This window comes from Mycobacterium sp. IS-3022 (assembly GCF_001500065.1).
Taxonomy (GTDB): Bacteria; Actinomycetota; Actinomycetes; order Mycobacteriales; family Mycobacteriaceae; genus Mycobacterium.
In genome coordinates this window covers 114,569-171,050 of the sequence record NZ_LQIN01000050.1, presented here as the reverse complement: position 1 = coordinate 171,050, position 56,482 = coordinate 114,569, and the positions used below count along the sequence as shown (strand labels likewise).

At 67.6% G+C, this 56,482-nt stretch carries 57 protein-coding genes and 2 pseudogenes (2 of these 59 cut by a window edge); 33 read left to right on the top strand and 26 right to left on the bottom strand.

Annotated elements, in window-relative coordinates; all coding sequences use genetic code 11:
* The 3 genes from AU188_RS23525 to bfr all read right to left on the bottom strand — a co-directional run.
* Positions 1-70, bottom strand: partial view of a carboxymuconolactone decarboxylase family protein gene (locus AU188_RS23525; protein ID WP_059165874.1) — the start only. 413 nt of this gene lie to the left of the window's left edge; 70 of the gene's 483 nt are visible here — the first part of the coding sequence; its start codon is at positions 68-70; its stop codon lies beyond the left edge, outside the window.
* A gap of 52 nt (positions 71-122) precedes the next feature.
* Positions 123-2,177: an MDR family MFS transporter gene (locus tag AU188_RS23520; RefSeq protein ID WP_059165873.1), complete on the bottom strand. Its 2,055-nt coding sequence runs from the start codon at positions 2,175-2,177 to the stop codon at positions 123-125.
* 141 nt (positions 2,178-2,318) lie between these two features.
* Positions 2,319-2,804, bottom strand: a complete 486-nt coding sequence (gene bfr, locus AU188_RS23515) for a bacterioferritin (RefSeq protein WP_059165872.1) — start codon at positions 2,802-2,804, stop codon at positions 2,319-2,321.
* 241 nt (positions 2,805-3,045) lie between these two features.
* Here bfr and AU188_RS23510 point away from each other — a divergent pair, with 241 nt between their 5' ends.
* Positions 3,046-3,678 carry a hypothetical protein gene (locus AU188_RS23510; RefSeq protein WP_059165871.1) on the top strand — a complete coding sequence of 211 codons (633 nt, stop codon included), beginning with the start codon at positions 3,046-3,048 and terminating at the stop codon, positions 3,676-3,678.
* Between the two features lie 3 nt (positions 3,679-3,681).
* Positions 3,682-3,891, top strand: coding sequence for a (2Fe-2S)-binding protein (locus AU188_RS23505; protein WP_059165870.1), 210 nt, complete (start codon positions 3,682-3,684; stop codon positions 3,889-3,891).
* Here AU188_RS23505 and AU188_RS23500 read toward each other — a convergent pair.
* The 5 genes from AU188_RS23500 to AU188_RS23480 all read right to left on the bottom strand — a co-directional run bounded on the left by AU188_RS23500 (position 3,888) and on the right by AU188_RS23480 (position 7,425).
* Entirely contained in the window at positions 3,888-4,658 is a 771-nt protein-coding gene (locus AU188_RS23500) for an enoyl-CoA hydratase/isomerase family protein (protein WP_059165869.1), read from the bottom strand. The genes AU188_RS23505 and AU188_RS23500 overlap by 4 nt on opposite strands.
* Before the next feature lie 115 nt (positions 4,659-4,773).
* Positions 4,774-5,490 (bottom strand): EthD domain-containing protein, encoded by a 717-nt coding sequence (locus AU188_RS23495; RefSeq protein ID WP_059165868.1) that lies wholly within the window; start codon positions 5,488-5,490, stop codon positions 4,774-4,776.
* A gap of 26 nt (positions 5,491-5,516) precedes the next feature.
* Positions 5,517-5,888, bottom strand: coding sequence for a hypothetical protein (locus tag AU188_RS23490; RefSeq protein WP_059165867.1), 372 nt, complete (start codon positions 5,886-5,888; stop codon positions 5,517-5,519).
* The gene (scnC, locus tag AU188_RS23485) at positions 5,885-6,592 is read right to left on the bottom strand and encodes a thiocyanate hydrolase subunit gamma (protein ID WP_059165866.1); all 708 of its coding nucleotides are present in this window, start codon (positions 6,590-6,592) and stop codon (positions 5,885-5,887) included. The genes AU188_RS23490 and scnC overlap by 4 nt, the downstream gene beginning before the upstream one ends.
* Complete coding sequence (locus tag AU188_RS23480) at positions 6,589-7,425, bottom strand: SH3-like domain-containing protein (protein WP_059165865.1); 837 nt, start codon at positions 7,423-7,425, stop codon at positions 6,589-6,591. Before AU188_RS23480 ends, scnC begins: the two co-directional genes overlap by 4 nt.
* A 291-nt stretch (positions 7,426-7,716) precedes the next feature.
* Here AU188_RS23480 and AU188_RS23475 point away from each other — a divergent pair, with 291 nt between their 5' ends.
* Positions 7,717-9,705 (top strand): FUSC family protein, encoded by a 1,989-nt coding sequence (locus AU188_RS23475; protein WP_286137647.1) that lies wholly within the window; start codon positions 7,717-7,719, stop codon positions 9,703-9,705.
* Here AU188_RS23475 and AU188_RS23470 read toward each other — a convergent pair.
* Positions 9,677-10,354 (bottom strand): DUF5701 family protein, encoded by a 678-nt coding sequence (locus tag AU188_RS23470; protein ID WP_059165864.1) that lies wholly within the window; start codon positions 10,352-10,354, stop codon positions 9,677-9,679. The genes AU188_RS23475 and AU188_RS23470 overlap by 29 nt on opposite strands.
* A gap of 64 nt (positions 10,355-10,418) precedes the next feature.
* Between AU188_RS23470 and AU188_RS23465 the strand changes: the two genes are divergently transcribed.
* Entirely contained in the window at positions 10,419-10,898 is a 480-nt protein-coding gene (locus tag AU188_RS23465) for a nucleoside deaminase (protein WP_059165863.1), read from the top strand.
* A 20-nt stretch (positions 10,899-10,918) separates the two neighbouring features.
* Entirely contained in the window at positions 10,919-12,196 is a 1,278-nt protein-coding gene (locus AU188_RS23460) for an alpha-amylase family protein (RefSeq protein WP_059165940.1), read from the top strand.
* On the opposite strand, the gene AU188_RS23455 is transcribed toward AU188_RS23460, so the two are convergent.
* On the bottom strand, positions 12,180-12,644 hold the full coding sequence (locus AU188_RS23455) for a DUF1810 domain-containing protein (RefSeq protein ID WP_059165862.1): 465 nt from the start codon (positions 12,642-12,644) through the stop codon (positions 12,180-12,182). The two genes, AU188_RS23460 and AU188_RS23455, sit on opposite strands and share 17 nt — an antisense overlap.
* A gap of 119 nt (positions 12,645-12,763) precedes the next feature.
* Positions 12,764-13,178 (bottom strand): annotated as a pseudogene (gene tnpA / locus AU188_RS23450) (IS200/IS605 family transposase).
* A 22-nt stretch (positions 13,179-13,200) separates the two neighbouring features.
* Here tnpA and AU188_RS25895 point away from each other — a divergent pair.
* The 9 genes and pseudogenes from AU188_RS25895 to AU188_RS23410 all read left to right on the top strand — a co-directional run bounded on the left by AU188_RS25895 (position 13,201) and on the right by AU188_RS23410 (position 21,921).
* Positions 13,201-13,704: an RNA-guided endonuclease InsQ/TnpB family protein gene (locus tag AU188_RS25895; RefSeq protein WP_286137646.1), complete on the top strand. Its 504-nt coding sequence runs from the start codon at positions 13,201-13,203 to the stop codon at positions 13,702-13,704.
* A gap of 60 nt (positions 13,705-13,764) precedes the next feature.
* Positions 13,765-14,418: an RNA-guided endonuclease TnpB family protein gene (locus AU188_RS25890; RefSeq protein ID WP_502687635.1), complete on the top strand. Its 654-nt coding sequence runs from the start codon at positions 13,765-13,767 to the stop codon at positions 14,416-14,418.
* Positions 14,419-14,466: 48 nt separating this feature from the next.
* Positions 14,467-15,725 (top strand): annotated as a pseudogene (locus tag AU188_RS23440) (alpha-hydroxy acid oxidase).
* A gap of 192 nt (positions 15,726-15,917) precedes the next feature.
* Positions 15,918-16,922, top strand: a complete 1,005-nt coding sequence (locus tag AU188_RS23435; RefSeq protein ID WP_059098514.1) for an esterase family protein — start codon at positions 15,918-15,920, stop codon at positions 16,920-16,922.
* Positions 16,923-17,095: 173 nt separating this feature from the next.
* Positions 17,096-19,435: an endopeptidase La gene (lon, locus tag AU188_RS23430; protein ID WP_059165861.1), complete on the top strand. Its 2,340-nt coding sequence runs from the start codon at positions 17,096-17,098 to the stop codon at positions 19,433-19,435.
* 104 nt (positions 19,436-19,539) lie between these two features.
* Positions 19,540-19,872: a TfoX/Sxy family protein gene (locus tag AU188_RS23425; RefSeq protein WP_059165860.1), complete on the top strand. Its 333-nt coding sequence runs from the start codon at positions 19,540-19,542 to the stop codon at positions 19,870-19,872.
* Positions 19,873-19,891: 19 nt separating this feature from the next.
* Positions 19,892-20,539, top strand: coding sequence for a hypothetical protein (locus tag AU188_RS23420; RefSeq protein WP_059165859.1), 648 nt, complete (start codon positions 19,892-19,894; stop codon positions 20,537-20,539).
* Positions 20,540-20,546: 7 nt separating this feature from the next.
* The gene (locus AU188_RS23415; RefSeq protein ID WP_059165858.1) at positions 20,547-21,272 is read left to right on the top strand and encodes a DUF72 domain-containing protein; all 726 of its coding nucleotides are present in this window, start codon (positions 20,547-20,549) and stop codon (positions 21,270-21,272) included.
* A gap of 61 nt (positions 21,273-21,333) precedes the next feature.
* Positions 21,334-21,921: a hypothetical protein gene (locus tag AU188_RS23410; protein ID WP_059165857.1), complete on the top strand. Its 588-nt coding sequence runs from the start codon at positions 21,334-21,336 to the stop codon at positions 21,919-21,921.
* A 5-nt stretch (positions 21,922-21,926) separates the two neighbouring features.
* Here the strand turns inward: AU188_RS23410 and AU188_RS23405 are convergent, their stop codons facing one another.
* Genes AU188_RS23405 through AU188_RS23395 form a run of 3 tightly spaced genes read right to left on the bottom strand, consistent with a single transcriptional unit; the run spans position 21,927 to position 26,571 of the window.
* Positions 21,927-23,396, bottom strand: a complete 1,470-nt coding sequence (locus AU188_RS23405; RefSeq protein WP_059165856.1) for an acetyl-CoA acetyltransferase — start codon at positions 23,394-23,396, stop codon at positions 21,927-21,929.
* Complete coding sequence (locus AU188_RS23400) at positions 23,396-25,702, bottom strand: CoA transferase (RefSeq protein ID WP_059165855.1); 2,307 nt, start codon at positions 25,700-25,702, stop codon at positions 23,396-23,398. Before AU188_RS23400 ends, AU188_RS23405 begins: the two co-directional genes overlap by 1 nt.
* Complete coding sequence (locus tag AU188_RS23395) at positions 25,699-26,571, bottom strand: TIGR03619 family F420-dependent LLM class oxidoreductase (RefSeq protein ID WP_059165854.1); 873 nt, start codon at positions 26,569-26,571, stop codon at positions 25,699-25,701. Before AU188_RS23395 ends, AU188_RS23400 begins: the two co-directional genes overlap by 4 nt.
* A 116-nt stretch (positions 26,572-26,687) precedes the next feature.
* Here AU188_RS23395 and AU188_RS23390 point away from each other — a divergent pair, with 116 nt between their 5' ends.
* Positions 26,688-29,105 (top strand): phosphoketolase family protein, encoded by a 2,418-nt coding sequence (locus tag AU188_RS23390; protein ID WP_059165853.1) that lies wholly within the window; start codon positions 26,688-26,690, stop codon positions 29,103-29,105.
* 11 nt (positions 29,106-29,116) lie between these two features.
* Positions 29,117-29,878 carry a CPBP family intramembrane glutamic endopeptidase gene (locus AU188_RS23385; protein ID WP_059098524.1) on the top strand — a complete coding sequence of 254 codons (762 nt, stop codon included), beginning with the start codon at positions 29,117-29,119 and terminating at the stop codon, positions 29,876-29,878.
* 26 nt (positions 29,879-29,904) lie between these two features.
* On the opposite strand, the gene AU188_RS23380 is transcribed toward AU188_RS23385, so the two are convergent.
* Positions 29,905-30,921 carry a zinc-binding alcohol dehydrogenase family protein gene (locus AU188_RS23380; RefSeq protein WP_082686762.1) on the bottom strand — a complete coding sequence of 339 codons (1,017 nt, stop codon included), beginning with the start codon at positions 30,919-30,921 and terminating at the stop codon, positions 29,905-29,907.
* Between the two features lie 207 nt (positions 30,922-31,128).
* On the opposite strand from AU188_RS23380, the gene AU188_RS23375 reads away from it, so the two are divergent.
* Positions 31,129-31,374 (top strand): CDGP domain-containing protein, encoded by a 246-nt coding sequence (locus tag AU188_RS23375; protein WP_059165852.1) that lies wholly within the window; start codon positions 31,129-31,131, stop codon positions 31,372-31,374.
* Between the two features lie 69 nt (positions 31,375-31,443).
* On the opposite strand, the gene AU188_RS23370 is transcribed toward AU188_RS23375, so the two are convergent.
* From AU188_RS23370 to AU188_RS23360, 3 genes are all read right to left on the bottom strand, one after another.
* Positions 31,444-32,544 carry an alanine and proline-rich secreted protein Apa gene (locus AU188_RS23370; RefSeq protein ID WP_059165851.1) on the bottom strand — a complete coding sequence of 367 codons (1,101 nt, stop codon included), beginning with the start codon at positions 32,542-32,544 and terminating at the stop codon, positions 31,444-31,446.
* A gap of 221 nt (positions 32,545-32,765) precedes the next feature.
* Complete coding sequence (locus AU188_RS23365) at positions 32,766-33,818, bottom strand: sulfate/molybdate ABC transporter ATP-binding protein (RefSeq protein WP_059165850.1); 1,053 nt, start codon at positions 33,816-33,818, stop codon at positions 32,766-32,768.
* Between the two features lie 6 nt (positions 33,819-33,824).
* Positions 33,825-34,619, bottom strand: coding sequence for an ABC transporter permease (locus AU188_RS23360; RefSeq protein WP_059165849.1), 795 nt, complete (start codon positions 34,617-34,619; stop codon positions 33,825-33,827).
* A gap of 137 nt (positions 34,620-34,756) precedes the next feature.
* On the opposite strand from AU188_RS23360, the gene AU188_RS23355 reads away from it, so the two are divergent.
* The 8 genes from AU188_RS23355 (at position 34,757) to urtE (ending at position 42,936) form a co-directional block, all read left to right on the top strand.
* Entirely contained in the window at positions 34,757-35,428 is a 672-nt protein-coding gene (locus tag AU188_RS23355) for an SDR family oxidoreductase (protein ID WP_059165848.1), read from the top strand.
* A gap of 52 nt (positions 35,429-35,480) precedes the next feature.
* Positions 35,481-36,413, top strand: a complete 933-nt coding sequence (locus AU188_RS23350) for an LLM class F420-dependent oxidoreductase (RefSeq protein ID WP_059165847.1) — start codon at positions 35,481-35,483, stop codon at positions 36,411-36,413.
* 108 nt (positions 36,414-36,521) lie between these two features.
* Positions 36,522-37,895: an NAD(P)/FAD-dependent oxidoreductase gene (locus AU188_RS23345; RefSeq protein ID WP_059165846.1), complete on the top strand. Its 1,374-nt coding sequence runs from the start codon at positions 36,522-36,524 to the stop codon at positions 37,893-37,895.
* Between the two features lie 243 nt (positions 37,896-38,138).
* Positions 38,139-39,404 (top strand): urea ABC transporter substrate-binding protein, encoded by a 1,266-nt coding sequence (gene urtA, locus AU188_RS23340; RefSeq protein ID WP_059165845.1) that lies wholly within the window; start codon positions 38,139-38,141, stop codon positions 39,402-39,404.
* Between the two features lies 1 nt (position 39,405).
* Positions 39,406-40,290 carry an urea ABC transporter permease subunit UrtB gene (gene urtB, locus AU188_RS23335; RefSeq protein ID WP_059165844.1) on the top strand — a complete coding sequence of 295 codons (885 nt, stop codon included), beginning with the start codon at positions 39,406-39,408 and terminating at the stop codon, positions 40,288-40,290.
* Positions 40,287-41,411, top strand: coding sequence for an urea ABC transporter permease subunit UrtC (urtC, locus tag AU188_RS23330; RefSeq protein WP_059165843.1), 1,125 nt, complete (start codon positions 40,287-40,289; stop codon positions 41,409-41,411). The genes urtB and urtC overlap by 4 nt, the downstream gene beginning before the upstream one ends.
* Positions 41,408-42,244, top strand: a complete 837-nt coding sequence (gene urtD, locus AU188_RS23325) for an urea ABC transporter ATP-binding protein UrtD (RefSeq protein WP_059165842.1) — start codon at positions 41,408-41,410, stop codon at positions 42,242-42,244. The genes urtC and urtD overlap by 4 nt, the downstream gene beginning before the upstream one ends.
* Positions 42,244-42,936 (top strand): urea ABC transporter ATP-binding subunit UrtE, encoded by a 693-nt coding sequence (urtE, locus tag AU188_RS23320; RefSeq protein ID WP_059165841.1) that lies wholly within the window; start codon positions 42,244-42,246, stop codon positions 42,934-42,936. The genes urtD and urtE overlap by 1 nt, the downstream gene beginning before the upstream one ends.
* A 3-nt stretch (positions 42,937-42,939) precedes the next feature.
* On the opposite strand, the gene AU188_RS23315 is transcribed toward urtE, so the two are convergent.
* The 7 genes from AU188_RS23315 to AU188_RS23285 are packed head-to-tail and all read right to left on the bottom strand — an operon-like array spanning position 42,940 to position 47,730.
* On the bottom strand, positions 42,940-43,566 hold the full coding sequence (locus tag AU188_RS23315; RefSeq protein WP_059165840.1) for an urease accessory protein UreD: 627 nt from the start codon (positions 43,564-43,566) through the stop codon (positions 42,940-42,942).
* Positions 43,566-44,270: an urease accessory protein UreG gene (ureG, locus tag AU188_RS23310; RefSeq protein WP_059165938.1), complete on the bottom strand. Its 705-nt coding sequence runs from the start codon at positions 44,268-44,270 to the stop codon at positions 43,566-43,568. Before ureG ends, AU188_RS23315 begins: the two co-directional genes overlap by 1 nt.
* A 10-nt stretch (positions 44,271-44,280) precedes the next feature.
* Complete coding sequence (locus tag AU188_RS23305) at positions 44,281-44,916, bottom strand: urease accessory protein UreF (RefSeq protein ID WP_059165839.1); 636 nt, start codon at positions 44,914-44,916, stop codon at positions 44,281-44,283.
* 10 nt (positions 44,917-44,926) lie between these two features.
* Positions 44,927-46,648 carry an urease subunit alpha gene (locus AU188_RS23300; RefSeq protein ID WP_059165838.1) on the bottom strand — a complete coding sequence of 574 codons (1,722 nt, stop codon included), beginning with the start codon at positions 46,646-46,648 and terminating at the stop codon, positions 44,927-44,929.
* Positions 46,645-46,959: an urease subunit beta gene (locus tag AU188_RS23295; protein ID WP_059165837.1), complete on the bottom strand. Its 315-nt coding sequence runs from the start codon at positions 46,957-46,959 to the stop codon at positions 46,645-46,647. The genes AU188_RS23300 and AU188_RS23295 overlap by 4 nt, the downstream gene beginning before the upstream one ends.
* A complete protein-coding gene (locus AU188_RS23290) occupies positions 46,956-47,258 on the bottom strand; it encodes an urease subunit gamma (RefSeq protein WP_059165836.1) in 303 nt (100 codons plus the stop codon). Before AU188_RS23290 ends, AU188_RS23295 begins: the two co-directional genes overlap by 4 nt.
* Before the next feature lie 55 nt (positions 47,259-47,313).
* The gene (locus tag AU188_RS23285) at positions 47,314-47,730 is read right to left on the bottom strand and encodes a PaaI family thioesterase (RefSeq protein WP_059165835.1); all 417 of its coding nucleotides are present in this window, start codon (positions 47,728-47,730) and stop codon (positions 47,314-47,316) included.
* Positions 47,731-47,794: 64 nt separating this feature from the next.
* On the opposite strand from AU188_RS23285, the gene AU188_RS23280 reads away from it, so the two are divergent.
* Complete coding sequence (locus AU188_RS23280; RefSeq protein WP_059165834.1) at positions 47,795-48,172, top strand: rhodanese-like domain-containing protein; 378 nt, start codon at positions 47,795-47,797, stop codon at positions 48,170-48,172.
* 165 nt (positions 48,173-48,337) lie between these two features.
* On the opposite strand, the gene AU188_RS23275 is transcribed toward AU188_RS23280, so the two are convergent.
* A complete protein-coding gene (locus tag AU188_RS23275) occupies positions 48,338-49,111 on the bottom strand; it encodes a hypothetical protein (protein ID WP_059165833.1) in 774 nt (257 codons plus the stop codon).
* A gap of 217 nt (positions 49,112-49,328) precedes the next feature.
* Between AU188_RS23275 and AU188_RS23270 the strand changes: the two genes are divergently transcribed.
* The 7 genes from AU188_RS23270 to AU188_RS23240 form a co-directional block, all read left to right on the top strand.
* Complete coding sequence (locus AU188_RS23270; protein ID WP_059165832.1) at positions 49,329-49,745, top strand: BlaI/MecI/CopY family transcriptional regulator; 417 nt, start codon at positions 49,329-49,331, stop codon at positions 49,743-49,745.
* 14 nt (positions 49,746-49,759) lie between these two features.
* A complete protein-coding gene (locus AU188_RS23265; protein WP_059165831.1) occupies positions 49,760-50,701 on the top strand; it encodes a M56 family metallopeptidase in 942 nt (313 codons plus the stop codon).
* A 45-nt stretch (positions 50,702-50,746) separates the two neighbouring features.
* On the top strand, positions 50,747-52,210 hold the full coding sequence (gnd, locus tag AU188_RS23260) for an NADP-dependent phosphogluconate dehydrogenase (protein WP_059165830.1): 1,464 nt from the start codon (positions 50,747-50,749) through the stop codon (positions 52,208-52,210).
* A gap of 102 nt (positions 52,211-52,312) precedes the next feature.
* Positions 52,313-53,749, top strand: coding sequence for a GuaB1 family IMP dehydrogenase-related protein (locus AU188_RS23255; protein WP_059165829.1), 1,437 nt, complete (start codon positions 52,313-52,315; stop codon positions 53,747-53,749).
* A gap of 210 nt (positions 53,750-53,959) precedes the next feature.
* Positions 53,960-55,348, top strand: coding sequence for a hemolysin family protein (locus AU188_RS23250; protein ID WP_059165828.1), 1,389 nt, complete (start codon positions 53,960-53,962; stop codon positions 55,346-55,348).
* Positions 55,341-56,393 carry a hemolysin family protein gene (locus AU188_RS23245; RefSeq protein ID WP_059165937.1) on the top strand — a complete coding sequence of 351 codons (1,053 nt, stop codon included), beginning with the start codon at positions 55,341-55,343 and terminating at the stop codon, positions 56,391-56,393. The genes AU188_RS23250 and AU188_RS23245 overlap by 8 nt, the downstream gene beginning before the upstream one ends.
* Positions 56,386-56,482: the 5' portion of a 3-methyladenine DNA glycosylase gene (locus AU188_RS23240; protein WP_172799580.1), read on the top strand. It continues 773 nt past the right edge of the window; 97 of the gene's 870 nt are visible here — the first part of the coding sequence; the start codon lies at positions 56,386-56,388; its stop codon lies off the right edge, out of view. Before AU188_RS23245 ends, AU188_RS23240 begins: the two co-directional genes overlap by 8 nt.

Genomic DNA, 56,482 nt, shown 5'->3' with positions numbered 1-56,482 from the left:
CGCCGATGTCCGGCGACTTCACCACCCAGGCGGCGGCGTCGTCGTCGGCGAAGTCCCCAATGCGGCTCATGACGGCATCGTACGCCGCGAGCCGCGGAATTGGAACGCGTTCTAGTTTGGTTTCAGCCCGTGGTGACCAACTGCGGACGGTCGTCGGTCCAGTCGCGCTGCACCAGCATGCGGTGGGCGATTCGCTCGAGCGCCGCCTCCACCTGCAACCGGTCCGGACGCCCCTCGAACGACGGCGAGGTGGCCAGCTTCTCGACGATGCGCCCGACGATCGCGGTGGAGATCGCGTCGACTTGTCTGATTCCCTTTTGGGTGAGCCACAGCCGGCCGCCAGTGCGCAGCGCGAGACCGTGACGCACGAGATCGTCGAAGGCCGGTTCGATGACCTCGTATGGCACCCTCAGTCGTTCGGCGATGTCGGTCAGCGTGGCCGAGCCGAACACCTGGTTCTGCCGGTAGATCTGCAGCAGCGCCCACATTTGGCAGACGTCGAGGTCGCAGCCGGGTTGCGCGGCCAGCGCACGCAACCGGATGTCCGGCGAATCGCGGAACAGCCGGCCGACGGCAACCTCCAGGATCTTCTCCGGCGATTCGGTGCCCGGCATCCCGAAGCCCTCGCCGAGGTCGGTTGCCGACACCATTTCCATCTCACGCAGTTGCACTTCCTTCAGGAACAGCGAGACGACGAAGCCGACGACGGCGACCGGGACGACGTAGAGGAACACCCGGCCCAGCGAGTCGGCGTATGCATCGATGATCGGCGCGGCCATCTCCGGCGACAACGTGTGCAGTGCCTGTGGCGACTCGGCGGCGAGTGGCGGCGCGCCGCTGACAGCCAGCGCCGGCCCGATCCGGCTCGCGAGGAAATTGGCGAACAGGCTGCCGAAAATCGCTGCGCCGAAAGAACTTCCGATGGCCCGAAAGAATGTGACACCCGACGTCGCCACTCCGAGGTCGGCGAAGCTCGAGGTGTTCTGGACGACCAGGATGAGGACCTGCATGCAGAGGCCGATTCCCGCGCCGAGGATGAACAGAAACAGCGACTGCTCCCAGGTCGGCGTCGCCGCATCCATGCCGGACAGCAAGAAGAACGCCACCGCCATGACCGCGGTGCCCGCGATCGGGAACACCTTGTACCGGCCGGTGCGTCCGACGATGTTCCCGCTGCCGATCGAGGTGATGAGCATGCCCACGACCATCGGCAGAGTTCGCAGGCCGGATTCCGTCGCCGACACGCCGTCGACGAACTGCATGAACGTCGGCAGGAACGTCAACGCCCCGAGCATGGCGAAACCGACGATGAAGCCCAATATGCAGCACACTGTGAACACCGGGCTGGCGAACAGCCGGATCGGCAGAATCGGTTCGGCCGCATGCAGTTCCACCCAGATGAAGATCGCGAGCGCGACGGCCGAGGTCGCGAACAACCCGGTGATGACCGCCGATGACCATGGGTAGGTGCTGCCGCCCCAGCTGGTCGCCAGCGTCAGCCCGGACGCCCCCAGTCCGATGAAGAGAATGCCGGCGTAGTCGATGACCGCCCGGCCGGCCTTCGCCAGCGACGGGATGGCCACGGTGCCGACCGCGAGAACGACGAGCGCGATCGGGACGTTGATCCAGAATGCCCAGCGCCAGCTGAGGTGATCGGTGAAGAACCCGCCGAGCAGAGGGCCGATCACCGTGGTGACGCCGAACACCGCGCCGAGCGCGCCTTGGTACCGTCCGCGCTCCCGGAGCGGGATGACCTCACCGATGACGGCCATAGCCGTCACCATGATCGCGCCGCCGCCGATGCCCTGCAGGGCGCGCGAGGCGACCAGCGCAGCCATCGATCCGGCCATGCCGCACAGCACCGACCCGCCGAGGAAGAACAGCACCGAGACCTGGAACACCGTCTTGCGGCCGAACAGGTCGCCCAGCTTGCCGACCACCGCGGTGACGATCGTCGAGGCGAGCAGGTAACTGGTGACCACCCAGGACTGGTGACCGGCGCCGCCGAGATCGGCCACCACCGTCGGCAGCGCGGTCGCCACGATCGTCTGGTCGAGGGCTGCCAACAGCATGCCGAGCAGCACCGCAACGAAGATGATGTTGCGGCGCCGGCGGCTGATCAGCGCGCCACCGGACTCCCGGTCGGCGGTGGCGCTCGGCGTGGCCTGGCTGGTCATGTCTCCCTTCCGAGGCGAAACTCTCCACACCCATATCGTTAGCCAGGCTAGGAAAGTTACACACCCCGACGAGGGTTGCCCCGCGTGCGTGCGTAAAACGCTGGCGGAAAGGGAGGTGTCGCCGGGGTCCTCGGGAGGCGCTTACAGGGAGGTCGGCGGGCGCGACACGCACTGTGCCGCGTAGAGCTCGTCGCCCAGCTTGTCCATCAGCTGCAGCTGGGTCTCGAGGTAGTCGATGTGGTCTTCCTCGTTGGACAGGATCTTCTCCAGCAGTGTGGCCGAGATCGCGTCGCCCTTCTCGCGGCACATGATGATGCCCGGGCGCAGGCGCTCCAGCACCTCGTACTCGATCGCCAGGTCGGCCTCGAACTGCTCACGCAAGGTCTGACCGATTCGCAGGGAGAACAACCGCTGATAGTTCGGGAGCCCGTCGAGCAGAAGAATGCGGTTGGTGATGTCCTCCGCGTGATTCATTTCTTCGAACGACTCTTTACGCGTGTATTCGGCGAGTTCGGTGAAGCCCCAATTCGCTTGCATCTTCGAATGCAGGAAATACTGGTTAATGGCTGTGAGTTCGCTCGTCAATTGCTCGTTGAGCAATTTCAGGACGTCCGGATCGCCTTGCATGGTGACTCCTTGGGCGCTTGAGGGCTGGTCAGGCATCGCTTCGATTGTGCACCTTCCAAACTAGTCCAGTTATGGCCGACAAGCTCGCTTTAATGCTTGCGCGAGGCGTGTTTTCGGCACAATGACGAGCCATCGCGGTGACTCGAGGCGCTGATGCGGGCCCTAGTCTGGACTGCCTAGGCTAAGTAAGGTTAGACTGCGCTAACCATTGGGCCGGAGTCGAGACAGGCGGTGAGAATCGATGAGTGAGTACGACCTGCACTCGCTGATTCTTGCGTGCGACTTTCGAGTTGATGACGTCGAGCGAATGTGGAAATGGCTCAAGAAACGTCACGACAATTTGCAATCAATTGGTGCCCATCATGTCGTCGTGTACACGTCGATTTGGGAGCCGAACCGGGTGCTCGTCACAATTGGAATCCGCAATCCCCGGTCAATTCGCGAGGTTTTGCGCTCGTCGGCGGTTTTCGAGTGGTTCGACGTCGCCGGAGTCGACGACATACCGCCGGTCTTCGGCGGCGAAGTTGTCGAGAAGATCGACCTGTACGCCCCCTCGCCCGCCGATCACGTGGGCCGCGTGGTGGTGGGCGTCATGTCGTCGGTCGAGGACGTGTCGGCGCTGATGGTCAAGGTGCACGACGGTATCGAGCGCTTCAAGCGCAGCGGGGTGCGCAAGATCTGGGTCTACCGTGCCCTGGACGACGGACACGAAGTGATGATCCTGCAGGAGATCGAGGACGAGGTCGCCGCCAGGCAGTGGATCGATCACCCGGACGCGGCTGCCGAGTGGATGTCCAACGTCGGTCTTGGCGCCTATCCGACGCAGTTTGTCGGTCGGTTCGCCCATCTGATGAGCGTCGACGGGCAGGGCTGACCGATGTTTGTCTGCCTGTGCACCGGAGTCACCAGCCACGACGTCACCGAATGCGTGGCCAACGGAGCCCGGACGTCCAAACAGATCGCCGAGGCCTGCGGCGCCGGCGGCGACTGCGGGCGGTGCCGGCGCACCCTGCGGGCGATCCTCGCCGCGCACGCCGAGGTCGAGCTCGAGGTCGACGACCCGGCGCCCAGGGTGGCGAGTCGCTAGTCTGTTCCGCGCTTGCCGGTGAACTCGGCCAGTGCGCTCGCGTTCGCCCCGGCGCCCATCAACACGGCGAAATGTTCGATCTCCCTGGCGGTGGCGGCGGCGATACCGTCCCGGGTCGGCGCGGTGATGGTCTGCTTGACCGCCATCAAGCTCGCGACGGGCCGCGCCGCGAGTATGTCGGCGTGACGGCGGGCTTCGGGCAGCAGGTCCTCGGGCGCACACACCTTCCATGCCAGCCCCATTCGCTGTGCCTCATCCGCATCCACCCACTCCGATGACATCAGCAGCCAGGCGGCGTTCTGGCGGCCCATCAGCCGCGGCAGCAGGTACGACGACGCCGCCTCGGGTGCGACACCGAGGCTGGTGAACGGCGTTTTGAGCCGTGCGGTCGTCGACATGAAGACCAGATCCGCGTAGCCCAGGATCGTTGCCCCGATACCGACACCGACGCCGTTGACCGCGCAGATCAACGGTTTCGGGAAGTCGGTGAGGGCATCGATCATGGTGGTGAAATGGCTGCCCTGCTCGTTGAACGCGGGATCGGTGATGCGCCTTTGCATCTCGACGAGATCGTTGCCCGCGCTGAATGCCCGCCCCTCACCGGTCAGCAGCACCACCGCGACCTCCGGGTCAGCGGCGGCCTCATTCAGGGCGACGGCAGTCGCGCCGTACATCTCCTCGTTGAACGCGTTGAGCACCTCGGGCCGGTTCAGGGTCAGGGTGCGGACCCGGTTGTCGTCGGCGATCTGCAGGGTCGTGTCAGCCACGGCAGCAGCGTAAGCGCTCCGCGAACTGACTGCCGCGGGCGGGTGCGACGAGTCGGACCGTGCGGGGCGGTTTGATCACACGATTTCGGATCCGGCCCAATCACCGCTGGCCTGCCTATCGCCGGGAAGTGTTGGTGGCGAACGGAGTTCGATAGACATAACGACTGGTCGGCACCGTGTCGACGTCGCGGTTCGCGCCGAACGCCTCGGTGCTGGCCACCATGCGGTCCATCCGGCTGCGCAACTCGTCGTCGTCGTCCGCACCGAAGAACGCGTGCAAATCGGAGGTCGCCGCTGCGGGAAACAGCTCCTCGACGATCGCTGCGATGGCCGGTGCCGCGGGTGTCAACGGGCGGACCACAGCGTTCTGCGTGTAGCCGAACGTCGACTGCGTCTCGATGGCCACCGGTGTGTGGTCGACGTGCCAGCGCGTCAGCCAGGTCGCCTCGTCGAGCTCGGCCGGTCTGCGCAGCAACGCGACGTTGGCCAGACCTTCGGTGCGTTGCCCCGGACGGGTTTCCGGCGGGGCGAGCGGAACCGATTCGGTGACGAGGTAGGCCGCGACCGCGTCGGCCTCCTTCCTCAGCCGGGCGACCGCAGCGGTCACCTGGTCGCCGTAATACTGCTGCGTCCACAGGCTGACGAACCCGACCACCGGCGGGTCCAGCGTCGTCAGCGTCATCAACGAGTCCCGCACCGGATCGTCGCGCACGTTGACGGTCAACCCCGGAACATCGAGGTCGAGCAGGTCGGGCACGACGGATCCCAGAATCCGCTCGCACCACGCCTCGTCGGCGTCCGTCGCTCTGAGCGTGATGATGACCTTTTCCACGAGGCGAACTCGACGCCGAGCGGCGCTCAGGCTTCCAGCCGCCGGCGGATCGCGGCGAGGCGTTGCCGCAGTTCGGCTTCGCCGATGATGCCGCGCACCACCAGCGAGTGGGCCAGTGACACCAACTGGTTCTCCGGATAAGGCAGGTTCGAGTAGCGCGTCGCCGACAGCACGTCCTCCTCGTCGCGGCGCTGCTTGAAATCCGGGATGTCGTCGTCGCAGGCGGCGCGGTCGAGCGCGTCGCACATACCGTCCAGGCTGGTCTTCCACGGCGGCACCGGGTTCTCCACCCCGTACTTTGCGGCCATCCGGGACCACACCTGGTTGCGCTCGACGATCTCTTCCAGAGGTGCGATCGCCGACCGCTCGACGCCCGCCGAATCCGTTGTGCCGCTCATGCTTTCGGTACGGGATGAACGGCCGGGCGGGTGTCGGTGATGACGTTGGTGGTCACCCCCGCTTTCGGCAGCGCGACGCCGATCAAGCAGTCGCGCGTGACGATTTCGGCGAGTTGTTCCTCGGTCCAGTCCTCGGTGCCCTCGGGGCGCATGGGCATCACCATGAACCGGTGCTTCTGATTGGAATCCTGTACCCGGATGGCGATCTCGTCGGGCAGATAAAGGCCGAACTCCGCCAGCACCTGGCGCGGCCAGCGGACCATGCGCCTGCGGTAGTTCGGCGTGCGGTACCACTCGGGTGAGTTGCCCAGGATGGGGCGCGGGTAGCAGGAGCACAGCGCGCAGACGATCACGTTGTGCAGTGTCGGGGTGTCGGCGAGGATCTCGAACGCGGTGAAGTCGCTGGGTGTTCCGAATCCGGTCGGTTCCATCCAGTCGACGCCGACCTCCTTGCTGGCGGTCATGGGTTCGGCAAGGGCGAGTTTCTTGAATTCGGGATCTAGCCACGCCCGGGCCACCAGGGTCGCCGCCGGAGTCGGCCCGATCTGTTCGGCGAACTCGGTGAAGCGCCGATGCTCCTCGGCGGTGAAGATGCCCTTCTCGATGCACAGTTCGCGTAACGCGATCTCGAGGACCTCGAAGTCGGTGATCTCGTCGACCATCGGTGCGACGGTGCGGTCGTGGTCGTGGTCGTGACCGGTCATGCGGCGGCCTCCAGCCAATGCTCGGGGATCTCGGTCTGTATGACGTCGTCGCCGGTGCCGGTGTAGCCGTGCCACAGCTCCGACATGGTGAACCGCACGACGTAGAACCATTCCGGTTTGGCCGGGCGGTCCCAGGTCTCGTCCTCGGCCGCCGGGCTCTCGTAAGCAACTGTCGCGATCTCGCCTCTGGCGCCGCGCACGTACTCCGGAGTGCGGGTGTAGAAGATCACCGGCAGCTCGCGCACGACGACCGCGTCGCCGACCTTGAATTTCGGCTCGCCGGCCTGCCCGGCATAGACCTGCGGATCGCCCTTGCCCACCGCATGCTTGTGATGGGCGTTGCGCTTGACCTGCGACCCGTCCCCCTCGAACTTCGGCTTCGCTTCCAGCGTCTTTCCGGCCAGGCCGCCCTCGTAGCGTGCCTTGACCTCTGCCATCCGCTCGCTCAACTCGGTCAGCCCGATGTGATGCTTTTCGACCAGCACCCGCGCGACGGCCAAGAGCCAGCGGCCGTAGTACGGCAGGCCCAGGTATTCAGCCCGGCCCACATCGACGTTGCCGATCCGTCGGCGTTCCTCCGAGAGCCAGATGCCGCGCCAGGCGAGGACCTCGCAGATCACATACGTCATGTGCTCCCAGAGTTCGTACTGCTTGTTCTCGTACTTCATCGGCGCATCCGGTTCGCCGCCGACATCATGGACGGGTTTGAGGTATGCGGTGATCCGGTGGTGATCAAGGAGATCCGGGGTGGGCGCGTCCGGCAGTTCGGGATAGGCCGATTTCAACCGGGCCACCAGATCGAGTTGAGCTGCTCGCTCGGCCGCCGTGCTCATGACGAATCCCTTCGTTGCCGCGGCCGGCCGTCGGACGGCAATCGCGGGTGCGCTCGGTGCTTCTGGTGCGACGTCAGCTGACTTTATCCGCGCACCCGCATGCTCGCAGGGGAATCGGATCCGGGGCCGGATTCGACGGGGCGCCGGAAGCTTTGCGCTGTGCCACACGATATTTGACGCGCTGGAAGGTGCGGGGCATTGCGCGACGCACGGAATCGGCCCGGCTACGCCACCGATCCGGCGCGCGTGTGCTGCAGCCAAGAGAACCCGCGGAGGCGTCAGAATGAATGGGTGAGCACCGGCAGCCGGATCATCGACGCCCTCCGGCCGACCATGCCCGACATCGGGGCGGCAGCGAGGAGCCTGCTCGCGGTGCTGGCAGTGGCCGCCATCGCGCTGCTGTGGGACTCGGGCGCGACCGCGGTGTGGGCCGCGAGCGCGGCGGCGGTCGCCGGGGCCATCGGACTGCAGGACAGCCCCGGCGGGCGGATCACCCGGGTGCTCGTCGTGGCCGTGGAAATGGGGGCCGCGGTTTTCCTCGGATCGCTGGCGTCCTCGTTCGACGTCGTGTTCGTCGCCGTGCTCGCACTGTGGTGCTTCGCCGCCGGGCTGCAGTGGGCGGTAGGGGCCAAGGCGGGTCTGGTCGCCGCCGCGGCCGGTGCGCTGCTCGCGATCGCGCCGCCACTGGCGCCGTCGGCGGGGTCGGTGCTGGTCCCGACCATCCTGACGATGGCCGCTGCGGCGGTGCAGGCGGCGTTGATCGCCGTCTGGCCGCCGCAGCGGTGGCGCACTCAACGTGACGCGTTGACCGAGGCCTATCGAGCACTGGGCACCTCTGCGCGTGAGGGCGCGCAGGACGCTGAGACGCCCGCCACCGCGGTACTGATGCCGTCGTTGCGCGATGCGTTCGTCGACACTCAAGCCGGCCGTCATCCCGAGGCCTACCGCGGCGGGCACCGGGTGCCCGAACGGATCATGGCGACATTGCGCGCGCTGCGCGGTGCACCTGACGAAACGCGCGAAGAGGTATCCCGGCTGCTCGCGGCCGCAGCCGAGGTGCTGGACGCGATCGCCGACCACAGCCGCACCGCGAGGCGCGACGCCGAGCACGCCCTGGTCCGCTTGGACACCGCGATAGCGGCGCTCGACGCCCCCGACGATGCTGCCGCCAAACGACTTTCCCAACAGTTGCACGAAGCCGCGGAACTGCGCTTCCCCGATCTGTACCGGCCCGATCTGGTCAACCCGCTGCGCGCAGCCCTTGCCGCCGTGCGGGCACACATGACGCTGACGTCGCCGATTCTGCGGCACGCCATCCGGTTGTCCGCGGCCATCGCGATCGGGGCGGCCGCCGACCGGTTCGCACCGGTTGCGTACGGCTACTGGATCCTGCTCACCGTGTTGATGGTGTTGCGGCCCGAGACCGCTCACACCTACACGCGGTGCGTCGGGCGACTGGGGGGCATAACGAGCGGAATCCTGATTGCCTCACTGGTCGTACTGCTGGTGCACCCGACGGGACTGCTCGCCGCCGTGCTGGCCACGCTCTGCCTGGCATCGACATACGCCGCGACCAGGACGGGGTACATCGCCACCAGTGCGACCGTCGCGGCGGCCGCCGTGTTCCTCCTCGAGATCGACACCGCCACTTCGGGTGCGACGCTCGAGGACCGTCTGTTCTCGGTTGTCATCGGTGGTGGCCTCGCGGTGGTGGCGCATGTCGCGCTGCCCGATCACGCGCTGACCCGGCTGCATCACCGGGCCGGCGAGCTGCTCAAGACCGAGATCGACTATGCCGCAACGGTCATTCGCGCTTACGTTCATCAACTCGACCATCCGGCCGACGCCGTGTCCTCGGCGTGGCAACGCGCGTTCCGCGCCCGTGCCGGGTTCGAAGCCGCCTCGGGCGCCACCCGGATGGAGTCCCGCGAGCTACGCCGGTGGTTGCGCTCGTACCGCACCGCGGTGAACGCCGTAACCATCTCGTGCACCGCGCTGGAGGACAGCCTGCCGAGTCGTCCGCCCACGTCGCTGACCCCCGAATTCATCGCCGCCGTCGACGATTTCGTCGACGCCCTGCGTGGCGCACCGCCGAACCCCGGGACACCCTGGACCGTCGACCTCGCGGCGTTGACGGCCGCCAACCAGCAGGTGCGCGACCGGGCGGCCGGGCTCACCGGCGAGGATGGCGCCGCCCGGGTACTGGTCGCCGAGATCGCGTCGATCACCCGTAGCCTGTCCGGGATCGCCGCTATCCGCGAGTCCGCCTCGGCCGAATGAGTTCCTGGCCCAGCGCCTCACGCCCGCCGGTTGAGGCGAACCCCAACCAGGTGTGCCGGTTGCCGGCCCAGCACCAGCCGGCCTTCGGTGCGTCACGGTTGGCGGCGCCGTCGCGACCGGTGCCGTTGCTGATCCACACGGCGGGCGTCCTGGCATCCAGCGCACCCGACGGTTTGGGTCGCCGCGATCCGATGGTCATGAAGCAGCCGTTGCGTTGCAGCGTGTCCGGACGGTGCAGCAGCCAGTGCAGGCCCTCGGTCAGCGTCAACGGTGAGCGCCCGGCGCCCACGATGGCCGGAAGCGCTTCGTCGGGACTCCAGTTCGCCATCGCGTCGCCCCGATCCGGCTCGCGCACCACATACAGCGGGGCGTCCGGCAGCAGCACCGACGGGATCGGCGTGAAGTCGTCGACGTCGACCATGTCCGAGACCACGAAGCCGGGCTTGCCGTTGCAGCGCACGAGCGGGGCCAACGCGGATGCGGGCACCAGGTCCGGGTGCACAGCCAGCAGCGCCCGCCGATCCGCCGGCCGCGCGCACATCTCGCGCAGGCGGCCGGCGGGCAGCCGGGCAAGGTCGTGCACACCGAGCCGGATCAGTGTCTCGGCTTGTTCGGCGAGGGTCGGCAACGGCGTCGTGACGGTCGGCATGGGCCGACAACGAAGCACGCCCGCCCGATAGTTCCTGCTGCGGCCGGTCCGTAGACTTCGGCGGATGGCCATCAGCGACGACGATCTCGCCCGCCTCGGCCGCTGCGTGGAGCTGGCGCGAGAGGCGCTCGAAGAAGGCGATGAACCGTTCGGCTCACTGCTGGTCGACAGGGCTGGCCGGACCTTGTTCGAGGATCGCAATCGCGTCAAGGACGGCGACCAGACCCGGCACCCGGAGTTCGCGATCGTCCGCTGGGCGGTGGCCAACCTGACCCCCGAGCAGCGGGCCGACGCAACCGTGTACACCTCCGGCGAGCACTGCCCGATGTGCGCGGCGGGCCACGCCTGGGTCGGTCTCGGACGCATCGTGTACGCCACGTCGTCGGCGCAGCTGACCGGATGGCTGACCGAATGGGGGGCGCCGGCGTCACCCGTTGCGCCGCTGGCGATCACGACGGTGGCCCCCGGAGTCGTGGTCGACGGGCCGGCCGCGCAGTTCAGCGACACGATGAAGACTCTCTACGAGGCGAAGTTCCGGCCATGAACGTGTCTTCGCGCGGTGCGGTGGCCGAACCGGGCTGGGTCGAACACGTCATCTGGTGGCACATCTACCCGCTCGGTTTCGTCGGGGCTTATCCCGTCGACCCGCCGCCCGGGCCCGAGGAGCACCGGCTGCGCCGCATCATCGATTGGCTGGACCACGCGATCGCGCTCGGCGCGTCGGGACTCGCACTCGGACCGGTGTTCTCCTCGAGCAGCCACGGCTACGACACCACCGACCACTTCCGCATCGACCCGCGACTCGGTGACGACGAGGATTTCGACGCGCTCGTCGGCGAGGCGCGCCGCCGCGGCCTGCGGGTGCTGCTCGACGGTGTGTTCAACCATGTCGGAACCGATTTCACCAACACGTCGTGGTTTCGACGGCGCAATGGAGCTCTCGACACGTTCGAGGGTCACGGCGATCTCATCGCGCTGGATCACGAAAACCCTGCGGTGGTGGACTACGTCGTCGACGTGATGACCCACTGGTTGCGCCGCGGTGCCGACGGCTGGCGCCTCGACGCCGCATACGCCGTCGCGGACCGGTTCTGGGCGCAGGTGCTACCGCGGGTCCGCGAACAGTTCCCCGACGCGTACTTCCTCGCCGAGATCATCCACGGCGACTACGCGGAGCGGGTGCGCGCGTCGGGTTTCGACTCGGTAACGCAGTACGAGCTGTGGAAGGCCGTCTGGAGCAGCCTCAACGACGGCAACTTTCACGAGCTCGACTGGGCGCTGTTGCGCCACAACGAGTTTCTCGACACATTCGTGCCCACGACGTTCGTCGGCAACCACGACGTCACCCGGATCGCCAGCCGGCTGGACGACATCCGTCACCTCGAGCACGCGTTGGTGCTGCAGATGACGACCGGCGGTACGCCGAGTGTCTACGCCGGTGACGAGTTCGCCTACCGCGGAGTCAAAGAGGAGAGGTACGGGGGTGACGACGCCGTGCGACCGGAGTTCGGCGCCACCGCGGTCGGTGCCGACGAACACGGCGAGGATGTACTGCGGCTGCACCGGTACCTGATCGGGCTGCGCCGACGCCATCCGTGGCTGCACACGGCCCGCACCTCGGCGCTGCTGTTGACCAACCGCCAGTACGTCTACCAGACCCGCGTCAGCTCCGAGGCGCTGATCGTCGCGCTCAACATCGACGACGAGGCGCTGCCGATCTCGTTGCCCGAGCTCGGATTCGACCGGGGTGAGATCCTCGCGGGGTCGGGTGCGCCGCCGGCGGATGTCGTCGTGACGACCGACGTCGGGCCGCACGGCTGGCTGATCATCGCTCCGCGCTGAGCCGTTGGATGGTGAGCGGGTCCGGTTCGCCGTTGTAATACTTCGTCAACACCCGATCGAACATGGCTGCGGCGTCGGGGTCGTCGGTGGCTTGGCGAAACAGCGTCATCGACGACCGCACCTTGAGGTTGTCCGGCCAGCCGAACAACTCGTCGGCAGACGCCCGCCCGCTGCGGGCGACCAGCTGCGTGCACTCGCGCAGCCGCGGCCCCAGCACATCGTGAGCAAGGTAGGCCCGCGCCTCGGCGAGCGAGGAGATCCCGTACCGCTCCGCGATCGCGCTCCTGCCGAGGCCGCGCAGTTGCGGAAACACGAACCAGATCCAGTGGCTGCGTTTGCGGCCGGCGCGCAGTTCGGCCAGCACGGTTTCGTACACGGGCCGCTGAGCGTCGACGAAGCGCTGCAGGTCGAACGGATCGCCCGCAGGTACCGATTTGTCGTCAGCCATCTCATCGGCAAGTCTGGCAAGCTACTCTGTGCGATTCAATGACCGATGTCTTGGGCGCAAGCCTGGCCATTTATGGCGGGGTGAGCCCATCCCGATCGTCGTCGGGCGTAGCCCGGCGGTCAGAGTGGTCGGGCTTGTCCGTCGATGTATTGCTTGGTGATCGATTAAGGGTGCGCCTCCGCAGGAGACAGCGAAGTAGGACGGCGACCAGAGGTGTCCGCGCATGCGGGCACGAACACATGCGCCGGTGTACTCGCGGCGCACGGCGTGGGCGGTGCGGCCTTTGAGTCGCTGGACCAGCGTGGAGATCGCCAACGTGTGTGGGTAGGCGACCAGCAGGTGCACATGGTCAGCTTCTCCGTTGAACTCGACCAACTCGACGTCCAGGTCCGCGCAGATCCCGCGCATGATGCGCTCGCAGTAGGTGAGCATGGCGTTGGTGAACACCTTCCGGCGGTATTTGGTCACGAACACCAGATGGGCGTGCAACAGCGACACGCTGTGGCGGCCACGACGATAGGTGTGGGTTGTCATAGATGCGCCTTACAGTCGGGGAATGCAGATGCGCTACCGGTACCGCATTGAACCGACACCGGCCCAGCAGGCGATGCTGGCGCGGGTGTTCGGATGCGCCCGGGTGGTGTTCAACGATGCGCTGCGGGTCCGCGACGAGGCGTACCGGGCCGGGGTGAAGCTCTCCGACAGCGAGATTCAGCGCCGGGTGATCACCGCGGCGAAGAGAACCAGCGAGCGGGCCTGGCTGTGTGAGGTACCCAGCGTGGCGCTGGTGCAGTCGGTTAACGATTCCCGGCGTGCCTGGCGCAACTTCTTCGACTCACACACTCGGAAACGTCCGGGCCGGCGGGTTGGTCGTCCACGGTTCAAATCCCGCAAGGATCACCGCCAGTCGTTTCGGCTCACCCGCAACGGTTTCAGTCTCAAACCCAACGGCCGGTTATTCCTGGCCAAGGTCGGCGAAGTGCGGGTGCGCTGGTCACGCGAGCTGCCGTCTGCACCGTCGAGCGTAACGATCATCCGGGAACCGGATGGGCATTTCTAGGCCAGCTTCGTCGTCGACGTTGCGTCCCTACCTCTGCCGGTGGTGGACCGAGAGGCCGGCGTGGATGTGGGGATCGCTCGGCTGGCGACAGTCGCCACCAGCGACGGTGGGCGGTCAGAGATCACCAATCCGAAGCATTTGGGTCGCAAGCTGCGCAAACTGGCGCGGTTGGAGCGGGAGAAGTCCCGCCGGCAGAAAGGATCAGCCAACAGGGACAAGTCGCGGCGCAACGTGGCCGCCGCGCACAACGAGGTTGCCCGTGCTCGACGGGACTATCACCACAAGCAGGCTCTGGCGTTAGTTCGCGACAACCAAGTGATCCACGTCGAAGACCTCAACATCTCCGGGATGGTCCAAAACCGTCGTCTGGCACGAGCGATCAGCGATGTCGGGTGGGGTCAGTTCGTGCGGATCATCGGCGAGAAAGCCGACCGCTACCGGCGCACCGTGCACACCGTGTCGCGGTGGTTGCCGTCGAGCAAAACCTGTTCAACACCCCGATGTGGGTATGTGATCGACGAACTGCCACTGCAGATCCGGTCGTGGACGTGCCCGCACTGCGGGGCGGTCCACGATCGCGACCACAACGCCGCCAAGAACATTCTCGCTGCCGGGCGGGCAGAGAGACTAAACGCCTGTGGAGCCTCTGTAAGTCCTCCCACCACTCGGGAGGCACGGGGCGATGAAGCAGGAAGCACCCCAACCGCGGCCTAGCCGCACGGGAATCCCCGCCATTCATGGCGGGGAGCACGTCAAAGGTGCATCATCGTGAAGCGTCGGGTGCCGCGCCCGCGTGAGTTGGCGCCGCTGCTGCAGTTCAAGAAGCCGCAGCGCAACGCGACGCAGCGCAGGCTGGCGGCCGCTCTGACGATCGACGACCTGCGACGGATCGCCAAGCGCCGGACCCCCAGGGCGGCGTTCGACTACGCCGACGGCGCGGCCGAAGACGAACTTTCGTTGGGGCGTGCCCGGCAGGCCTTCCGCGACATCGAGTTTCACCCCGCAATCCTGCGTGACGTCGCCAGCGTGGACACGAGTGGGACGGTGCTCGGTGGCCACGTCGGCCTGCCGTTCGGCATCGCGCCGACCGGCTTCACCCGCCTGATGCACACCGAGGGCGAGATCGCGGGCGCGCGCGCCGCCGCGCGTGCCGGCATCCCGTTTGCGCTGTCCACCTTGGGCACCAGCTCGATCGAACAGGTCAGAGCGCTAACCCGCACGGGCGCAACTGGTTTCAGTTGTACATGTGGAAGGACCGGGACCGGTCGATGACGCTGGTCGAGCGGGCTGCGGCGGCGGGCTACGACACGCTGCTGGTGACCGTTGACGTACCGGTTGCGGGCGCGCGCCTGCGCGACACCCGTAACGGTATGTCGATTCCGCCGACGCTCACGCTGCGCACCGTGCTCGACGCGGTCCCCCACCCCCGCTGGTGGTTCGACCTGCTCACCACCGAACCGTTGTCGTTCGCGTCGTTGGACCGATGGCCGGGCACCGTGGCCGAGTATCTCGACACCATGTTCGACCCGACGGTGACCTTCGACGACCTGACGTGGATCAAGCAGCAGTGGCCGAACAAGTTGGTGGTCAAGGGAATTCAGAGCCTTGACGATGCCAGGGCGGTTGTCGACCTCGGCGTGGACGGCGTCGTGCTGTCCAACCACGGCGGCCGCCAACTCGACCGCGCACCGGTGCCGTTTCACCTGCTGCCGCGTGTCGCGCACGAACTCGGCGACGATACGGAGATTTTGCTGGACACCGGAGTGATGTCCGGCGCCGACATCGTCGCGGCGATCGCTCTCGGGGCGCGTTTCACGCTGGTGGGCCGTGCCTACCTCTACGGCCTGATGGCCGGCGGCGAGGCCGGCGTCGACCGCGCGATCGAAATCTTGTCGCAGCAGGTCAACCGCACGATGCGGCTGCTCGGCGTGAGGTCTGTGAGCGAGCTCGGCCCGCGGCATGTCACCCAGTTGCACCGGCTGAGGGCCGGCGTGTCGGACGCAGCGCCGCGAACCACATAGGTACCTCTGTTCACACAGGTAACAGCACGCTTCGTGTCTTCCTGAGTCCTCGCCGAGTCGTAATCGTTAGCCAACCGCGACGTCGTAACTGCATGTCGAGCCGACAGTCCCACTGCCAGGACGTGTTTCATTACGCACGCACAGCAACGGCAATTGCTTGTGGAAGCGATGAAAGGTGGGTTGGTTGCCGTTATGAAGTTCTTCGAGAGGTGCCGAGGTACCGGCACAAAATTGTTGCGCCGGATGGCGGTGGTCGCCTTCACGGCGGCGGCGCTCCCCGGGCTGATCGGCTTCGCCGGGGGTTCGGCGACCGCGGGAGCCTTCTCCCGCCCGGGCCTGCCCGTCGAGTATCTGGATGTGTTCTCCCCGGCGATGAACCGCAACATCCGGATCCAGTTCCAGGGCGGTGGACCGCACGCCGTTTATCTGCTCGACGGCCTGCGCGCCCAGGACGATTTCAACGGCTGGGACATCAACACCCCGGCCTTCGAGTGGTATCACCAGTCGGGGTTGTCGGTCGTCATGCCGGTCGGCGGGCAGTCCAGCTTCTACACCGACTGGTACCAGCCGTCGCGGGGTAACGGCCAGGACTACACCTACAAGTGGGAGACGTTCCTGACCCAGGAGCTGCCCGCGTGGCTGGAAGCCAACAAGGGCGTGTCGCAGAACGGCAATGCCGTGGTGGGCATTTCGATGGCCGGCAGCACCGCGCTGACGTACTCGATCTACTACCCGCAGAAGTTCATCTACGCGGCATCGCTGTCGGGCTTCCTCAATCCCTCCGAGGGATGGTGGCCGATGCTGATCGGGCTGGCGATGCAAGACGCGGGCGGGTACAACGCCGAAAGCATGTGGGGCCCGTCATCGGATCCGGCGTGGAAACGCAACGACCCGATGGTCAACATCCGCCAGTTGGTGGCCAACAACACCCGCATCTGGATCTACTGCGGCACCGGTACGCCGTCGGATCTGGACTCGGGTACCGCGGGCCAGAACCTGATGGCTGCGCAGTTCCTCGAAGGGTTCACGTTGCGAACCAACATCACCTTCCGGGACAACTACGTCGCCGCGGGCGGCACCAACGGCGTGTTCAACTTCCCGCCACAAGGCACTCACAGCTGGGGTTACTGGGGTCAGCAGCTCGAGATGATGAAGCCTGACATCCAGCGGGTGCTGGGGGCGCAGGCCAGCGCCTAAGGGCCACCGCCGAGATCCACCCACAACAGGAAGCCTGCCGTTTCCCCCGAACGGCAGGCTTCCTGCCGTTTCGGGTGTCCCGTGTCGCGCCGTACGCGCAGAGTGAACGCCCGCGGGAACAAACATGACACCGCCAGGGTTGAGTCCGTTCGACTGAACTTTGGAGGTATTTCATGGCTCAAGCCAAGACAGTGCCGGTGCTCTTTCTGAGCGAGTCGATCGTGCTGCCCGGAATGGTGGTGCCGATCGAGCTCGACGACACCGCGCGCGCCGCCATCGAGGCGGCCAGGGCCGCCGCATCCGATGGAGCCGGCGAGCTGCTGATCGCTCCGCGGCTCGAGGACCGGTATCCGTCCTACGGTGTGCTGGCCGCGATCGTGCAGGTGGGCCGCACGGTCGGCGGACCCGCCGCGATCGTGCGGGGCGGCGCCCGCGCGCACATCGGCGCCGGTGCCACCGGGCCGGGTGCCGCGCTGTGGGTCGAGGTGACTGAGGTGACCGAGCCGGAGCCGACCGAGGAGACCGTGAAACTCGCCGCGGAGTACAAGAAGCTTCTGCTGGCAATGCTGCAGCGGCGCGAGGCGTGGCAGATCATCGACTTTGTCAACCAGCTCTCCGATCCCTCGGCGCTGGCCGACACCGCCGGATATGCGTCCTATCTGACGCAGGTCCAGAAGCGTCAGCTGCTCGAGACCCCGGACGTCGCCGCACGGTTGCGTGCGCTGATCGAGTGGACCGGTGATCAGCTCGCGGAGGTCGAGGTCAACGAGAAGATCGCCGAGGACGTGCGCGAGGGCATGGAGAAGACGCAGAAGGAATTCCTGCTGCGCCAGCAGTTGGCGGCGATCCGCAAGGAACTGGGCGATGACGACGGGACCGGGTCCTCCGATGACTACCGGAGCCGCATCGAGGCCGCCGACCTCCCCGAGAAGGTGCGCGAGGCCGCGCTGCGCGAAGTCGGCAAGCTCGAGCGGTCCAGCGATCAGAGCCCGGAGAGCGGCTGGATCCGTACCTGGTTGGACACCGTGCTGGAGCTGCCGTGGAACGTGCGCACCGAAGACGCGACGGATCTGGTGGCGGCGCGGGCGGTGCTGGACGCCGACCACCACGGCCTCGACGACGTCAAGGAGCGCATCGTTGAGTATCTGGCCGTGCGCGCACGCCGCGCCAAGCGGGGCCTGCAGGTCGTGGGCGGCCGCGGATCGGGTGCGGTGATGGTGCTGGCCGGGCCGCCCGGGGTCGGCAAGACGTCGCTGGGCGAGAGCGTGGCGCGCGCACTGGGCCGCAAGTTCGTCCGCGTCGCTCTCGGCGGTGTGCGGGACGAGGCCGAGATCCGTGGCCACCGACGCACCTACGTCGGCGCGCTGCCCGGCCGCATCGTGCGGGCGATCGGCGACGCGGGTTCGATGAATCCCGTTGTGCTGCTCGACGAGATCGACAAGGTCGGCTCCGACTTCCGCGGCGACCCCGCGGCGGCGCTGCTCGAGGTCCTGGATCCGGCGCAGAACCACACGTTCCGCGACCACTACCTGGACCTGGATCTCGACCTGTCCGATGTGGTGTTCCTGGCGACGGCCAACGTCATCGAGAACATCCCGTCGGCGCTGCTGGACCGCATGGAACTGGTCCAGATCGACGGCTACACCGAAGACGACAAGGTGGCGATCGCCCGCGACTTCCTGCTGCCGCGGCAGCGGGAGCGGGCCGCGTTGACCGAGGACGAGGTGACCGTGTCCGAGGATGCGCTGCGCAAGATCGCCGCGGACTACACCCGCGAACCGGGGGTCCGCCAGTTCGAGCGGTTGCTGGCCAAGGCGCTGCGCAAGGTGACGACGAAGCTGGCCACCGAAGCCGGTCCGATCGTTGTCGACGAGCCGGATCTTGTTGACTACCTTGGTCGTCCGCGGTTCCTGCCGGAAGCGGCCGAACGCACGGCGGTGCCCGGGGTGGCGACCGGGCTGGCGGTCACCGGGCTCGGCGGCGATGTGCTCTACATCGAGGCCGGGGCCCACGGATCAGACGGGGTCGGTGAGGCGACTCTGACGCTGACCGGCCAGCTGGGCGACGTGATGAAGGAGTCGGCGCAGATCGCGCTGTCCTACGTGCGTTCGCACGCCGTGCAGTTGGGCGTCGACCCTGGGGCGCTGGATCGGCGCATCCACATCCACGTCCCCGCAGGAGCGGTGCCGAAGGACGGCCCGTCGGCGGGCGTGACGATGGTGACCGCGCTGGTGTCGATGCTCACCGGCCGACAGGTCCGCTCGGACGTCGGCATGACCGGGGAGGTCACGCTCAACGGCCGGGTGCTGCCGATCGGCGGCGTCAAGCAGAAGCTGCTGGCGGCGCAACGGGCCGGGCTGTCAACGGTTTTCATCCCGCAGCGCAACGAGGCGGATCTGGAGGACGTTCCCGCCGACGTGCTCGACGTGCTCGAGGTCAAGCCGATGACCGATGTCGCGGACATCGTCGCGCAGGCACTGGAACCAGCTCGGGCGCAGGTGGCGGCGGCCTGACGCGAAATCGCGCGCAGGGTCGTAGTTCGCAACGGATCACGACCCTGCGCGCAAAACCGCGCGGGCGGCGAGTAAATGTCGGAGGCTGCCGCTACCGTCGTCGCATGGCCTACGACGAGGACCTGGCCAACCGCATCCGAGAACTTCTCGGCGGCACCCGTGGTGTCGAGGAGAAGCGGATGTTCGGCGGGTTGGCGTTTCTGATCAACGGCAACATGGCGGTGGCGGCCAGCGGGCAGGGGGGCCTGATGGTGCGTGTGCCACTCGACGACACCTCGAAGTTGTTGTCGCGTGACCACGTCGAGCCGATGGTGATGGCGGGAAGAGAGACCCGTGGCTGGCTGCGCGTGTCGGTCGACGGGATCAGGACCAAACGTCAGCTGCAGTCCTGGGTGGGCCGTGGAGTCGACTGCGCCGGAAGTTTGCCGCCGAAATAGCACGGGTACGTCAGCCGAGATGGAGGCCGCGGCACGCAAGAAGGTGGTAGCGAACCTGCTGAAGCATGCGGGCACCACTTATGCGCACGAGGCTGGTATCCGGTTGGCGGACAGACCCATGCCCCTCTTTCAGCTGCTGACCCTGTGCATGCTGGCCAGCAAGCCGATCGACGCCTCGATCGCCGTGGCGGCCGCGCGTGAACTGTTCAGTGCGGGCATCCGCACACCCAAGGCCGCCCTCGAAGCAGATCGCGCCGCGATGATCCGTGCGTTCGGCCGCGCCCACTACGTCCGGTACGACGAAAGCTCGGCAACCCGGTTGACCGACATCGCCTCCGTTGTCATCGACGAGTACGCCGGGGATCTGCGCAAGCTCGCCGAGGCCAGCGGCCACAAACTGCCGGCATTGACGCGTTCGCTCAAGCAGTTCAAGGGAATCGGCGACACCGGCGCGGACATCTTCCTGCGCGAGGTGCAGGACGTCTGGACCTGGGTACGGCCGTACTTCGACAAGCGGGCCGTGTCGGCGGCCAAGACGCTCGGATTGCCAACCGGGACCGAGGAACTGGCGACGCTGGCCCCGCGCAGGAACGCAAAGCTCGCCGCGGCGCTGGTCCGGGTATCGCTCGACGACGAGCTACGCGACACCGTGTCTGCGCGGGAATGAGGCGCAGATGATCCGGATCGGCACCTCGGGCTGGTCGTATGACCATTGGACCGACGTGCTGTACCCCGCCGGTATGCCGGTGGCCAAGCGGCTGGCCCGCTACGTCGAGGAGTTCGACACCGTCGAGCTGAACGCCAGCTTCTACCGGTGGCCGAAGGACATCGCGTTCGCCGGGTGGCGCCGGCGACTGCCCGAGGGCTTCACGATGTCGGTCAAGGCCCAACGCGGGCTGACGCACTACCGGCGGCTGCGCGAGCCGGAGCCATGGGTCGAGCGGTTCGATCGGTGTTGGACTCTGCTGGGCGACCGCGGCGAGGCGCTGCTGGTGCAACTGCATCCGGAGTTGGAGCGCGACGACGCCCGCCTGGAGTACTTCTTGAAACTGATGCCCGACCGGATCCCGGTGGCGATGGAGCTGCGGCATCCGTCGTGGGACGACCCGGCGGTGTACGAGACGTTGACCCGCCACGGAGCCGCCTACGTGATCATGAGCGGCGCGCGGCTGCGCTGCGTTCCGCGGGCAACCGGCCAGCTGGTGTACATCAGGATGCACGGCCCCGACCAGGATTCGATGTATGCGGGCTCCTATCCCGACGACGAGCTGCGCCGCTGGGCGGACCGGATCATTGCCTGGGACCGCGAAGGCAGACGCGTCCTGGTGTATTTCAACAACGATCTGGGCGGTCACGCGGTGCGCAATGCGCGGACACTCAGCGCCATGGTGACCGGCTGACGCGCCGAGGGCACCCCGCGTCGAGCCCCGCAATCCGGTTCCGGCACGCTTGGGAGCCGAAATGCGAGTCCTATGTCTGATCTCGGCCGTCGCCATCCTCGCGGCGGGCTGCTCGGGTGAGCGGATCGTGACCACCGACGAGCCGCCCGCGGCGTCCCCGCCGACGTCGACCACCAGCGCACCTGCCCCAATTCCGAACACCAGGCACCTCGTCGACGCCTTCGACTACGTCGCCCACCCGGCAGGCACGGCGGTTTATCACTTCACCACCCCGAGCGGACGGTGGGCCTGTGCCATCGTGCCGCGCGCCAAGGCCGGCTGCCAGTCGGCGACATCCTGGCAGTCGAGCATGAACATCACCGGCGAACCGGACACGGTGCCCAACGCCGACGGCGACCAGACCGCGCCCAACGCCGTGGTCATCGAGCGCGACGGCCAACCCCGGTTCGTCGCACTGGAACAGCCGGAATTCGTTCTCGAGAACGCAAAGGTGCTCGGATTCAACCGAATCCTGGCGGCCGCCGGGTTTCGCTGCAACGTGCAGGAAGCCGGCGTCTCATGCATGAGCGAGGCGACCGGGCGGGGCTTCACCTTCGCCCCCGAGGGATTCAAGCCGCAATACACCGAGGTGCCCGCCAACGCGCCATAGCCGACTCAGAGCATCGTGGCGGTACCGTCCGCGTTCACCTGAACCTTGGCGCCGGCGATGTCATCGCCGACCGTGGCAGCCGCCTCCGCCGGATCGGTGATGACGGCCAGCGTGCGCGAGTCCTCGGGCGTGCGCACCGCGAGAAACGCCTTCTCCGGCGAGCCCTCCCGGCTGAACGGCGTCGTCCAGGTTTCCACCGTGCCGACCCCGGACCATTCCACCAGGGCGGTGCGAGTCGGCTCGCGATCGACCTCCGTTTGCACGTCCTCCCAACGGAACTCGTGTGCAGGCGGTTCGGCGCTGTAGACCCCGAAGCTGTGCTTGGTCAGGTAACCGCCGTTCGCGGTGATCAGGCCGAGTTGGCCGGGCTGGGCGGTCAGCCGCTCGGCCATGGTGGCGATCGAGTGGGTGACGTAGTTGTTCCACGGCCCGCCGGCGAAGGTGAGCCCACCGGTGACCGTGAGCGGTCTGGCGGCATCCCCGATCGGCAGCCCGAGTTCGTTGGCGGCCACCTGCACTGCCGACGGGAAGCACGAGTAGAGGTCGACGAGCTCGATGTCGTCGATGCCCAGCCCTGCCAGTTGCAAGGCGCGTCGACCCGCGATGCGGATGGCCGGCGAGGTGTAGAACTCTGCGCGCTCACCGATCGCGTAGGTGTCGTGCGCGTCGGTGCCCGAATACGGGAAGATCCAGCGGTCCCTGGGGATCTGCAGACGAGCCGCCTTCTCGGCCGAGGTGAGGACGAGCGCCGCCGCCTGGTCGACCATGTTGTTGGAGTTCATCAGCTTCGGGTACGGCCAACTGATCATCCGGTTGTCCGGACCGGCGCGCCAAATCTGCTCCGCCGGCACCGGGTCTCGGCTCCAGGCGTGCGGATTGTTCGCGGCCACCGCACTGAAATGCGCCCACAGTTCGCCGATGCGGCGCCGGTGCTCCTCGCTGGACTCGCCCGCTGCGATTCGCAAAGCCTGCTCGAACATCGGGTAGACATAGGCCGGCCGGTCCAGGTGTATCCGGATCTCGGCGGGTCCGGCCATCGGCACCCCCTCGTCGGCGCCTTCGGCCAGTGGAACCGACTCGTCCTGGTGGGTCCATTGGGGCTTGATGCCCTTGGCCCGCAACCTGGTTCGGGTGCGCCAGGTCTCCGCGCCGGCGATCAGGACGACGTCGACGCGGCCACTCTGGATGTCTCGGCACGCCTCGTTGACCAGTGACTGCGGTGTGTTACCGCCGACCCCGGTGTAGCGTGTGGTCGCACTGTCGGCATTGATCCGTTGCGCCAGAAGCAGTCCCGGATCACGATACCGCCAGGACAGCAGGCTGACCACGCGCACCGAGTCGACGGCCTCGAGCACCCGAGGATCGGCGGCGGCGCGCGCGGCCGCGACCATCAGGTCGATCGGCTCCACGTCGGGGTTCTCGTCGCGCTGGTTGAGCTGTCCGTAACCGGCCAACACCGGTGTCCTTGGGTCCATCACGGCCTTCCTCCGTAGGCGAAGAGCACGCCGTCGGCGATGAGCCGATCGGTCTCCTCGGCGGACATGCCGAGGATCTGCCGGCAGATCTGGCGGGTGTGCTCCCCCGGCATCGGCGCCGGCCGCATCTCCGCGTGAGGAATGTTGGTGTACGGCGCGGGCCCGGTCTCACTGAGCATGGACTCCTCGAACAGCGGGTGCCCCATGGCGGCGAACACGTTTCGGAAACTTACCTGCGGGTCGGCAGGTATATCGACGGCGCGGTTCATCGGCGCTGCGGGGATCCCCGCCTCCTGCAGCGCGTGCGCCACCGCCGTCTTGTCCCGAGTGCGGGTCCACTCGGCGATGTCGGTGCCGCCGGTGAGAGCGGTCAACGCTTCGCGGTCGGCATCGGTCCGAAGCGAGATCACGCACCACTCGTCGTCGCCTGCGCATGGGTACACGCCGTGTACGGCAGCGTCGTCGACCAACGGCAGGTGTGCCGCGCGTGCCGCCTCGGTGACATAACGCGTCGCCAACTGGTTCACCGCGGCCTCGGCTTGCGAGATATGTACATGCGCGGGTTCACCGGTGCGGTCGCGCCGGATCAGCGCTGCCAGCGCCGCGATCGCGGTGATTCGCGCCGCTACATGGTCCGGGAAGATCGTCGTCGCGTCGTAGAACCCGCCGTCGGCCGACGTCCACACCGAGGTGATTCCCGTCGTTGCGCGCACCAGCGGCCCGTAACCCATTCGCGCGCTCCACGGGCCCGTCGAGCCGAAGGCGCTGCTCTCCGCGAGCACGATGCGGGGATTCAACTCCCGCAGGCGCTCATAGGAAAACCCGAGCGCGGCAAGGGTTCCCGGCTTGAAGTTGGCGAACACCGCGTCGGCATCGGCAACCAAGCGGGCGAATAGTTCGGCGCCCGCGCGGGTGCGCAGGTCGAGGCCCAGGCTCTGCTCGTTGCGGTGGGTCAGCACCCACGACCTGCTCATCACCTGGCCCGGCGGCGTCTGTCGCAAACCGTCTGGGTAGGCGGCGCTCTCGATCTTGATCACTTCGGCGCCGAGGTCGGCGAACAACCGGCCCAGTTCGCCGCCGGCGACGATGACGCCGAGGTCGAGGATCCGCAGCCCGTCGAACGGGCGCTGCACCACGGCAGCCCCTTCCGGCCGAGCGGCCGATGGCTCACCGACCCAACGGGGTTCGTCGGCCCCGCGAGACCGGACCAGCCACCTCACCTCGGTATGACGGCCGTCCACGACGAACGGCCCCGCGGGCGCGACGATCTGCGCCCCCGGCGCGAATTCCGCCGCGGTCAACGCGCCCACGACGCGAAGATGTTCGGAGGCCAACGCCTCCGCGGGTGTAAGTACCGCGGCGATCGGCACCCCCCGCACCTGTCCCTCCGCCACCAGGGCATCCATCGTCTGCGGGGCGAAGAAGTCGGCGATCAGCGCGTTGAGTTCCCGCGAGGCCGCGTACCGCGCGGCGATCGTGTCGAATTTCGGATCGGCGAACTGCTCGGGTTCGCCCACCCAGGCGCGCATTCCGCGCCACTGGCGCGCGGAGAGCAGACAGACGCGCACGTGCCCGTCCTTGCAGGCGAAGATCGGGTAGATGTTCTGGTTACGCGGCCTGCCGCGCCAGATCTCGGTGGTCTTCTTGAGGCCGACTGCGGCTTGACCCTCCGACCCGAACGGCGGGTCGAGTGCCTGAAGCACGCCCTCGAACCGCGAGAAGTCGATGTAATCGCCTGTGCCGTCGCGTAACCGGCGGTAGTAGGCGGCCAGTGCCGCCCACGCCGCCTGCACTGCGGCCGTGCCCGATGCCAGCCCGATGGGCGGCAGCACCGGAGTTCCCGAGGTCGGTCCGGTGCGTGACAGCGCGGTCGACAGCGCATAGAGCACCGGGTCGGTGGCCCGCCATGTCGCGTACGGACCGGAGGTGCCGAAGTCGGTGATCGACAGCGCCACGAGATGGTCGAACCGGCGCGCCAGCTCGGCGCACGACGTTCCGAATCGCGCGGCACCGCCCGAGTTTCCGCTGTCGACGACGATGTCGGCGGTGCTCGCCAAATCGAGCAGACGCCGGTGGTCGCCGGGCTCGGCGGGATCGAGTACCGCACAGCGCTTGTTCGCGTTCTCCACTGCGAACCGCACGCTCGTCCCGGCGACGGTCGGCAGCGCGTGGCGGGCAGCGCTCCCTTCCGGAGGTTCGATCTTCAGCACGTCGGCGCCGAGGTCGGCGAACAGCCGGCACACCGCGTCGGATTGCCCACCGCCGAGATCGAGCACCCGCACGGACGCCAGCAGTGGCTCGCTCATGCGGCCAGCAGTCGTTCGGCCCAGCGCAGGTGCTCGTCGGCGTCGGCCGCCACGTACAGCAGGTCGACGAACATGTCTTGGTAGCCGGCGGCGGCGAGCATCTGCACCGCTTCGACGGCCCGCTCGATCGGCGTGCCTTCGGCGACGTTGACACGAAGGTAGGTGTGAATGGCCGACGGATCGCGGCCCGCCGCGCGGGCGGCGTCGTCGATGATGCGCCGATGCCGGTCGAGCCTCTGCACAGACACCCCGCCGGGCACGTTCACGACGGGCAGCCATCCGTCGCCGCGCGCGCCGATCCGCGTCAGCCCGGCCGCAGTGAACGAGGCGAGGTAGATCGGCGGCGGCTGTTGCACCGGCTTGAGGTCGACCCAGGACGGCGGGATCGACCAGCGCTCGCCGTCGTGAGCAACGGGATTCGTCGTCCACAGGGCTTGCAGCACGTCGAGCAGCTCGTCCAACTGCGCCCCGCGGCGGCGAAACGGCGCGCCCGCTGCCTGGAACTCCTCGGGTGACCAGCCGATGCCGAAGCCGGGCAGCAGCCGCCCACCACTGACCACGTCGAGGGCGGTCAGCTGGCGGCCCAGCTGCACCGGCGGATACCACGGCGCGACGAAAACGCTGCTGCCCAACCGGACCCGACTGGTGACGGCGGCCGCCACCGCCAGTGCGACGAACGGATCCAATCCGCTGCGGAACTGTTCGGGAATGGTGTCGGCACCCGCGTAGCCGACACTGGGCTGCACAGCCGTGATGAGGCGGTCCCCGACCCACAGGCTGTCGGCGCCGAGGTCTTCGACCGCCTTCGCGAAACGGACGAGATCTGCGCCTACGTGTCCGCCGTACTGCGGCAATGCGAATCCCAACACGCTGGACAGGCTAGTGCGTAGGTTCTGGTGCAGTGGGTATCAGGGCTGGGTACCAGAACCCACACGCGCTGTTCGCCAACCCACGGCGTTCACCCGGCACGACGATGATGAGTTAGATGACCGCCCAGGCACTGTCCCCCACCCTGTCCGATGATGAACTCACGCTGATCGACGCGTACTGGCGCGCGGCAAACTACCTGTCCGTCGGACAGATCTACCTGCTGGATAATCCGCTGCTGCGGGAGCCGCTCGCGCCGCACCACGTCAAGCCCCGCCTGCTCGGACACTGGGGTACCACGCCCGGGCTCAACCTCGTCTACGCGCACTTGAACCGAATCATCCGCAACCGCGACGTGAACGTCATCTACATCACCGGCCCGGGCCACGGCGGTCCCGGCCTGGTCGCGAACGCGTACCTGGAAGGCACGTACAGCGAGGTGTACTCGGGCATCTCCGAGGACGCCGAAGGCCTGCGAAAGTTGTTCCGGCAGTTCTCTTTTCCCGGCGGCATCCCGAGTCACGTCGCATCGGAGACGCCCGGGTCGATCCACGAGGGCGGCGAACTCGGCTATGCGTTGGTGCACGCCTACGGCGCGGCGTTCGACAACCCCGATCTGGTGGTGGCGTGTGTGATCGGCGACGGTGAGGCTGAAACCGGCCCGCTGGCCGCGAGCTGGCATTCGAACAAGTTCCTCAACCCCGTCACCGACGGTGCGGTGCTGCCCATCCTGCACCTCAACGGGTACAAGATCGCCAACCCGACGGTGCTCGCGCGGATCCCGCAGGAGGAGTTGGAGTCGCTGCTGTTCGGCTACGGCTACCGGCCCATCACGGTGGCCGGTGACGATCCGGCCAATGTGCACCAGCAGTTGGCCACCGCGCTCGACGAGGCGTTCGACCAGATCGCTGCGATCCAGCGCGCCGCCCGTCTGGATGATGAGACCGGCCGCCCGCTGTGGCCGATGATCGTCTTACGCACTCCCAAGGGCTGGACCGGTCCCGAAGAGGTCGACGGCAAGAAGGTCGAAGGCACCTGGCGGTCCCATCAGGTGCCACTGTCGGGTACCCACACCAACCCCGAACACCGTGCGCAGCTCGAGGATTGGCTTCGCAGCTACCGACCCGAGGACCTGTTCGACGACGACGGCGCGCTGCGGCCCGAACTGCGCGCGATCGCGCCGAGAGGGCAGCGGCGGATGAGCGCCAACCCGCACGCCAACGGCGGGCTGCTGCTCAGGGATCTCGACCTGCCCGCGTTCGCCGATTACGCGGTGGCGGTCGACAAGCCGGCCTCCGAGTCGACTGAGGCCACGCGGGTGCTCGGCACCTTCCTGCGTGACGTCATCGCGCGCAACCCCGACCGGTTCCGGCTGATGGGCCCCGATGAGACCGCGTCGAACCGGCTCTCGGCGACCCTCGAGGTGACCGACAAGGCATGGCTTGCCGAAATCGGGCCCGACGACGAGAACCTGGGGCCGGAGGGCCGGGTGATGGAGGTGTTGTCCGAACACCTCTGCCAGGGTTGGCTCGAGGGTTACCTGTTGACGGGCAGGCACGGGCTGTTCAACTGCTACGAGGCGTTCGTCCACATCATCGACTCGATGCTCAATCAGCACGCCAAGTGGCTCTCCAGTAGCCGGGAGCTGCCGTGGCGGCGCCCGATCGCGTCACTGAATTACCTTCTGACATCGCATGTCTGGCGTCAGGACCACAACGGCGCGTCGCATCAGGACCCCGGGTTCATCGACCATGTCGCCAACAAGCGGCCGGAGGTCGTGCGGGTCTACCTGCCGCCGGATGCCAACACGCTGTTGTCAGTGGCCGACCACTGCCTGCGCAGTCGGCACTACGTCAACGTGATCGTCGCCGGTAAACAACCGGCGCTGACCTATCTGGACATGGACTCCGCGATCGCGCACTGCACCCGGGGTCTCGGGATCTGGGACTGGGCCAGCAGCGGCACCGGGCATCCGGATGTGGTGCTCGCGTGCGCCGGTGACATCCCGACGCTGGAAACCCTGGCCGCCGCCGACATCCTGCGCCGGCGGTTGCCCGAGGTGAAGACGCGGGTGGTCAACGTCGTCGACATCATGCGGTTGCAACCCGACACCGAACATCCACACGGACTGTCCGCGCGGGAGTTCGATTCGATCTTCACCACGGACAAGCCGGTGATCTTCGCCTACCACGGCTACCCGTGGCTGATTCACCGGCTGACCTACCGCCACGCCAACCACGCCCAGCTGCATGTGCGCGGATTCAAGGAGCGCGGTACCACCACGACCCCGTTCGACATGGTGATGCTCAACGACCTCGACCGCTTCCACCTCGTCATGGACGTCATCGACCGCGTCGACGGATTGGGCAGCAGCGCGGCCGGGCTGCGCCAGGAAATGGCCGACGCCCGCCTTGCGGCCCGGCGCTACACCCGTGAGCACGGAGAAGACGATCCGGCGATCTCGGAGTGGACCTGGGATCCCGACTACCGGGCCACCTCCCTTTCGCAGGATTCGCTCAGCGAACAAGACCGCTAGACTGGATCTTTGTGTCCGACCAAGCCGTGCTAGCCGAGCGTCCGCATCCGCTGGTCGAACAGCTCTCCGCGCTGCATCACTTCCGCACCTACGTCGACATCGCGGTGGTCGTGGTGGTGCTGGCGTTGACCAACCTCATCGCGCATTTCACCACTCCGTGGGCCAGCGTGGCGACGGTTCCCGCGGCGGCGGTCGGTTTGCTGCTCCTCGTCCGGTCCCGCGGGCTGGGCTGGGCCGAACTCGGGCTGAGCCGGGACCACTGGAGGTCCGGGGCCGGTTACGCGCTGGCGGCCGTCGGGGTGGTGCTGTCGGTGATCGCGATCGGCGCGCTGCTGCCGTGGACGCGGCCGATGTTCATGAACAACAACTACGCCACGATCTCCGGCGCGTTGATCGCGTCGATGGTGATCATTCCCCTGCAGACCGTGATCCCCGAGGAGCTGGCGTTTCGGGGCGTGCTGCACGGCGCGCTGAACCGTGCCTGGGGTTTCCGCGGCGTCGCGGCGGCGGGCTCCTTGCTGTTCGGCCTCTGGCACATCGCCACCTCGCTGGGTTTGACCAGCAGTAACGTCGGGTTTACGCGCATCTTCGGTGGCGGGGTGATGGGCACCGTCGCGGGCGTGACGTTGGCGGTGGCCGCCACCGCGGTCGCCGGGTTCGTGTTCACCTGGTTGCGGCGTCGCAGCGGCAGTCTGATCGCCCCCATCGCGCTGCACTGGTCGCTCAACGGGCTCGGCGCCCTGGCCGCCGCGCTGGTGTGGCACCTGAGCTGAGGTCAGTGCGCCGCGCTGGCCGAACTCTAGACGGTCAGCACCGCCGCTCCGGAAACACGGCCGGCGGCGAGATCGCCGAGCGCCTCATCCGCCCGATCGAGCGGGTACCGCGGACTTGTCACTTCGATGCGGTGCTCACCGGCGAAGGCCAGAAAGGCGCGGGCGTCGGCTCGCGTGTTCGCGGTGACTGATCGCAGTTGGCGCTCCTGGAAGAGGTGGCGCTGATAGTTCAGCGCGGGAACGTCGGAGAGGTGGATGCCGGCGATGGCCAGCGTGCCTCCACGATCGAGCGCTTCGAGCGCGGATGGGACGAGATCGCCGACGGGTGCGAACAGGATCGCGGCGTCGAGGGCGGCAGGCGGGGGGTCGGCCGCCCCCTGCGCCGAGGCCGCCCCCAGCGACAGCGCCAGCGCGCGGGCGGCCTCGCCGCGGGTCATGACGTGGACTTCGGCGCCCTGCGCGATCGCCACTTGGGCGGTCAGGTGCGCGCTGCCGCCGAATCCGTAGATCCCCAACCGTCCGCCGGGCGGCAGCTCGGCGCGCATGAGCGCGCGATAGCCGATGATGCCGGCGCACAGCAGCGGCGCCAGTTCGGCGTCGGAGTAGCCGGCCGGCAGCGGATGAGCGTATGCGGATGGCACCGTGGCGAATTCGGCGTATCCCCCGTCGGCGTCCCAGCCCGTGTAGCGGGAATCGGGGCACAGATTCTCGGCCCCTCTGATGCAGTACCGGCATCGTCCGCAGGTGTGCCGAAGCCATGCGATGCCGACGCGGTCGCCGACGGCGAACTCGGCTCCGGCGCCCTGCCCCAGCTCGACCACTTCACCGACGACCTCATGGCCCGGTATGACTTCCGGACGATGCACGGGCAGGTCGCCTTCGGCGACGTGAAGATCGGTGCGGCACACGCCACATGCCCGCACTGCCACCAGAAGCTCGTCGGGCATCGGTCGCGGAATCTCGACCCGGGCCCGCTCGAGCGGTCGAGTGCTCACCGGCCCAGGACGTCGGATCCGCCACGCCGTCATGCTCGAGGTCGCCATACCTCATCGTCGCCCGGCCGATCACGAACGCACCACCCCGGGATCGAGGGTCTTCACTGTGAGCGAACGACGCTAACGACCGCCGTGGTGCGCCGGACAAATGTGGTGGACGCCGTTGTATCGAAGCGGTAGGGAAATCCCCGATTCCTCGCTCATAACAACGGCATAACCTGGAGATAACGGTGGACCGCGAAGGGAGAGGGTGAGATGAGAACACTTGTTGCATTGGCGGTCGGCGCGCTGGCGGCCGGCGGCATCGCATTCGCCGCCCCGGCCAACGCCGGATGCCAGGGCGGCTGGACACCGTGGGGTGGCGGGACGATCTGCGACGGCCCCGTCAACGCCGACGGCAACTTCGAACGGTGTCAAACCGCAGGGGCGATGGGCTTCGGCGGCACGAACTGCGTCATCGTGAACGTCGCCAACGCCAACCCGCCGCGGGTTGGGCCCTGACGGCCGCACCCGCACTGCAGAATTCGGCTTCCGCCACGGCTTCATGTCGTGGCGGAAGCCTTGCTTTCGTCAGGGCGGAGGCACCATCCCCGGCGCGTTCTCCGGTGCGACCGGAACGGCCACCCCGACGCCGGGCCGCGGCGCAGGCGCGTTCGGATCGGGCGGGGGCGCATTGGGATCCGGTGGAGGCGGCGGGGCGTTCGGATCCGCCGGGGCCGGAGGCGCGGCGTTCGGAGCCGCGGGCGGCGGGGCGTTCGGATCCGCCGGCGCCGGCGGCCCGGTGTACGGCCGAATCGAGTTGGCCAGCGTCACCGCTTCTTCCTTCGGCACAGGGTTGTTCGCCGTGCCGAGCCAGACGACGAACCAACGCTCCGGAGTGCGCTGCCCGCGCGGCGTCCCCGGCTCGACCGGATTGCCGACGACACCGGCCCAGATCTGACCGTTCGGCTTGTTGGTGTCGGTGAACTTCACCTCGTAGTACGAAGCGACGCCCGGCATACCGTCAGCGTTGAGTTCGAAGGTCTCCTGATTGATCCGCGTGCCGGGGAACGGCATGAAGAACTCGCCCATATCGGACGCCAACCGCTGGGCGGCCTTCGCGTTGTCGGTCTCGGCCCCGGCGAAGAGCTTCAGGTCGAGTCGGCCGAGCAGAATGCTGGTGTCGTTGGGCGGCTCGGCACCTTCGGGTGCGATCTTCGTCAGCAGCGCCTGGCCATAGGACAGCTGTGACGCGTCCGACACCTTCCAACCCGCGGGCACGACGTAGCTGAGTCCGCCCGCAGGCGCTTCGACACGGCCGGGGTCGCCGGGCGGCGGGGCCGGTGCATTCGGATCGCCAGGCGCTGGCGCCGGCGCGCCGGGCGCGGGTGGCGGCACGGGCGCGCCGGGCGCAGGCGGCGGGGCCGGCGCGCCGGGCGCAGGTGGTGGCGCGGGCGCGGGCGCACCCGGTGCCGGTGCGGGCGCAGGCGCCCCGGGCGGTGGCGGCGGTGGCGGCGGGCCCTGCAAGAACGTGTTGCCGGGCGCAGGGGGTGGCGGCGGCGTCGGCTCGGGCTGCGCCTGCGCCACCGTTGGCAGCGCCAGCGCAACCGCGGTGGCGCCGGTCAGCGCCGCGACTGCCAGTGTCTTGGAGAGGCCCCTGCGAGGGAACGAAATCGCGTCCGGCTGATCCATGGAGAAGAAACTACCGTGTTACCGCCGTGACGCAAGTGCGTATTGCTCAAAAAGTGCTCAATTGAGAAATTGCTGAGAACTGGAAATGCCATGCAAGGCAACAGTACCCGGAATTGCTGGCACGACAGTGTCCCCGCGCGTGGCGCGGGCTGGTCGAACCGCGTTCACCGCCGGAGGACGACGGTCGTCTGACTCGTTTTTCGCAACGGCCCAGATGTCCGTTACGGGCCGGGGTAGATGGTGACCTCCTGCGCTTTCACGGCGAAGTACACACGCTCGCCGGGCGCCAGGCGCAGTTCGGCAGCGGAGTCCGCGGTGATGTCGGCGGCGAGTCCGGGGCCGCCATCGGGTTGTTCCTCGGCCCGCACCCGGATCGCGGGCCCGCGGGCGTCGACTTCGGCGACGGTCACTTCAACGGTGTTGCGGGGGCTGCCGTGCGGTCGCTCGCGGTACAGCGCGACGGCCGCCGGGTGAAACAGCGCCACCGCCGCAACTCCCGCCGTCACGTCCACGCCCGCGGTTCCGTACCAGGTGCGGCCCCACCGGGTGGTCAGCACCCCGCCGTCGCCGGCCGTACCGCGAACCAGGTTCACTCCCGCCAGCCGCGCGCCGAACCCGCTGCGTGGACTCGCCAAAACCGTTGCCGCAGAACCACTTTCCACGACGCGGCCGGATTCGAGCACCAGGACCCGATCGGCGAGCGTCACCACGTCGAGCAGGTCATGGGTCACCATCACCGCCGACCGGCCGTCGCGCACCAGCACCCGGCGCAGCACTTTGCGCATCGCAGCGGCGGCCGCGACGTCGAGCTTGCTCAACGGCTCGTCGAGGAGCAACACGTCGGGTTCGGCGGCCAGCGCGCGGGCCAGCGCCACCCGCTGGGCCTGGCCGCCCGACAGCTGGCGGGGCCTGCGGCCGGCCAGATCCGTCGCGTCGACCTCGGCAAGCCAGTGCTCGGGTCGCCGACTGCCGGGCGGGAAGGCCACGTTGGCGGTGACATCCAGATGCGGGAACAACAGCGGATCCTGCAGTAGCAGCCCGACGCGGCGGTCATGGGTCGGCACGTCGACCCGCGATGCGGTGTCGGTGAGCACCCGATCCCCCACGCGCACAACACCGTCGTCGGGTCGGACCAGGCCCGCAATGACGTGCAGCACCGTCGACTTGCCCGCCCCATTGGGGCCCAGGACGGCCAGGACCTCACCGGCGGCGACGTCGAACTCGACATCCACGCCCCGATGCTCGACAACGGCCCGCAGGCTGATTCCCGTCATGCCGCACTACCAGGCACTGTCGCCCCGCAACCGCCGGCTGCCGACGCCCAGCACCACCACCGCGGCCACCACGACGAGCAATAGGGACAACGCCACCGCGGCGTCGGCGTCGCTCTCCCGCTGAAGATAGATCTCCAACGGCAGCGTTCTGGTGACGCCCTGACGTGAGCCCGCGAATGTCAGCGTGGCGCCGAATTCGCCCAGCGAGCGCGCGAATGCCAGCACGGACCCTGACACCAGGCCGGGAATCAGCAGCGGCAACGTCACGCGCCACCACACCCGGGACGGCCGGGCGCCCAGCGTGGCCGCCACCATCTCGTAATCGGCGCCCGCCGTGCGGGCGGCCCCTTCCAGCGCAATGACGAGAAACGGCAGCGACACGAACGTCTGGGCCAGCACCACCGCCGTCGTCGTGAACGCGATCTGGACACCCGCGGCCTCCAGGTACTCCCCGATCAGGCCGAGCCGGCCGAACGCGTAGAGCAGCGCGATACCGCCGACCACCGGAGGCAGCACCAGCGGCAGCAGGATCAGCGGCCGCGCCGCGCGGATCAACCGGCTGTCGCTGCGGGCCAGCACCAGGGCCATCGGCACACCGAAGATCAGGCACAGCGCTGTACTGGCGGTCGCCGTGCGCAGGCTCAGCAGCAGCGCGCTGATGGAGGAATCGCTGCTGATCAGGTGCACGAAATTCGGCCAGTCCACCCTCGCCGCCACCGCGACAAGAGGTACGGCGACGAACAGCGCACCGACCGCGGCCGGCAGGTACAGCCAGCGCGGCAGGCCCGCCGAGATGCTCAACCGCTCGCCGCCCTGCGCCTCACTGGAAAAACCCTATGGCACATGCGCCCGCGCGCCGGTTTCGCGCCCTAGCTACTGTCCAGTAACATTGCCCGGGATCGCTGAGTTCAGCGTTGGCACGACAAGGAGGTCCCGTGATGGAGGTGCTCGTCACCGCCGGTGACACGGATTTGGGTCGCACGATCGCCGGAGGCTTCCGCGACGCCGGTCACCGGGTCGTGATCGCCGGTGCCCGCCGCGACGACCTCGAAGTCGCCGCCAAGGAACTCGACGTCGACGCGATCGTCTTCGACAACACCGATCCCGCCAGCCTGGAAGAGGCGCGACCGCAGTTCCCACACCACCTCGACACGATCGTCAATGTGCCCGCGCCTCGCTGGGATGGCGGCGACCCGCGCACCTACTCGCTGTCGCAGCTGGCCAAAGCGTGGCGTGAGGCGCTCGACTCGACCGTGCTGTCAGCGGTACTGACCGTGCAGATCCTGGGCGATCACCTGCGCTCGGGCGGTTCGATCGTCACCGTGGTGCCCGAACACCCGGCCGAAGGCAGCTCCGAGGCGGCCATCAAGGCCGCCATCTCCAACTGGACAGCCGGGCAGGCCACGCACTTCGGCACCCGTGGCATCACGGTCAACGCGGTGGCGTCGGGACGCAGCACCGAACCGGGCTACGAAGGCCTCTCGCGTACTCCGCCGCCGGTGGCCGAGGAGATCGCCCGGCTCGCGCTTTTCCTCTCCACACCTGCGGCGCGCCATATCACCGGCCAGACGTTGCACGTCAGCAAGGGTGCGCTGGCGGACTTCGGCTGAAGTTCTCCGCTGCCGGGGAATCGACCCCGATCAGCTGTGGTTACGTGAAGGCGTGACCATCAAACTTGGACTGCAGATCAACAATTTCTCGTACGGCACCGGCGTCGAAGAGCTCTTCCCCACCGTTGTCGCCCAGGCTGACGAAGCCGACAAGTCGGGCTTCGATTCCGTCTTCGTGATGGACCACTTCTATCAGCTGCCCGGGATCGGCACACCGGACCAACCGATGCTGGAGGCGTATACCGCGCTGGGTGCACTCGCCGCCGCCACCACGAACTTGCAGCTGGGCACGCTTGTGACCGGCAACACCTACCGCAATCCCACGTTGCTGGCCAAGGCCGTCACGACGCTCGACGTGATCAGCCAGGGACGCGCGATCCTCGGAATCGGCACCGGCTGGTTCGAACTGGAGCACGACTCAATGGGTTACGAGTTCGGCACGTTCACGGACCGGTTCAACAGGCTCGACGAGGCGCTGCAGATCATCCTCCCGATGCTCAGGGGCGAGCGGCCGACCGTCGATGGCAAGTACTACCGCACCAACGAGGCCATGGCCGAGCCCCGCTTCCGCGACCGCATTCCGCTGATGATCGGGGGCAGCGGCGAGAAGAAGACCATTCCGCTGGCAGCGCGGCACTTCGATCACCTCAACGTCATCGCAGGCTTCGACGAACTCCCGCGCAAGGTACAGGTCCTGAAGGAGCGCTGCGAGGAGATCGGCCGCGACCCGGCGACCTTGGAAACCAGCATGCTGGTCGGCGTCCTGTTCGGTGACGGCATCACCCCCGACGTGATTCCCGACGACTACAAGCAGCGGGTGGTCGCCGGCGGCAGCGCGGAGGAGGCGGCCGAACAGATCAAGAGCAAGGTGCTCGACGCGGGCATCGGCGGCGTCATCCTCTACGTGCCGACTCAGACCATCGGCTATCAACCGGGCCAGATCACGGCGCTGGGCGAGCTTCTCAAGCCACTCCTCGGCGGCTGATCGGGCCGACGGCGTGGGAAATGCCACAGCAAACGGAATCGTCGATCGCAGGTTCGGGCGACTACCGTTACGGGTAGAACTGCACGTGACACCGTCGAGGAGCCCAACATGAGCCATCCCGGAGCCACTGCATCTGATCGGCACAAAGTCGTCATCATCGGGTCAGGCTTCGGCGGGTTGACCGCTGCCAAGAAGCTGAAACGGGCCGACGTCGACGTCAAGCTGATCGCCAAGACGACCCACCACCTGTTCCAGCCGCTGCTGTACCAGGTGGCGACTGGCATCATCCCGTCCGGCGAGATCGCGCCGCCGACGCGGATGATCCTGCGCAAGCAGAAGAACTGTCAGGTGCTGCTCGGCGACGTCACCCACATCAACCTCGCCGACCAGACGGTCAAGTCTGAGCTGCTGGGCCATACCTACGTCACCCCGTACGACACGCTGATCCTGGCCGCCGGCGCCGGCCAATCCTATTTCGGCAACGACCATTTCGCCGAGTGGGCCCCCGGAATGAAGTCCATCGACGACGCGCTGGAGTTGCGCGCGCGCATCCTCAGCGCGTTCGAGCAGGCCGAACGCTCGAGTGACCCGGCCCGGCGCGAGAAGCTGCTGACGTTCACCGTGGTCGGCGCCGGACCGACCGGCGTCGAAATGGCCGGGCAGATCGCCGAATTGGCCGATCACACGCTCAAAGGCGCGTTCCGCCATATCGATTCGACCACGGCGCGGGTGATCCTGCTCGACGCGGCGCCCGCGGTGCTGCCCCCGATGGGTGAGAAGCTCGGCAAGAAGGCCCAGGCGCGGCTGGAGAAGATGGGTGTCGACATCCAACTCGGCGCCATGGTCACCGACGTGGACCGCAACGGCATCACGGTCAAGGACTCCGACGGCACGATCCGGCGCATCGAATCGGCGACGAAGGTGTGGTCGGCCGGTGTGCAGGCCAGCCCGCTGGGCCGCGACCTCGCCGAGCAGTCCGACGCCGAGGTCGACCGGGCCGGGCGCGTCCTGGTAGAGCCCGACCTGACGATTCCGGGCCACCCCAACGTGTTCGTGGTCGGCGACCTCGCCCACGTCGAGGGCGTGCCCGGGCAGGCGCAAGGCGCGATCCAGGGCGGCAGGTACGCGGCCAACGCGATCAGGGCCGAGTTGAAGGGCGCCGACCCCACTGCGCGCGAGCCGTTCCAGTACTTCGACAAGGGCTCGATGGCCACGGTGTCGCGATTCTCCGCGGTCGCCAAGATCGGTCCGCTCGAGTTCGGCGGTTTCATCGCATGGTTGGCCTGGCTGGTGCTGCACCTGGTGTACCTGGTCGGGTTCCGCCGCAAGATCACCACGCTGCTGTCGTGGACGGTGACGTTCCTGTCGACGCAGCGCGGCAACCTCACGATCACCGAACAGCAGGCCTACGCCCGCACCCGGATCGAAGAACTCGAGGAGATCGCGGCGGGGGTGCGCGACACCGAGAGGGTCGCCGGCTAGCGCCATTGGCGTATCCAGGCGCATCGCGAACGGCGGTGCGCCATACCCGAACCCACGTGTCTGCGCCAGAACAGCCGGTCAACGCCTGGCGAGCCACAGGTTAATTTGTTCGTCACATACAGACATTTCGTAGAAACACAGCCGCTCTAACGTCCCAGTTCGACACCGCGTGGTGTCTCACGTGCCGCTTGACTATCGACGCTCGTCGGCGATGAGCGTCGCTGTTCTCGGGAAAGGCTGTCCATGCGACTTGTCCGACGCTCCTCGTTGAAACGTTCGGCTTTCAGGGCGGGAGGCGTCGTCGCCGCGACCGCGTTGCTGCTGTCCGGCTGCGGAAGCAAGGCCACCGAATCGGATTCGGCAAGCGCCGCATCGTGCGTGGACACTTCCGGTCCCACCGTCAAGGTAGGTGCACTGAACTCGCTGTCGGGCACCATGGCCATCTCCGAAGTGACCGTGCGCCACGCGATCGACCTGGCTGTCGAGCAGATCAACGCCGCAGGCGGCGTACTGGGCAAGCAACTCCAGCTCGTGGGTGAGGACGGGGCGTCCGAGCCGACCATTTTCGCCGAGAAGGCCGAAAAGCTGATCAGCAGCGACTGTGTCGCCGCCGTGTTCGGCGGTTGGACCTCCTCCTCGCGCAAGGCCATGCTGCCCGTTTTCGAAAGCGCCAACTCGCTGCTGTACTACCCGGTGCAGTACGAGGGCCTGGAGTCGTCGAAGAACATCTTCTACACCGGCGCCACCACCAACCAGCAGATCGTCCCGGCGCTGGACTACCTCAAGGAAAAGGGAGTCAAGTCCCTGTACCTCGTGGGCAGCGACTACGTGTTTCCCCAGACCGCCAACCGGATCATCAAGGCGTATGCGGACGCCAACGGTATCGAGATCAAGGGTGAGGACTACACCCCGCTGGGTTCGACGGACTTCTCGACGATCGTCAACAAGGTCCGCACCGCCGACGCCGACGCGGTGTTCAACACCCTCAACGGCGACTCCAACGTCGCGTTCTTCCGGGAGTACCGCAACGTCGGCCTGACGCCGCAGGCCATGCCGGTGGTTTCGGTGTCGATCGCCGAGGAAGAGGTCGGCGGCATCGGCGTGCAGAACATCACCGGCCAGCTGACCGCGTGGAATTACTACGAGACCGTCGACAATCCGGTCAACAAGGCGTTCGTCAAGGCCTACCAGGACAAGTTCGGCGCCGACAAGCCCACGTCGGATCCGATGGAAGCCGCTTACGTCTCGGTGTACCTGTGGAAGAACACCGTCGAGAAGGCGAAGTCGTTCGACGTCAAAGCAATTCAGGACAATGCGGACGGGGTCACGTTCGACGCTCCCGAGGGCCTGGTCACCATTGACGGCGAGAACCATCACATCACCAAGACGGCCCGCATCGGCGAGATCCGTCCCGACGGGCTCATCTACACGGTCTGGGAGTCACCCGGCCCGATCGAGCCGGACCCGTACCTGAAGTCCTACCCGTGGGCAGCCGGGCTCTCCAGCTGAGATGGATGTCCTGATCGGACAGCTGGCAACGGGGTTGAGCCTCGGCTCGATCCTGTTGCTGGCCGCGCTGGGGTTGTCCCTGACCTTCGGCCAGATGGGCGTCATCAACATGGCGCACGGTGAGTTCATCATGGCGGGCTGCTACACCGCCTATGTCGTGCAGCAGATGGTGTCGAGTGCCGGTGCGTCGCTGTTGATTTCCCTCGTGGTCGGTTTCGTCATCGGCGGAGCGATGGGCGCGCTGCTGGAAGTGACGCTCATTCAACGGATGTATCACCGCCCGCTCGACACGCTGCTGGTGACGTTCGGCGTGGGCTTAATCCTGCAGCAGGTGGCCCGCGACATCTTCGGCGCGCCGGCGGTGAACGTTGTCGCGCCGCCGTGGCTGTCCGGCGGTATGGAAATCTTCGGGGCCGTGGTGCCCAGGACGCGAATCTTCATCCTGGTGTTGGCGATCGCGTGCGTGGCGGCGCTGGCCACCGCCCTCAAAGTCAGCCCCATGGGACGGCGCATCCGCGCGGTCGTGCAGAACCGCGACCTGGCCGAAACCAGTGGCATCTCGTCGCGCAAGACCGACATCACAACGTTTTTCATCGGATCGGGACTGGCGGCGGTGGCCGGTGTGGCGCTGACGCTGATCGGCTCGACGAGTCCGACCATCGGGCAGAGCTATCTGATCGACGCGTTCCTGGTTGTCGTCGTCGGCGGACTCGGCCAGATCAAGGGCACCGTGATCGCGGCGTTCGCCCTGGGCTTCTTGAATTCGTTCATCGAGTACAACACCACCGCATCACTGGCGAAGGTGATCGTGTTCGTGGTCATCGTGATCTTCCTGCAGGTGCGCCCGCAGGGCCTGTTCACCGTTCGGACAAGGAGTCTCGCATGAGGGTCCTATTGGGCCGGTGGCAGACGTGGGCCGGCTTCGGGCTGGCGGCGGTGTTGCTGTTCGGGGTGGCACCGGTGGTGTTGTCGGACTTCCGCCTCAGCCTGCTGGGCAAGTTCCTGTGCTTCGCCATCGTCGCCGTCGGCATCGGTTTGGCCTGGGGCCGCGGCGGCATGCTGGTGCTCGGCCAGGGCGTGTTCTTCGGCATGGGCGGCTACATGATGGGCATGCACCTGAAGATCGCCGACGCGCAGATCCGCGGTAACGACGTACCCGACTTCATGCAGATCGCCGGGGTGCGCGAATTACCGGCCTACTGGGAACCGTTCGCCTCCCCCGTCTTCACGTTGCTGGCGATCGTGGTGCTGCCGACGGTCATCGCCGCGGCGCTGGGCCTGGGCGTCTTCAAGCGCCGCGTCAAAGGCGCGTATTTCGCGATCCTGTCGCAGGCGCTCGCCGCGGCGCTGGCGATCCTGTTGGTTGGGCAGGCCGGCCTCGGGGGAAGCAACGGGCTCAACAGGTTTCGTACGTTCTTCGGGTTCACCCTGAACGATCCCGCGAACCAGCGGATGCTCTACTTCATCGCCGCCGGTGTGCTGCTCCTCGTCGTCGCGGTGGTTCGGCAGCTCATGCAGAGCCGGTACGGGGAGCTGCTGGTGGCCGTGCGCGACGGCGAGGAGCGGGTGCGTTTCCTCGGCTACGACCCGGCCAACATCAAGGTGGTCGCCTACGCCATCGCTGCGCTCTTCGCCAGCATCGCCGGCGCGCTGTTCGCACCGATCGTCGGGTTCATCGCGCCATCACAGGTCGGCATCCTTCCGTCGATCGCATTCTTGATCGGTGTGGCGATCGGCGGACGTACGACGCTGCTGGGACCGGTGCTGGGCGCGATCGGTGTTGCGTGGGCGCAAACCCTGTTCTCCGAACGCTTTCCATCGGAATGGACGTACGCGCAGGGCCTGCTGTTCATCGTCGTCGTCGGCTTCTTTCCCGCCGGTTTCGCCGGGTTGGGGGCGCTGTACAGGCGGTGGCGCAAGCGCAGACCCAAACCGCTGCCCGAGGCGGAGCGGCCCGCCGCGGCCGACGCCGATCCGGACGCGGAGAAAGTCGGGGCGTCGACATGACCGGTGCGAAAGTGGGACCGGTGGCCGGTGGCAACGTCGGCATGGGCACCGAGTACCTGGAAGTTCGCGGCCTGACAGTGGATTTCGACGGCTTCAATGCGGTCAGCGATGTCGACCTGACACTGTTTCAAGGCGACCTGCGATTTCTGATCGGTCCGAACGGCGCCGGCAAGACCACCGTCATCGACGCGATCACCGGGCTCGTGGCCGCCACCGGCTCGGTCAACAAGTCGGGCCTGGAGCTACTCGGCAAAAAGGTGCACCAGATCGCGCGGCTGGGGGTGGGCCGGACCTTCCAGACGGCCAGTGTCTTCGAACAGCTCACCGTGCTGCAAAACCTGGATATCGCTGCGGGCGCGGGACGCTCGCCGTGGACGCTGCTGCGCCGACGCCGCGGGATGCTGCCGTCCGTCGAGGCGGCCCTGGACACGATCGGGCTGACCGAGCTCGCCGATGAACCCGCCGGTGTGCTCGCCCACGGCCAGAAGCAGTGGCTGGAGATCGGCATGCTCCTGGTACAGAACGCAGACGTCCTGCTGCTCGACGAGCCGGTCGCGGGGATGAGCCATGAGGAGCGCGAGGAGACCGGTAACCTGCTGCGCCGCATCGGCGGTGAGCGCACCGTCGTCGTCGTCGAACACGATATGGACTTCATGCGCGCGTTCGCCACTTCGGTGACCGTCCTGGCCCGCGGGCAGGTCGTCGCCGAGGGATCGGTCGCCGAGGTGCAGGCCAACCCGAAGGTGCAGGAGGTCTACCTCGGCACGGCAGCCGCCGGCGCTTCGGCCTTGCGAACGGGCGGGCCCTCCGACCTCATCGAGGAGAACTCCTGATGCTCCGGCTAGTCGACGTACACGCCGGCTACGGCCGCTCCGAGGTCCTGCACGGGGTCGGCGTCGAGGTGCCCTCGTGCGGGGTGGCGGCTGTGATGGGCCACAACGGCGCCGGTAAGACCACACTCCTCCGCGCCGCCGTGGGCCTGTTGAAATGCAGTGCCGGAAGGGTGCTTTTCGACGGTGACGACATCACCCATCTGCGGCCGAGCGCGCGGGTGGCGCGTGGTCTGGCGTATGTGCCGCAGGGCCAGCAGTCGTTCGGCCAGCTGACGACGGCGGAGAACCTTCAGGTCGTCGCCGACGGACGCAAGAACGGCAAGCAGCTGATCGACGAGCAGCTCGACCTGTTCCCCGCGCTCAAGGAGCTACTGACGCGGCGGGCCGGACTGCTCTCGGGTGGCCAACGCCAACAGTTGGCGATCGCCCGCGCGCTGATCACCAGGCCCAGGTGTCTGATTCTCGACGAGCCGACCGAGGGCATCCAGCCGTCGGTGGTGGCCGAAATCGAGGCCGCGATCACCGACTTGACCAAACGTGGCGACCTGGGTGTGCTGCTCGTCGAGCAGCACATCGGATTTGCGCTGGAGTCGTCGCAGCGCTATTACATCCTCGAGTCCGGCCGCGTCACATCCAGCGGCGCAGGCGGTTCGGCCTCGGAGGCCGAAGTCCGCGCCGCCATGGCGATCTAGCGGCTAGAGCCGGGCGCCCTGCCAGGTGGCAAGGCAGCCACCGCCCGCCAGCGCCAGCGCGACGCCGTCCGTCTCTATGTGATTGCCCGGGTAGTGCAACTCGCTGACACACGCCATCGGCGCGCCGAGTTCGTCGTCGGGCAACGAGCCGCTGCCCATCTCGACGCGATGGCGCAGCAGCGCGGACCCGTCGACGTCCGCGTGCAGCGTCCCGGTCCAAAAACCCTGCTGCTCAGCGGTTCTCCCTATCTGAACCCGCTCCCGCAGCCGAAGGCGACCAGATCCGGTGAGGTCAATCCGGGTAGCGGCGATGTGCCGTGACGTGGCCGCCACGACGGTGGGCTGCGGATCGACGTCGAGATCTCCTGCCACCTCCAGCGTCCAAACCGCGTGTGACTCATCGGTCCTCGGGCCCGGGAGCGTCACCGTCGCCGCTGCGGTGCGTACCCGCAGTAACGCGCCAGGCTCGACCACGATGCGCACACCTACGGCGTCGCCACCGAGCGGGGTGGCGGCGGCCGACACCAAATGCACTGTTTCGGGTTCGGTCTCGCGTGCGGCGAGCCCGCCCGTGCATTCGATGCGCGGCCGGCGGCCGCGACGGGCGACGATGAGGACGTCCGAACGCACTAGACCGAACCCTCGCTACTTCCCCCCGCGCGCGCAGACACCCACAGCTGCTCACGCACCCAGGCCAGCACCGCGGTGGCCGCAGGGTCTTCGGTCAGCGAGATCAGCACTGTCGGCCGGTCACCGCGCACCGTGGCCGCGTCGCGACGCATCACCTCGAGATCAGCCCCGACGCGCGACGCCAAATCGGTCTTGTTGACCACCAACAGATCTGAGTAGGTCACGCCCGGGCCGCCCTTGCGCGGCACCTTGTCGCCGCCGGCCACATCGATGACGAAGATCTGCACGTCAACCAGCCCGGACGAGAAGGTGGCCGTAAGGTTGTCACCGCCGGACTCGACCAGGATCAGGTCGAGCCGCTCGTTCATCGCGATGAGATCGTCGATGGCATCCAGGTTGGCGGTGATGTCGTCGCGGATCGCGGTGTGTGGGCAGCCGCCGGTCTGGACCGCGGCGATCCGCCGATCGGGCAACACGGCGTGGCGGCGCAAGAAGTCGGCGTCCTCGGTGGTGTAGATGTCGTTGGTAAGCACCGCCAGGGACAACTCGTCGCGCAGTTGCCTGCACAGCGCCGCGACGAGCGCCGTCTTGCCGGAGCCGACGGGGCCGCCGATGCCGATGCGCAGCGGCTCTCCCGGCTCTCGGAGTCGCTTCGGCCGGTCGGTGTGCTGGTGTGGTTGACCGTCGAGGAAATGTGGTGGCATCACTTCTCTTTCAGGAGACGAACAAGGGTCGTTCGCGTTGGGCGTGCCGCTGGGCCAGCGCGTCCAACAGCGGATCGGACAGGTCGGAAAGTTCCTTGGCGGCCTCGGCGGCGGTCTGTTCGCACAACGTGGACAGCTCGAACGTGAGCGCTGCGACGTCACCGGGATCGAGGGCGAGCAGACGCTGGGCAGCCGTCGCCGAACCGGTCATGGTGGTATAGACGAGCGACAGCGCGGTGAGGTCGGGGGTCATCGAGCTGACCGCACCAACCGCGCCCGCCGCGACGGCTAGGTGTGGCGTGCTTCCGAGCGTGTCCCAGCCACCGTCCGGCCAGACCCGCCGCGCCAGCCGGATCAGGCCGCGGCCCTGCGCGCGGGAGGCCCGACGGGCGGCGGGAGCCGGTGTGCGAGCATCGGTTTCGCGGTCCGCCTGGGCGATTCCCAGGTCGCCGGCGTGCACCGCGGCCGCTACCGATGCAGTCACCAGGCCGTGGGTACGGATTCGGCGACGCAGATATGCCCGAAGCGTCGGGAGGTCGCGGACCAGGCCCTCTGTCACGGCCTGCTCGACACCGCCGGAATGCACGTGCCCGCCCGTCGGCAGCCGGGAGTCCGACAGCGCGAGTAGCGTGGCCAAGGGGGTCAACGTTGAACTCCTAGAAGAGGAAATAGCGCTGCGCCATAGGTAATTCCGCGGCGGGCGCCTCCTGCCACACGTCGCCGTCGATGCGTACGGTGAACGTGTCCGGGTCGACGTCGATGTCGGGAAGCGCGTCGTTGAGAGGCATCTGAGCTTTACTGATTTGCCGGACGTTCTTGACGGCTACCAGACGCCGATTGACCGCCAGGCGGTCGGCGAGCCCGTCATCGACAGCCTGCGGCGAAACGAAGTGCACCGATGTGGCCGCCGCGGCCGCGGGCGCCGCGCCGAACATCGGTCGGGGCAGCACGGGCTGCGGCGTCGGAATCGACGCGTTCGCGTCACCCATGGCGGCCCATGCGATCATTCCGCCCTTCAGCACCGCGTACGGGCGGACTCCGAAGAACGCCGGTTCCCACAGCACGAGGTCGGCGAGTTTGCCGACCTCGACCGATCCGATCTCGTGGTCCAGCCCGTGCGCGATCGCCGGGCAGATGGTGTATTTGGCGACGTAGCGGCGGGCGCGGGTGTTGTCTGCTCCGTTGTCGCCGGGTAGCGCGCCGCGCCGTCGCTTCATCACGTGTGCGGTCTGCCAGGTGCGGATGACCACCTCCCCGATCCGGCCCATGGCCTGCGAGTCGCTGCCGATCATCGAGATCGCGCCGATGTCGTGGAGCAGATCCTCGGCGGCCATCGTCGAGGGGCGGATCCGACTCTCGGCGAACGCGAGATCCTCGGGCACCTGGGGGTTGAGGTGGTGGCAGACCATCAACATGTCGAGGTGTTCGTCGAGCGTGTTGACGGTGTGCGGCCGGGTCGGATTCGTCGAACTCGGGAGGACGTAGGCCTCGGCGGCGACCCGGATGATGTCGGGTGCGTGGCCGCCCCCCGCGCCCTCGGTGTGGTAGGCGTGGATCGAGCGGCCGTTGATCGCGCCGATCGTGTCCTCGACGAAGCCTGCTTCGTTGAGCGTGTCGGAGTGAAGTGCGACCTGGACACCGGAAGCGTCGGCGACGGTGAGGCAGGCGTCGATCGCCGCAGGAGTCGACCCCCAGTCCTCGTGAAGTTTGAAACCCGAAGCGCCGCCGCGCAGCTGCTCCCACAACGAGTCGGTGTTGACCGTGTTGCCCTTGCCGAGCAGGGCCACGTTCATCGGCCACGAGTCCAGCGACTCGAGGATGCGCGCGAGGTGCCACGCCCCGGGGGTGACGGTGGTGGCCTTGCTGCCCTCGGCCGGGCCGGTGCCGCCGGCGACGATGGTGGTGATGCCGCCGCCGAGCGCCTCCGCCATGAGCTGCGGGCAGATCAGGTGCACGTGGCAGTCGATCGCCCCCGCGGTGACGATACGTCCGTTGCCCCCGATGATCTCCGTCGATGGCCCGACGACGAGCTCGGGATGCACGCCGGACATGATGTCGGGGTTGCCGGCCTTGCCGATGCCGACGATGCGGCCATCGCGGATACCGATGTCGGCCTTGATGATTCCCCAGTAGTCGATGATCACCACACCGGTGATCACGGTGTCGGGCGCCCCGTCGGCGCGGGTCGCGCGCCCCTGTCCCATCGACTCGCGCAATACCTTGCCGCCGCCGAACACCGCTTCGTCGCCTGCCCGCCCGGGGCCGCCGCTGCGATCCTCGGTGATCTCCACGAACAGATCCGTGTCGGCCAACCTGATCCGGTCGCCGGTCGTCGGTCCGAACAGGGCGGCATACCTGGCGCGAGACAGCTCGCTCATGAGGCGTCCAGCCGGCCCGGCGGTTGTAGGCTCAGCCCGTGAACCTCGCGTGACCCGGTCAACGGCACGAGCGAAACATGCTGGGTGACACCGGGTTCGAAGCGAACAGCGGTACCGGCTGGAATGTCGAGGCGGTGGCCGTGGGCAGCGTGGCGGTCGAACTGCAGAGCAGCATTGGCCTGCGGCAGATGCACATGGCTGCCGACTTGGATAGGCCTGTCGCCGGTGTTGACGACGTCCAGCTCGATCCGTCGCGCGCCCGGGTTGAACTCGATATCGCCCTGCCCGTAGACGATTTCACCCGGGATCATCGGATGGGATGGTGGACGGTGACGAGCTTGGTGCCGTCCGGGAACGTCGCCTCCACCTGGACGGCCTCGAGCATTTCGGGAACGCCTTCCATGACATCCTCGCGGCCGAGAACCTCGCGGCCGCTGACCATCAACTCCGAAACGGTGCGACCGTCGCGGGCACCCTCGAGGAGGTGGTCGCTGATCACCGCGACCGCCTCGGGGTGGTTGAGCTTGAGGCCGCGGGCCTGTCGGCGGCGCGCCAGTTCGGCGGCATACGAGAGCAGCAGCCGGTCCTGTTCGTGCGGGGTCAACAGCATAATGCGGGATATTGCCACGCCAAGCGGATTTCAGCAGCACACCCGCTGCTCGCGGTCACTCGGCGGGCATGTTCTGCAGCCGCACCTGTCCACGCGCGACGAGTCGGTCGTCGTCGTCGGTGATGGTGATCTGCCACAGCTGCTGGCGCCTGCCGCGGTGGATGGGTGCGGACACCGCGGTGACCGTTCCCGACGAGATGGCCCGCAGGAAGTCGGTGTTGTTGTTGACGCCGACCACGTGCCCACCGCCGTTGTCGGCGAGCCAGACGGCCCCTGAGACGCTTGCCAGGCTTTCGACGATCGAGCAGTACACGCCGCCGTGCACGATGCCGTAGGGCTGCAGCAGCTTGTCCTCGATCTTCAGCTGTGCCCGGGCGCCGTCGGGACCGAGTTCGAGATAGGTCAGGCCGAGTTCGCTGTCGAAGCCCTTGCCCAGTTCGGAAGCCAGGTCCGCGGTCGCATCGGGGGTCATGCGAACGTGTCTACACGCTCGCCGACATCATGACCCCGCCGGGTGGCGCGAGTTAGGGTCAATCATGGCCAAGACCGCGAAAGACCTCGTTGCAGAAGCCAACGCCGTGGTGCCCAAGATCTCCCACGACGAGGCTCGTGAACTGATCAGCAAGGGCGCGTTGGTCGTCGACGTGCGCGACGCCCCCGAAGTGGAGAAGAGCGGCAAGGTGACAGGTGCCGTGCACGTGCCGCGCGGCATGCTGGAGTTCCGCGCCGACCCGGAGTCGCCGTACCACGACCAGCACTTCTCCAAGGACAAGCCCGTGATCCTCTACTGCGCATCCGGCGGCCGCTCGGCGCTCTCCGGTCAGGCGCTCAAGGAGCTCGGCTACCAGCAGGTGTACAACCTCGGTGCGTTCGGCGACTGGGCCGACAGCGGAGGCGCCGTCGAAAAGGCTTGATGCACACGGTTTTCAGCAGAGATGCGGACGGGCCCCACACCAATGGTGTGGGGCCCGTCCTCCGTGTGGACCGGGGGTCTCTGCAGCCCTCAGGACTCCGGCGCGGTCCGGTGGTTCTCGGTTGATCCTTGGTCGATCTCTGCCATGAGCATAGGCAAGGCTGCCCTAATTAAGCAAGACCTTCCCTGCGGTGGCGCGGGAGGTGCCCCGCACGGGCAAGCCGAATCCCACGAGCGCGTCGAGCACCGCCTGGCCGCGCCGCATGCTCGTCCACTCGCTGGACCCGGCGAGCAGCGGCACCTGGGTCGCCGCGCCGACGACCGCTCCCCCCACGACATGCCACATCGCCGCGACCGACATCGCGCCCGCGCTGATCTCGCTCAGCTTGGCGAACAGCGGCGCGAGCGCGCGGTGACTGCGGTGCGCCACCCACGTCGTCAACGCGGCCTCGCTGGGCAACGCCACGATGCCGTCGCGCGTCGAGCACCCGCGGGCCGACCCGCGCCCGAAGTACGGATCGTCTTGTAGCGCCCGCAGTGTCGGGTCGACGACCCCGACCCAGTCGATCGCCCCCTCGGAGTCCACGTGCACCCACAGGTTCTCCAGGCCGGTATCCCATGCCCGCCCTTCGAGCACCAGAAGCGGCACGACGCGTCCGACGACGACGTGGGCGAGCGTCGCGGCCAACTGATGGGCCACCGCCGCGCGGCTGTCGGTCTCCTGGGCCGCCAGATCGAACATGACGCGCAAGCGGTTGGTGGTCAGCGCCTCGGCCAGCGGCCACCATCGCCGCCGCGACAAATCGCCCATCACCGCGACGCCGTACACCCGCGGACATTCGGGGTAGAGCTCGCGCAGCCGTCGACTCGACTCATGCAGCGGCAGCGTCCGGCGGATCGCCATGCTCGCGATGAGTGGATCGTCGACCAGAACCGTCATGGGGCCTCCCGATATCGAGTTAGGTAAGCCTTACTATAGCTAGGCACGCGAGGACGGCCAGACCCTGTGACTGCTTTCACACCGCCGGAAGAACGGGCGGTGACCACGGCCGGAGTGGAGTTTGGCGCGACCTGCCGTCCGTCCACCGTGCGGAATACGACACACGGTAGTAACCAGTAGTAAGCTGGATCCACGGCCTCTAGGAGAAGAACTGACCATGGCGAAGTTGACGCGTCTAGGGGAACTGGAACGCGCAGTGATGGACCACCTGTGGTCCACCCGCGAGCCCCAAACCGTGCGCCAAGTTCACGAGGCGCTCTCAGCCCATCGCGACTTGGCCTACACCACGATCATGACCGTGTTGCAACGGCTGGCGAAGAAGAACCTCGTCGTGCAGCACCGCGATGACCGCGCTCATCGCTATGCGCCTACCCACGGCCGCGACGAACTCGTCGCGGGCCTGATGGTCGACGCGCTCGACCAGGCCGCCGATTCGGGCAGCCGGGAGGCGGCACTAGTGCACTTCGTCGAGCGGGTCGGCGCGGACGAAGCCGCGGCGTTGCGTCGCGCGCTAGCCGATTTGGAGAGCGAGCACGGCGTTGCGCCGCCCGCTGGCAATTCGGGCACCGGCTGAGGGAGACTGACAGCGTGTCCGCGCTGGCCTTCACCGTCATGGCGCTGGTCCTGTCCGGACCGGTGCCAGCAGTGCTGGCCCGCGCATCCTGGCCCCACCGCGCGCCGCGGGCGGCCATCGTGCTGTGGCAGGCGATCGCTCTGGCGGCCGTGCTGTCGGCCTTCTCGGCCGGCATCGCGATCGCGAGCCGCCTGTTCGCGCCGGGTCGCGACGGCAGACCGACCACGACGCTCACCAGCGAGATAGCGGTTCTGGGCTGGCCGGTCTGGATCGCCTACGTGGTGGTTTTCGCGCTGACACTGGTCATCGGTGCTCGATTGATCGCCTCGGTACTGCAGGTCGCGATCGCGACACGGCGCCGACGCGCTCATCACCGGATGGTGGTGGACCTGGTGGGCAAGTCGCAGAAATGGGCCCACGCGGTAGCCGGGGATGGGCTGCGCATCCTCGACGTGAACCAGCCGCTGGCCTACTGCCTGCCGGGCGTCCGCAGCCGCGTCGTCGTCAGCGAAGGTACGTTGACCACGTTGGCGGACAAGGAGATTGCTGCGATCCTGTCGCACGAACGAGCGCATTTGCGGGCCCGGCACGATCTGGTGCTCGAGATGTTCACCGCGGTGCGCGCAGCGTTTCCGCGTTTCGTCCGCAGCGCGAGTGCGCTGGACGCGGTGCGGCTGCTGATCGAGATGCTGGCCGACGACGCGGCAGTGCGCATCGCCGGTCCCACTCCCCTGGCCCGCGCCCTGGTCGCGTGCGCGGCCGGCCGCACGCCGTCGGGTGCGCTGGCCGCGGGCGGGCCGACCACGGTGCTGCGGTTGCATCGTCTCGGCGGGGCACCCAACAGTCTGGCGCTGGCCGCGTGCGCGTACTCGGCCGCGGCCGCGGTGTTGGTGGTGCCGACCATCGCGGTGGTCCTGCCGTGGCTGACCGAACTGCAACGGCTGTTCGCCGCCTAGGCCCACGAAGCGTTCACCACAACAAAACAACGAAAGGCTGCCCGAATGAGCTCTGACGCTTCCGCTTCGACCACCGGTACCGCTCAGATCGGGGTCACCGGCCTTGCCGTCATGGGATCGAACATCGCGCGCAACTTCGCCCGGCACGGATACACCGTCGCTCTGCACAACCGCTCGGTCGCCAAGACCGACGCGTTGCTCGAACAACACGGCGCCGAGGGCAAGTTTGTGCGCAGCGAGACGATCTCGGAATTTCTGGACGCGCTGGAAAAGCCGCGTCGGGTGCTGATCATGGTCAAAGCCGGCGACCCGACCGATGCGGTCATCAACGAGCTCGCCGATGCGATGGACGAAGGCGACATCATCATCGACGGTGGCAATGCGCTCTACACGGACACGATCCGCCGGGAGAAGGCGATGCGCGAGCGTGGTCTGCACTTCGTCGGGGCCGGCATCTCCGGCGGCGAGGAGGGTGCGCTGAACGGTCCGTCGATCATGCCCGGCGGCCCGGCCGAGTCCTACACGTCGCTGGGCCCGCTGCTCGAGGAGATCTCCGCGCACGTCGACGGCGTGCCGTGCTGCACGCACATCGGGCCCGACGGCGCCGGCCACTTCGTGAAGATGGTGCACAACGGCATCGAGTACTCCGACATGCAGTTGATCGGCGAGGCCTACCAATTGCTGCGCGACGGCCTCGGCAAGACGGCCGGTGAGATCGCCGACGTCTTCGATGAGTGGAACACCGGCGATCTGGACAGCTTCCTGGTGGAGATCACCGCGAAGGTGCTGCGCCAGACCGACGCCAAGACCGGCAAGCCACTCGTCGACCTCATCCTCGACGAGGCCGAGCAGAAGGGCACCGGCCGCTGGACGGTGAAGTCGGCGCTCGATCTCGGCGTGCCGGTGACCGGTATCGCCGAGGCGGTGTTCGCGCGCGCGCTGTCCGGGTCGGTGGCCCAGCGCGAGGCCACCACTGGGCTGGCCTCCGGTGAGCTCGGCCAAAAGCCAACTGACGCAGCGAAGTTCACCGAGGACGTTCGTCAGGCGCTGTACGCGTCGAAGATCATCGCCTACGCGCAGGGCTTCAACCAGATTCAGGCGGGCAGCGCCGAGTACGACTGGAACATCACCCCCGGCGACCTGGCCACCATTTGGCGCGGCGGCTGCATCATCCGCGCCAAGTTCCTCAACCGGATCAAGGACGCGTTCGACGAGGACCCCGACCTGCCGACGCTGATCGTGGCGCCGTACTTCCGCAGCGCTATCGAGGCGGCAATCGACGGCTGGCGCCGCGTCGTCGTTACCGCCACCGAACTCGGCATCCCGATTCCCGGTTTCTCGTCGGCGCTGTCCTACTACGACGGGCTGCGTCAGGAGCGGCTGCCCGCCGCACTCACCCAGGGCTTGCGCGATTACTTCGGCGCGCACACCTACGGCCGCATCGACGCCGACCGCACCAAGCGCTTCCACACCCTCTGGAGTGGGGACCGCAGCGAGGTCGACGCCTAGATTTTCCCCGCCGATCAGTCGTAAATTGCCGCATTTTCACGATATTTCCGGGCATTTTGCGTCTGCTCGCGCAAGGAAATCGGCCAACTAGACTCGTAGGCGATGCGCTTTCTCGAGGGCCACCGGCCGCCCTACGACCTGACCTACGACGACGTCTTCATCGTCCCCGGACGCTCCGATGTCCAGTCGCGGATGGACGTCGACCTGTCGACCTCCGACGGCTCGGGCACCACGATCCCCGTGGTGGTCGCGAACATGACCGCCGTCGCCGGGCGCCGGATGGCCGAGACGGTCGCCCGCCGCGGTGGTTTGGTCGTGCTGCCACAGGACTTGCCGATCTCGGCGGTCCAGGAGACCGTCGACTTCGTCAAGAGCCGCGACCTCGTGGTCGACACCCCGGTCGTGCTCGGCCCCGACGACTCGGTGTCGGACGCGACCGCGCTGATCCACAAGCGGGCGCACGGCGCCGCGGTCGTGGTGTTCGAGGGCAGGCCGATCGGCCTGGTCACCGAGGCCAATTGCGAAGGCGTCGACCGCTTCACCCGGGTCCGCGACGTCGCCGTCTCCGACTTCGTCACCGCGCCGGTCGGCACCGAGCCGCGCAAGGTCTTCGATCTGCTCGAACACGCGACCGTCGACGTCGCTGTGCTGACCGACTCCGACGGAACGCTGGCCGGTGTGCTCACCCGCACCGGCGCGATCCGGGCGGGCATCTACACACCCGCGGTGGACGACAGCGGGCGGTTACGCATCGCGGCTGCGGTCGGCATCAACGGCGATGTCGGCGCCAAAGCACGCAGCCTGGCCGAGGTCGGGGTGGACCTGCTGGTGATCGACACCGCGCACGGGCACCAGTTGAAGATGCTCGAAGCGATCGAGACGGTGTCGGCATTGGATCTCGGGTTGCCGCTGGCCGCGGGCAACGTGGTGTCCGCCGAGGGCGCCAGGGACCTGATCACCGCCGGAGCGGGCATCGTCAAGGTCGGCGTCGGACCGGGCGCGATGTGCACGACACGCATGATGACCGGTGTCGGCCGCCCCCAGTTCTCGGCGGTTGCCGAATGTGCTGCCGCGGCAACGCAACTGGGCGCTCACGTGTGGGCCGACGGCGGTATCCGGCATCCACGCGACGTGGCGCTCGCGCTGGCCGCCGGCGCGTCCAACGTGATGATCGGCTCCTGGTTCGCGGGCACCTACGAGTCGCCCGGCGACCTGTTGCGCGATCGCGAGGACCAGCCGTACAAGGAGAGCTACGGCATGGCGTCCAAACGGGCGGTGGCCGCCCGCACCGCCGGTGACGGCGCGTTCGACCGGGCCCGCAAGGCGCTGTTCGAGGAGGGCATCTCGACGTCGCGGATGGGTCTTGACCCGTCCCGCGGAGGCGTGGAGGACCTGCTCGACCACATCACCTCGGGAGTGCGCAGCACCTGCACCTACGTCGGCGCCGCGAATCTCGCGGACCTCCACGAGAAGGTGGTGCTCGGGGTGCAGTCGGCGGCCGGCTTCGCTGAAGGGCATCCGCTGCCCACGGGTTGGTGATCCCGCACCCACGTCCTCACCCGTTACCATGGGTTTTCTCAGTCATCTACGTCATCTACGCGAAAGGGATCCCGTGCCGCAGGCACCCGTAGAGGCCCGGGTTTCAGAGGGGGCCTTCCGGGCCGAGCGGCCCGACCGCGAGCCCGCCGACGCCGAGCCCTCCCCTAGACGGCCGGGCAGCAGGCCCGGCACCCGCGCGGGGAGGATCCGATGACGGTCGCGACGTCGCTGCTGTCGCTGTTGGCGTTCGCCCTGCTGACCGCGGGCACCGCGGTCTTCGTCGCCGCGGAGTTCTCGCTGACCGCGCTCGAGCGCAGCACCGTCGAAGCGAACGCGCGCAGTGGGCACCGCCGCGACCAGATGGTCCGGCGGGCGCACCGCACGCTGTCGTTCCAGCTGTCCGGAGCGCAGGTCGGCATCTCGATCACGACGCTCGCGACCGGATTCCTGGCCGAACCCGTGGTGGCCAGGCTGATCCGCCCCGGACTGGACGCCGTCGGGATGCCGGAACGGTTCGCCGGCGGGTTGGCCCTCGTGCTGGCCATCGTGATCGCCACGTCACTGTCGATGGTCTTCGGTGAGCTGGTGCCGAAAAACCTCGCGGTCGCGCGGCCGGTGCCCGTGGCCCGGTGGTCGGCGGCGCCACAGCTGCTGTTCTCGGCACTGTTCACGCCGCTGATCCGGCTGACCAACGGCACCGCCAACATGATCCTGCGCCGGCTGGGCATCGAGCCGGCCGAGGAGTTGCGGTCGGCCCGCTCACCGCAGGAACTGGTGTCGCTGGTGCGCAGTTCGGCGCGCAGCGGTGCGCTGGACCCCGTCACCGCCGTGCTGGTGGACCGTTCGCTGCGGTTCGGCGACCGCTCCGCCGAGGAACTCATGACACCGCGGCAGAAGATCGAGGCCCTCGACGCCGACGACACGGTCGCCGATCTGGTGACCGCGGCGATCAGGACGGGGTACTCCCGCTTCCCGATCATCCGGGGCGACCTCGACGAGACGATCGGCATTGCACACGTCAAGCAGGTCTTCGAGGTGCCGACCGGCAAACGCGACAGCACCCGGCTGGCCACCCTGGCGCTTCCGGTCGCGAGGGTCCCGTCGACGCTGGACGGTGATGCGGTGATGACGCAGATCCGCGCCAACGGGCTGCAGACCGCGCTGGTGGTCGACGAATACGGCGGCACCGCGGGCATGGTGACCGTGGAGGACCTCATCGAAGAGATCGTCGGCGACGTCCGCGACGAACACGACGACGAAGCGCCCGATGTGGTGCCCGCCGGCCGCGGCTGGCAGATATCGGGCCTGCTGCGCATCGACGAGGTCGCCGGCGCGACGACGTTTCGCGCCCCCGAAGGGGACTACGAGACGATCGGCGGCCTGGTGCTCGAGAAGCTGGGGCACATCCCCGAAGAAGGCGAGTCGGTGGAACTCGACGCGTTCGATCCCGACGGCCCGATCGAGAATCCGAACCGCTGGCTCGCGACCGTGGTGCGGATGGACGGGCGCCGCATCGACGTGCTGGAGCTGACCGAACTGGGGCGGCGCAGCGACGGATCCGGCAACGGGCGGGGCGATGGGAGCCGCGCCGATGGGTGACTTCCTCGGTGTGCTGCTGACGGTGCTGCTGCTGGCCGTCAATGCGTTCTTCGTCGCCTCGGAGTTCGCGTTGATCTCCGCGCGCCGCGATCGGCTCGAGGCCCTGGCCGAACAAGGCAAGAAGAGCGCGGTCACCGTGATCCGCGCGGGCGAGCACCTGTCGCTGATGCTCGCCGGCGCGCAGCTGGGCATCACGATCTGCTCCATCCTGCTCGGCCGGGTTGGTGAGCCCGCCGTCGCCCATCTGCTGGAAAAGCCGTTCGACGCCGTCGGTGTCTCCGATGCGGTGCTACACACCGTGTCCTTCGTCGTCGCCCTGACCATCGTGGTCGTGCTGCATGTCTTGCTCGGCGAGATGGTGCCGAAGAACATCGCGATCGCCGGACCGGAGTCGGCGGCGATGCTGCTGATCCCGACCTATCTGGTGTGGATTCGCCTGGCTCGACCGCTGATTGCGTTCTACAACTGGTGCGCCAACGCCACCTTGCGCGCATTCCGCGTCGAGCCGAAGGACGAACTCGACGTCACGGTCTCGACCGTCGAGCTGTCCGAGATGATCGCCGAGTCGCTGTCCGAGGGCCTGCTCGACCCCGAGGAGCACGGCAGGCTCACCCGCGCGCTGCAGATCCGTGATCGTGCGGTCAAGGACGTGGCCTTCCCGCTGCGCGACATCAGGACGGTCTCGGTGGCGCGCGAGGGCGCGGGGCCGACGGTCAGCGCGGTGGAGCAGGCGCTGGCCGAAACCGGCTACTCGCGCTTTCCGATCACCGACGCGTCCGGCACCTACCTCGGTTACCTGCACATCAAGGACGTGCTGGCGTTCGTCAACGACCCCGACGCGGTGCTGGACTTCTCGATGGTGCGCCCGCTGCCGCTGGTGCCGGCGTCGCTGCCGCTGCCCGACGCGTTGTCGCGCCTGCGGCGCACCAACAGCCACCTGGCACTGGTCACCGCGCCCGACGGCAGCGTGGAGGCGATGGTCGCGCTCGAAGACCTGGTCGAGGATTTGGTGGGCACCGTGCGAGACGGGACACACCGTGTCTGACGTCGCCCGGGTGTTGTGCGAGGCCGAGTGGACGGATCGCGAGCGCCGTCACCGTCGGCGCGTCGACGACTTCCTGCGCACCCACCGAT

Coding starts and splice junctions, on each gene's coding strand:
- AU188_RS23520 (WP_059165873.1), bottom strand. CDS start 2,177: ATGACCAGCCAGGCCACGCCGAGCGCCACCGCCGACCGGGAGTCCGGT.
- bfr (WP_059165872.1), bottom strand. CDS start 2,804: ATGCAAGGCGATCCGGACGTCCTGAAATTGCTCAACGAGCAATTGACG.
- AU188_RS23510 (WP_059165871.1), top strand. CDS start 3,046: ATGAGTGAGTACGACCTGCACTCGCTGATTCTTGCGTGCGACTTTCGA.
- AU188_RS23505 (WP_059165870.1), top strand. CDS start 3,682: ATGTTTGTCTGCCTGTGCACCGGAGTCACCAGCCACGACGTCACCGAA.
- AU188_RS23490 (WP_059165867.1), bottom strand. CDS start 5,888: ATGAGCGGCACAACGGATTCGGCGGGCGTCGAGCGGTCGGCGATCGCA.
- scnC (WP_059165866.1), bottom strand. CDS start 6,592: ATGACCGGTCACGACCACGACCACGACCGCACCGTCGCACCGATGGTC.
- AU188_RS23480 (WP_059165865.1), bottom strand. CDS start 7,425: ATGAGCACGGCGGCCGAGCGAGCAGCTCAACTCGATCTGGTGGCCCGG.
- AU188_RS23470 (WP_059165864.1), bottom strand. CDS start 10,354: ATGCCGACCGTCACGACGCCGTTGCCGACCCTCGCCGAACAAGCCGAG.
- AU188_RS23465 (WP_059165863.1), top strand. CDS start 10,419: ATGGCCATCAGCGACGACGATCTCGCCCGCCTCGGCCGCTGCGTGGAG.
- AU188_RS23455 (WP_059165862.1), bottom strand. CDS start 12,644: ATGGCTGACGACAAATCGGTACCTGCGGGCGATCCGTTCGACCTGCAG.
- AU188_RS25895 (WP_286137646.1), top strand. CDS start 13,201: ATGCAGATGCGCTACCGGTACCGCATTGAACCGACACCGGCCCAGCAG.
- AU188_RS23435 (WP_059098514.1), top strand. CDS start 15,918: ATGAAGTTCTTCGAGAGGTGCCGAGGTACCGGCACAAAATTGTTGCGC.
- lon (WP_059165861.1), top strand. CDS start 17,096: ATGGCTCAAGCCAAGACAGTGCCGGTGCTCTTTCTGAGCGAGTCGATC.
- AU188_RS23425 (WP_059165860.1), top strand. CDS start 19,540: ATGGCCTACGACGAGGACCTGGCCAACCGCATCCGAGAACTTCTCGGC.
- AU188_RS23420 (WP_059165859.1), top strand. CDS start 19,892: ATGGAGGCCGCGGCACGCAAGAAGGTGGTAGCGAACCTGCTGAAGCAT.
- AU188_RS23415 (WP_059165858.1), top strand. CDS start 20,547: ATGATCCGGATCGGCACCTCGGGCTGGTCGTATGACCATTGGACCGAC.
- AU188_RS23410 (WP_059165857.1), top strand. CDS start 21,334: ATGCGAGTCCTATGTCTGATCTCGGCCGTCGCCATCCTCGCGGCGGGC.
- AU188_RS23405 (WP_059165856.1), bottom strand. CDS start 23,396: ATGGACCCAAGGACACCGGTGTTGGCCGGTTACGGACAGCTCAACCAG.
- AU188_RS23400 (WP_059165855.1), bottom strand. CDS start 25,702: ATGAGCGAGCCACTGCTGGCGTCCGTGCGGGTGCTCGATCTCGGCGGT.
- AU188_RS23390 (WP_059165853.1), top strand. CDS start 26,688: ATGACCGCCCAGGCACTGTCCCCCACCCTGTCCGATGATGAACTCACG.
- AU188_RS23380 (WP_082686762.1), bottom strand. CDS start 30,921: ATGGCGACCTCGAGCATGACGGCGTGGCGGATCCGACGTCCTGGGCCG.
- AU188_RS23375 (WP_059165852.1), top strand. CDS start 31,129: ATGAGAACACTTGTTGCATTGGCGGTCGGCGCGCTGGCGGCCGGCGGC.
- AU188_RS23370 (WP_059165851.1), bottom strand. CDS start 32,544: ATGGATCAGCCGGACGCGATTTCGTTCCCTCGCAGGGGCCTCTCCAAG.
- AU188_RS23365 (WP_059165850.1), bottom strand. CDS start 33,818: ATGACGGGAATCAGCCTGCGGGCCGTTGTCGAGCATCGGGGCGTGGAT.
- AU188_RS23355 (WP_059165848.1), top strand. CDS start 34,757: ATGGAGGTGCTCGTCACCGCCGGTGACACGGATTTGGGTCGCACGATC.
- AU188_RS23345 (WP_059165846.1), top strand. CDS start 36,522: ATGAGCCATCCCGGAGCCACTGCATCTGATCGGCACAAAGTCGTCATC.
- urtA (WP_059165845.1), top strand. CDS start 38,139: ATGCGACTTGTCCGACGCTCCTCGTTGAAACGTTCGGCTTTCAGGGCG.
- urtB (WP_059165844.1), top strand. CDS start 39,406: ATGGATGTCCTGATCGGACAGCTGGCAACGGGGTTGAGCCTCGGCTCG.
- urtC (WP_059165843.1), top strand. CDS start 40,287: ATGAGGGTCCTATTGGGCCGGTGGCAGACGTGGGCCGGCTTCGGGCTG.
- urtD (WP_059165842.1), top strand. CDS start 41,408: ATGACCGGTGCGAAAGTGGGACCGGTGGCCGGTGGCAACGTCGGCATG.
- urtE (WP_059165841.1), top strand. CDS start 42,244: ATGCTCCGGCTAGTCGACGTACACGCCGGCTACGGCCGCTCCGAGGTC.
- ureG (WP_059165938.1), bottom strand. CDS start 44,270: ATGCCACCACATTTCCTCGACGGTCAACCACACCAGCACACCGACCGG.
- AU188_RS23300 (WP_059165838.1), bottom strand. CDS start 46,648: ATGAGCGAGCTGTCTCGCGCCAGGTATGCCGCCCTGTTCGGACCGACG.
- AU188_RS23295 (WP_059165837.1), bottom strand. CDS start 46,959: ATGATCCCGGGTGAAATCGTCTACGGGCAGGGCGATATCGAGTTCAAC.
- AU188_RS23290 (WP_059165836.1), bottom strand. CDS start 47,258: ATGCTGTTGACCCCGCACGAACAGGACCGGCTGCTGCTCTCGTATGCC.
- AU188_RS23285 (WP_059165835.1), bottom strand. CDS start 47,730: ATGACCCCCGATGCGACCGCGGACCTGGCTTCCGAACTGGGCAAGGGC.
- AU188_RS23280 (WP_059165834.1), top strand. CDS start 47,795: ATGGCCAAGACCGCGAAAGACCTCGTTGCAGAAGCCAACGCCGTGGTG.
- AU188_RS23275 (WP_059165833.1), bottom strand. CDS start 49,111: ATGACGGTTCTGGTCGACGATCCACTCATCGCGAGCATGGCGATCCGC.
- AU188_RS23270 (WP_059165832.1), top strand. CDS start 49,329: ATGGCGAAGTTGACGCGTCTAGGGGAACTGGAACGCGCAGTGATGGAC.
- gnd (WP_059165830.1), top strand. CDS start 50,747: ATGAGCTCTGACGCTTCCGCTTCGACCACCGGTACCGCTCAGATCGGG.
- AU188_RS23255 (WP_059165829.1), top strand. CDS start 52,313: ATGCGCTTTCTCGAGGGCCACCGGCCGCCCTACGACCTGACCTACGAC.
- AU188_RS23250 (WP_059165828.1), top strand. CDS start 53,960: ATGACGGTCGCGACGTCGCTGCTGTCGCTGTTGGCGTTCGCCCTGCTG.
- AU188_RS23245 (WP_059165937.1), top strand. CDS start 55,341: ATGGGTGACTTCCTCGGTGTGCTGCTGACGGTGCTGCTGCTGGCCGTC.